Annotated in this window: 56 protein-coding genes and 1 pseudogene (1 of these 57 running past the window's edge); 24 read left to right on the top strand and 33 right to left on the bottom strand. The window is 61.5% G+C overall.

Translation table 11 applies throughout. The features are described from left to right. The first annotated feature begins 42 nt into the window (after positions 1-42). Positions 43-279, top strand: coding sequence for a hypothetical protein (locus ACLFKU_RS05180; protein WP_410848385.1), 237 nt, complete (start codon positions 43-45; stop codon positions 277-279). 195 nt (positions 280-474) lie between these two features. Here the strand turns inward: ACLFKU_RS05180 and ACLFKU_RS05175 are convergent, their stop codons facing one another. From ACLFKU_RS05175 to ACLFKU_RS05165, 3 genes are all read right to left on the bottom strand, one after another. Continuing rightward, positions 475-1035: an Hsp20/alpha crystallin family protein gene (locus ACLFKU_RS05175; protein WP_410848384.1), complete on the bottom strand. Its 561-nt coding sequence runs from the start codon at positions 1033-1035 to the stop codon at positions 475-477. 139 nt (positions 1036-1174) lie between these two features. Then, positions 1175-1582, bottom strand: a complete 408-nt coding sequence (locus ACLFKU_RS05170; protein ID WP_410848383.1) for an Hsp20/alpha crystallin family protein — start codon at positions 1580-1582, stop codon at positions 1175-1177. A gap of 26 nt (positions 1583-1608) precedes the next feature. After that, on the bottom strand, positions 1609-2052 hold the full coding sequence (locus ACLFKU_RS05165; RefSeq protein ID WP_368581464.1) for an Hsp20/alpha crystallin family protein: 444 nt from the start codon (positions 2050-2052) through the stop codon (positions 1609-1611). 553 nt (positions 2053-2605) lie between these two features. Here ACLFKU_RS05165 and ACLFKU_RS05160 point away from each other — a divergent pair. The 6 genes from ACLFKU_RS05160 to ACLFKU_RS05135 all read left to right on the top strand — a co-directional run bounded on the left by ACLFKU_RS05160 (position 2606) and on the right by ACLFKU_RS05135 (position 7299). Then, complete coding sequence (locus ACLFKU_RS05160) at positions 2606-3640, top strand: alpha/beta fold hydrolase (RefSeq protein WP_410848382.1); 1035 nt, start codon at positions 2606-2608, stop codon at positions 3638-3640. Further along, positions 3637-5052, top strand: a complete 1416-nt coding sequence (locus ACLFKU_RS05155) for a hypothetical protein (RefSeq protein ID WP_410848381.1) — start codon at positions 3637-3639, stop codon at positions 5050-5052. The genes ACLFKU_RS05160 and ACLFKU_RS05155 overlap by 4 nt, the downstream gene beginning before the upstream one ends. Beyond that, positions 5049-5891, top strand: a complete 843-nt coding sequence (locus ACLFKU_RS05150; protein ID WP_410848380.1) for an alpha/beta hydrolase — start codon at positions 5049-5051, stop codon at positions 5889-5891. The genes ACLFKU_RS05155 and ACLFKU_RS05150 overlap by 4 nt, the downstream gene beginning before the upstream one ends. 389 nt (positions 5892-6280) lie before the next feature. After that, on the top strand, positions 6281-6502 hold the full coding sequence (locus ACLFKU_RS05145) for a hypothetical protein (protein WP_410848379.1): 222 nt from the start codon (positions 6281-6283) through the stop codon (positions 6500-6502). Next, a complete protein-coding gene (locus ACLFKU_RS05140) occupies positions 6502-6813 on the top strand; it encodes a hypothetical protein (protein WP_410848378.1) in 312 nt (103 codons plus the stop codon). Before ACLFKU_RS05145 ends, ACLFKU_RS05140 begins: the two co-directional genes overlap by 1 nt. A gap of 84 nt (positions 6814-6897) precedes the next feature. Continuing rightward, positions 6898-7299: a hypothetical protein gene (locus ACLFKU_RS05135; protein ID WP_368581458.1), complete on the top strand. Its 402-nt coding sequence runs from the start codon at positions 6898-6900 to the stop codon at positions 7297-7299. Positions 7300-7399: 100 nt separating this feature from the next. Here ACLFKU_RS05135 and ACLFKU_RS05130 read toward each other — a convergent pair whose 3' ends face one another. Next, positions 7400-8569 (bottom strand): zinc-dependent alcohol dehydrogenase, encoded by a 1170-nt coding sequence (locus ACLFKU_RS05130; RefSeq protein ID WP_410848377.1) that lies wholly within the window; start codon positions 8567-8569, stop codon positions 7400-7402. Between the two features lie 253 nt (positions 8570-8822). Between ACLFKU_RS05130 and ACLFKU_RS05125 the strand changes: the two genes are divergently transcribed. Next, positions 8823-9047, top strand: a complete 225-nt coding sequence (locus ACLFKU_RS05125; protein ID WP_368581456.1) for a hypothetical protein — start codon at positions 8823-8825, stop codon at positions 9045-9047. Here ACLFKU_RS05125 and ligD read toward each other — a convergent pair. From ligD to ACLFKU_RS05110, 3 genes are all read right to left on the bottom strand, one after another. Continuing rightward, positions 9044-11014 carry a DNA ligase D gene (gene ligD / locus ACLFKU_RS05120; RefSeq protein WP_410848376.1) on the bottom strand — a complete coding sequence of 657 codons (1971 nt, stop codon included), beginning with the start codon at positions 11012-11014 and terminating at the stop codon, positions 9044-9046. The genes ACLFKU_RS05125 and ligD overlap by 4 nt on opposite strands. Positions 11015-11040: 26 nt before the next feature. Then, positions 11041-11550, bottom strand: coding sequence for a GNAT family N-acetyltransferase (locus ACLFKU_RS05115; RefSeq protein WP_410848375.1), 510 nt, complete (start codon positions 11548-11550; stop codon positions 11041-11043). A gap of 1686 nt (positions 11551-13236) precedes the next feature. Continuing rightward, the gene (locus tag ACLFKU_RS05110; RefSeq protein WP_410848374.1) at positions 13237-14235 is read right to left on the bottom strand and encodes a LysR substrate-binding domain-containing protein; all 999 of its coding nucleotides are present in this window, start codon (positions 14233-14235) and stop codon (positions 13237-13239) included. Between the two features lie 318 nt (positions 14236-14553). On the opposite strand from ACLFKU_RS05110, the gene ACLFKU_RS05105 reads away from it, so the two are divergent. Further along, positions 14554-14715, top strand: coding sequence for a DUF1328 family protein (locus tag ACLFKU_RS05105; RefSeq protein ID WP_176122082.1), 162 nt, complete (start codon positions 14554-14556; stop codon positions 14713-14715). A gap of 190 nt (positions 14716-14905) precedes the next feature. Here ACLFKU_RS05105 and ACLFKU_RS05100 read toward each other — a convergent pair whose 3' ends face one another. Both ACLFKU_RS05100 and ACLFKU_RS05095 read right to left on the bottom strand, forming a co-directional pair. Next, positions 14906-15226 (bottom strand): hypothetical protein, encoded by a 321-nt coding sequence (locus ACLFKU_RS05100; protein WP_410842375.1) that lies wholly within the window; start codon positions 15224-15226, stop codon positions 14906-14908. A gap of 768 nt (positions 15227-15994) precedes the next feature. Next, positions 15995-18103, bottom strand: a complete 2109-nt coding sequence (locus ACLFKU_RS05095; protein WP_410848373.1) for an acyltransferase family protein — start codon at positions 18101-18103, stop codon at positions 15995-15997. Positions 18104-18671: 568 nt separating this feature from the next. Here ACLFKU_RS05095 and ACLFKU_RS05090 point away from each other — a divergent pair. After that, positions 18672-19406, top strand: a complete 735-nt coding sequence (locus ACLFKU_RS05090; RefSeq protein WP_410848372.1) for a hypothetical protein — start codon at positions 18672-18674, stop codon at positions 19404-19406. A gap of 35 nt (positions 19407-19441) precedes the next feature. Here ACLFKU_RS05090 and ACLFKU_RS05085 read toward each other — a convergent pair whose 3' ends face one another. The 4 genes from ACLFKU_RS05085 to ACLFKU_RS05070 form a co-directional block, all read right to left on the bottom strand. Next, positions 19442-19744 carry a DUF4148 domain-containing protein gene (locus tag ACLFKU_RS05085; RefSeq protein WP_410848371.1) on the bottom strand — a complete coding sequence of 101 codons (303 nt, stop codon included), beginning with the start codon at positions 19742-19744 and terminating at the stop codon, positions 19442-19444. 187 nt (positions 19745-19931) lie between these two features. Continuing rightward, positions 19932-20189 (bottom strand): alkaline phosphatase family protein, encoded by a 258-nt coding sequence (locus tag ACLFKU_RS05080; RefSeq protein ID WP_368581685.1) that lies wholly within the window; start codon positions 20187-20189, stop codon positions 19932-19934. After that, on the bottom strand, positions 20155-20622 hold the full coding sequence (locus ACLFKU_RS05075) for an ABC transporter substrate-binding protein (protein ID WP_410848370.1): 468 nt from the start codon (positions 20620-20622) through the stop codon (positions 20155-20157). Before ACLFKU_RS05075 ends, ACLFKU_RS05080 begins: the two co-directional genes overlap by 35 nt. A gap of 140 nt (positions 20623-20762) precedes the next feature. Continuing rightward, positions 20763-20945 (bottom strand): hypothetical protein, encoded by a 183-nt coding sequence (locus ACLFKU_RS05070; protein ID WP_410848369.1) that lies wholly within the window; start codon positions 20943-20945, stop codon positions 20763-20765. Between the two features lie 312 nt (positions 20946-21257). On the opposite strand from ACLFKU_RS05070, the gene ACLFKU_RS05065 reads away from it, so the two are divergent. Continuing rightward, positions 21258-21386 (top strand): LysR family transcriptional regulator, encoded by a 129-nt coding sequence (locus tag ACLFKU_RS05065; protein ID WP_368581447.1) that lies wholly within the window; start codon positions 21258-21260, stop codon positions 21384-21386. A gap of 132 nt (positions 21387-21518) precedes the next feature. Here ACLFKU_RS05065 and ACLFKU_RS05060 read toward each other — a convergent pair whose 3' ends face one another. Further along, positions 21519-23804, bottom strand: a complete 2286-nt coding sequence (locus ACLFKU_RS05060; RefSeq protein ID WP_410848368.1) for an NADP-dependent malic enzyme — start codon at positions 23802-23804, stop codon at positions 21519-21521. 190 nt (positions 23805-23994) lie between these two features. Here ACLFKU_RS05060 and ACLFKU_RS05055 point away from each other — a divergent pair, with 190 nt between their 5' ends. The 5 genes from ACLFKU_RS05055 to ACLFKU_RS05035 all read left to right on the top strand — a co-directional run bounded on the left by ACLFKU_RS05055 (position 23995) and on the right by ACLFKU_RS05035 (position 28806). Beyond that, positions 23995-24921, top strand: coding sequence for a LysR family transcriptional regulator (locus tag ACLFKU_RS05055; protein WP_410848367.1), 927 nt, complete (start codon positions 23995-23997; stop codon positions 24919-24921). Positions 24922-25008: 87 nt separating this feature from the next. Continuing rightward, a complete protein-coding gene (locus ACLFKU_RS05050; RefSeq protein WP_410848366.1) occupies positions 25009-26409 on the top strand; it encodes a pyridoxal phosphate-dependent decarboxylase family protein in 1401 nt (466 codons plus the stop codon). Positions 26410-26504: 95 nt separating this feature from the next. Beyond that, the gene (locus tag ACLFKU_RS05045; protein WP_410848500.1) at positions 26505-27122 is read left to right on the top strand and encodes a TetR/AcrR family transcriptional regulator; all 618 of its coding nucleotides are present in this window, start codon (positions 26505-26507) and stop codon (positions 27120-27122) included. Positions 27123-27186: 64 nt separating this feature from the next. Beyond that, the gene (locus tag ACLFKU_RS05040) at positions 27187-28065 is read left to right on the top strand and encodes a DMT family transporter (protein WP_410848365.1); all 879 of its coding nucleotides are present in this window, start codon (positions 27187-27189) and stop codon (positions 28063-28065) included. Between the two features lie 33 nt (positions 28066-28098). After that, positions 28099-28806 carry an alpha/beta fold hydrolase gene (locus ACLFKU_RS05035; RefSeq protein WP_410848364.1) on the top strand — a complete coding sequence of 236 codons (708 nt, stop codon included), beginning with the start codon at positions 28099-28101 and terminating at the stop codon, positions 28804-28806. A 299-nt stretch (positions 28807-29105) separates the two neighbouring features. Here the strand turns inward: ACLFKU_RS05035 and ACLFKU_RS05030 are convergent, their stop codons facing one another. Then, positions 29106-29765 (bottom strand): TetR/AcrR family transcriptional regulator, encoded by a 660-nt coding sequence (locus ACLFKU_RS05030; protein ID WP_368581441.1) that lies wholly within the window; start codon positions 29763-29765, stop codon positions 29106-29108. Positions 29766-29854: 89 nt separating this feature from the next. On the opposite strand from ACLFKU_RS05030, the gene ACLFKU_RS05025 reads away from it, so the two are divergent. Continuing rightward, positions 29855-30628, top strand: a complete 774-nt coding sequence (locus tag ACLFKU_RS05025) for an SDR family oxidoreductase (protein WP_410848363.1) — start codon at positions 29855-29857, stop codon at positions 30626-30628. Between the two features lie 312 nt (positions 30629-30940). Here the strand turns inward: ACLFKU_RS05025 and ACLFKU_RS05020 are convergent, their stop codons facing one another. Together ACLFKU_RS05020 and ACLFKU_RS05015 are read right to left on the bottom strand one after the other, a co-directional pair. Beyond that, a complete protein-coding gene (locus ACLFKU_RS05020; RefSeq protein ID WP_410848362.1) occupies positions 30941-31561 on the bottom strand; it encodes a hypothetical protein in 621 nt (206 codons plus the stop codon). Continuing rightward, on the bottom strand, positions 31558-31959 hold the full coding sequence (locus tag ACLFKU_RS05015) for a zinc ribbon domain-containing protein (protein ID WP_368581438.1): 402 nt from the start codon (positions 31957-31959) through the stop codon (positions 31558-31560). The genes ACLFKU_RS05020 and ACLFKU_RS05015 overlap by 4 nt, the downstream gene beginning before the upstream one ends. 166 nt (positions 31960-32125) lie before the next feature. Here ACLFKU_RS05015 and frmR point away from each other — a divergent pair, with 166 nt between their 5' ends. Together frmR and ACLFKU_RS05005 are read left to right on the top strand one after the other, a co-directional pair. Further along, positions 32126-32401 carry a formaldehyde-responsive transcriptional repressor FrmR gene (gene frmR / locus ACLFKU_RS05010; RefSeq protein WP_368581437.1) on the top strand — a complete coding sequence of 92 codons (276 nt, stop codon included), beginning with the start codon at positions 32126-32128 and terminating at the stop codon, positions 32399-32401. Between the two features lie 55 nt (positions 32402-32456). Continuing rightward, complete coding sequence (locus ACLFKU_RS05005; protein ID WP_410848361.1) at positions 32457-33566, top strand: S-(hydroxymethyl)glutathione dehydrogenase/class III alcohol dehydrogenase; 1110 nt, start codon at positions 32457-32459, stop codon at positions 33564-33566. A gap of 195 nt (positions 33567-33761) precedes the next feature. Here ACLFKU_RS05005 and ACLFKU_RS05000 read toward each other — a convergent pair. Beyond that, positions 33762-34740 (bottom strand): annotated as a pseudogene (locus tag ACLFKU_RS05000) (2Fe-2S iron-sulfur cluster-binding protein). Between ACLFKU_RS05000 and ACLFKU_RS04995 the strand changes: the two are divergent. After that, positions 34688-34822: a hypothetical protein gene (locus ACLFKU_RS04995; RefSeq protein WP_410848510.1), complete on the top strand. Its 135-nt coding sequence runs from the start codon at positions 34688-34690 to the stop codon at positions 34820-34822. The pseudogene ACLFKU_RS05000 and the gene ACLFKU_RS04995 overlap by 53 nt on opposite strands. A gap of 383 nt (positions 34823-35205) precedes the next feature. Here the strand turns inward: ACLFKU_RS04995 and ACLFKU_RS04990 are convergent, their stop codons facing one another. Both ACLFKU_RS04990 and ACLFKU_RS04985 read right to left on the bottom strand, forming a co-directional pair. Further along, positions 35206-35700, bottom strand: a complete 495-nt coding sequence (locus ACLFKU_RS04990) for a hypothetical protein (protein ID WP_410848360.1) — start codon at positions 35698-35700, stop codon at positions 35206-35208. A 657-nt stretch (positions 35701-36357) separates the two neighbouring features. Continuing rightward, entirely contained in the window at positions 36358-37155 is a 798-nt protein-coding gene (locus ACLFKU_RS04985) for a hypothetical protein (protein ID WP_410848359.1), read from the bottom strand. 361 nt (positions 37156-37516) lie between these two features. Here ACLFKU_RS04985 and ACLFKU_RS04980 point away from each other — a divergent pair, with 361 nt between their 5' ends. Beyond that, positions 37517-38623, top strand: a complete 1107-nt coding sequence (locus ACLFKU_RS04980) for a transglutaminase domain-containing protein (protein ID WP_410848358.1) — start codon at positions 37517-37519, stop codon at positions 38621-38623. Positions 38624-39099: 476 nt separating this feature from the next. On the opposite strand, the gene ACLFKU_RS04975 is transcribed toward ACLFKU_RS04980, so the two are convergent. The 5 genes from ACLFKU_RS04975 to ACLFKU_RS04955 all read right to left on the bottom strand — a co-directional run bounded on the left by ACLFKU_RS04975 (position 39100) and on the right by ACLFKU_RS04955 (position 42901). Next, the gene (locus tag ACLFKU_RS04975) at positions 39100-40254 is read right to left on the bottom strand and encodes a WD40/YVTN/BNR-like repeat-containing protein (protein WP_410848357.1); all 1155 of its coding nucleotides are present in this window, start codon (positions 40252-40254) and stop codon (positions 39100-39102) included. A 32-nt stretch (positions 40255-40286) separates the two neighbouring features. Further along, entirely contained in the window at positions 40287-40556 is a 270-nt protein-coding gene (locus ACLFKU_RS04970; RefSeq protein WP_013093592.1) for a MoaD/ThiS family protein, read from the bottom strand. 90 nt (positions 40557-40646) lie between these two features. Then, positions 40647-41564, bottom strand: a complete 918-nt coding sequence (locus tag ACLFKU_RS04965; protein ID WP_410848356.1) for a DMT family transporter — start codon at positions 41562-41564, stop codon at positions 40647-40649. Continuing rightward, the gene (locus ACLFKU_RS04960; RefSeq protein ID WP_410848355.1) at positions 41561-42481 is read right to left on the bottom strand and encodes a GNAT family N-acetyltransferase; all 921 of its coding nucleotides are present in this window, start codon (positions 42479-42481) and stop codon (positions 41561-41563) included. Before ACLFKU_RS04960 ends, ACLFKU_RS04965 begins: the two co-directional genes overlap by 4 nt. Positions 42482-42598: 117 nt before the next feature. Beyond that, positions 42599-42901: a hypothetical protein gene (locus ACLFKU_RS04955; protein ID WP_410848354.1), complete on the bottom strand. Its 303-nt coding sequence runs from the start codon at positions 42899-42901 to the stop codon at positions 42599-42601. A 255-nt stretch (positions 42902-43156) separates the two neighbouring features. On the opposite strand from ACLFKU_RS04955, the gene ACLFKU_RS04950 reads away from it, so the two are divergent. Continuing rightward, positions 43157-43507 (top strand): BON domain-containing protein, encoded by a 351-nt coding sequence (locus ACLFKU_RS04950; RefSeq protein WP_410848353.1) that lies wholly within the window; start codon positions 43157-43159, stop codon positions 43505-43507. Between the two features lie 229 nt (positions 43508-43736). Continuing rightward, on the top strand, positions 43737-44048 hold the full coding sequence (locus ACLFKU_RS04945; RefSeq protein WP_410848352.1) for a high-potential iron-sulfur protein: 312 nt from the start codon (positions 43737-43739) through the stop codon (positions 44046-44048). Positions 44049-44115: 67 nt separating this feature from the next. Here ACLFKU_RS04945 and ACLFKU_RS04940 read toward each other — a convergent pair whose 3' ends face one another. Both ACLFKU_RS04940 and trpS read right to left on the bottom strand, forming a co-directional pair. Next, entirely contained in the window at positions 44116-44241 is a 126-nt protein-coding gene (locus tag ACLFKU_RS04940; protein WP_410848351.1) for a hypothetical protein, read from the bottom strand. Positions 44242-44850: 609 nt separating this feature from the next. Next, positions 44851-45867, bottom strand: a complete 1017-nt coding sequence (trpS, locus tag ACLFKU_RS04935) for a tryptophan--tRNA ligase (protein ID WP_410848350.1) — start codon at positions 45865-45867, stop codon at positions 44851-44853. 300 nt (positions 45868-46167) lie between these two features. Here trpS and ACLFKU_RS04930 point away from each other — a divergent pair, with 300 nt between their 5' ends. After that, positions 46168-46548 carry a hypothetical protein gene (locus ACLFKU_RS04930; protein ID WP_368581423.1) on the top strand — a complete coding sequence of 127 codons (381 nt, stop codon included), beginning with the start codon at positions 46168-46170 and terminating at the stop codon, positions 46546-46548. Here ACLFKU_RS04930 and ACLFKU_RS04925 read toward each other — a convergent pair. The 6 genes in view from ACLFKU_RS04925 to ACLFKU_RS04900 are tightly spaced (at most 17 nt apart) and all read right to left on the bottom strand, a layout consistent with a single transcriptional unit that may run on beyond the window. Further along, a complete protein-coding gene (locus ACLFKU_RS04925; protein ID WP_410848349.1) occupies positions 46541-48262 on the bottom strand; it encodes a dihydroxy-acid dehydratase in 1722 nt (573 codons plus the stop codon). The two genes, ACLFKU_RS04930 and ACLFKU_RS04925, sit on opposite strands and share 8 nt — an antisense overlap. Next, complete coding sequence (locus ACLFKU_RS04920) at positions 48259-49713, bottom strand: NAD-dependent succinate-semialdehyde dehydrogenase (RefSeq protein WP_410848348.1); 1455 nt, start codon at positions 49711-49713, stop codon at positions 48259-48261. Before ACLFKU_RS04920 ends, ACLFKU_RS04925 begins: the two co-directional genes overlap by 4 nt. Before the next feature lie 11 nt (positions 49714-49724). After that, positions 49725-51617, bottom strand: a complete 1893-nt coding sequence (locus ACLFKU_RS04915; RefSeq protein WP_410848347.1) for a thiamine pyrophosphate-dependent enzyme — start codon at positions 51615-51617, stop codon at positions 49725-49727. A gap of 17 nt (positions 51618-51634) precedes the next feature. Continuing rightward, the gene (locus ACLFKU_RS04910) at positions 51635-52705 is read right to left on the bottom strand and encodes a Gfo/Idh/MocA family protein (protein ID WP_410848346.1); all 1071 of its coding nucleotides are present in this window, start codon (positions 52703-52705) and stop codon (positions 51635-51637) included. Continuing rightward, complete coding sequence (locus tag ACLFKU_RS04905; protein WP_410848345.1) at positions 52702-53817, bottom strand: ABC transporter ATP-binding protein; 1116 nt, start codon at positions 53815-53817, stop codon at positions 52702-52704. Before ACLFKU_RS04905 ends, ACLFKU_RS04910 begins: the two co-directional genes overlap by 4 nt. Positions 53818-53821: 4 nt before the next feature. Continuing rightward, positions 53822-54255 carry the 3' portion of a carbohydrate ABC transporter permease gene (locus ACLFKU_RS04900; protein ID WP_410848344.1) on the bottom strand. 412 nt of this gene lie beyond the right edge of the window, so the window shows 434 of its 846 coding nt (coding positions 413-846); the start codon falls outside the window, past its right edge; the stop codon is at positions 53822-53824.

Here is a 54255-nt window from a genome sequence, read left to right as displayed (position 1 = left end):
CCCTTCCCCGTGGCAAGCGAACAGGTGAACCTGCTAATCCACATGACGATTCGCCTCGCGGACAGGTCAGGCCTTCTGCTGCTATTCCGGGCGTTGCACGACGGCGATGCGCAACTTGCGGGGGACGTCAGGCAGTTCGACGACCAGACCGTTGAACTGTGCATTTTCGCCACATGCTCGTCCGACGTGACATGGTTATGCGGAGAACTCGTCAACAGACAGCTTGTGGAAACCGTGCTGGTGCGACGACTCGACATCGACGCGACAAGCGGAATCTGATGAGCGCAAGCAGCCGCTTTGCGAGTACCCCCCATGCGTCAAGATACCCACGGATTCGACGGGCGCGAATGCCGGGGGCTTTCGTGAAGCCACGTTGCTTGTCGATCTCGCAAAGACCGCCACTGCTCTACCAATTGAGCTAACGGCCTGGCCAGCCAGAAAGTCGCCCGCCGCCGGGCAATTCTGGCGGCGGTGCTAACCGATATCGATGGTTCGAGTAGCGGACCGTGCCGGCTCCGTTTTTGGCACGGTCAATGTAAGAATGCCGTTGTCGAACTTTGCCAATGCATGGTCTGGGTCGGCATTGTCCGGCATCGGAATTCTGCGCACGAAGCTTCCATAGGCGCGCTCCAATCGATAGCATCCGTCTTCCTCGCTGCGCACGTCCTGCTTCTTTTCGCCACGCAGCACGATTGCCCCTTCCTCGACGCTCACGTTCAAGTCCTCGCGTACCATCCCGGGCAGTTCCGCAGTTACGCGAAGCACCGGCCCTTCGTCCACGACGTCGATGCGCGGCTGGAAGCGCGAGGAACTGAAGTCGCCAAACCATCGTTCAAACGGACCACCGCCTGCAAATGGGTCACGAAAGAATTCCTCCACGGCGCGCCACGGTTCGCGAAGAGATAGTCGTGGAATGTCAGGCCATGCGGCCCGCCACTCATCCGCGCGCCGACCGTCTGAGTCGTCCGCATCGGATTTGCGGGCGGTTCCGCGAAGGAACTTGAAGGGGTTCCATTTTTTCGGATCAGTGTTCATCGTGTGCTCCTTTCCTATCATCGACAAAACGGGATTCCGGTCTCCGCGCCGCGACTGCTTCGACTCGACAGCCGAAAGGCGGTGGCTGGAGGACAGCATCCAGCTTCTTGCTACTGCTGTCCCCCTCCCCCGGCCGACTTCAGTCGGTACGCACCTCGATGCGGCGCGGTCGCGCTTCGTCATGGCGCGGTATCGTCAGCTTCAATACGCCGTCCTTCAGATTGGCTTCGATTTTCGACGCATCGAAGTCGGCGCTCATCGAGAACGCCCGCGCGAAGTGAGGCTCACGGATCTCCGCATGCTGCAGACGCAGTTCCGCCGGGGTCGGCACCATCGCCTCGGCTTCGATGTACAGGTTGCCATCGTGGACCTTGACCTCCAGCCGCTCCCTCGTCACGCCCGGCAGATCCGCCCACAGCGTGATGCCGTGGCTGTCCTCGAAGATGTCGACCGGCGGCGTCAATGTGATCCGGCGTTGCGATGCCTCACCGTCGCGCTGGGTCACCGCCGTTTGCTCCTTTCTGGCGAGTTCAGTCGTGTCGTTCATGATGTCCTCCGTAGTTCTGTCGGTGCTCACTGAACGGTGATCGCGCGTGGCTTCGACGCCTCGCTTTTGCCGATGCTCACCATCAGGCATCCATTGGTGTACCGCGCGCTCACCTTGCCAGGGTCCGCGTTTTGCGGAAGCTCGACCACGCGCCGGAAACTGCCGGCGAATCGCTCCTGTGCATAGGTGCGCGCATCGTCGCCGCGGGTTTCCGGTTGCGAACTCGCGCGCTCGCCGCTGATGGTCAGCAAGCCCTTGTCTAGCGATACTTCGAGCCTGGCCGGATCGACCCCCGGCGCGAACGCGACGACCTCGATCGAGTCGTCGGTCGAACCGATGTTGATCTGCGGGAAGGCGCCCACGCGGCCCGAACGGATACTGGAAGGGAAGCCGCCGAAGAGGCTCGCCATCTGCCGTTGCAGACGGTCGAACTCACTGAACAGATCGGCCCCGAAGTAAAGGTCACTCATGATCGTTTCCTCCTTCGATGCAGCACGGAAACGAACCGGCCTACGCGCTCCAGTCCGTCTGCCGGGCTGCGGCAAACAAATCGAAACACGCAGCGCGCCGCATGGCGGGCGCGACTGCCTGAGCGGAATTTAGAATAGTATGCACGGTGAAAATTTCAAGGTGGGTGGCGTGAGTTGCTGTTCTCGAATTCGGCTCGCGTGCTGAGCGCTCCGGCCGGCATTCGCCGAAGGCTCGGGCGCTGCCCCTCGCCTCGATGCGCTCCCGGCGCAGTATCGGCCCGGAGGCGCCCTGCATCGTCCTTCGCCGATCGGGAATCCGGACTCTCTGTTCCTAACTCGACATTTACGGACGGCTTAGCGCAATCGCGAACCGACATGCACCGGGCCCGACAAGCTCGCAATCGCCAACAAGCGGCATTCGTGGCACGCCGGTTGCACACCCACGATGCCGCGCATCGCGCGCGGTCATGGTGGCAGTGCCCGGTCGCGAGAGTGCGTTGGAGAGACCGCTGCAAACTAGCTCAATCTGCCACCATCGCACCAAGGATGACGGATGAGTCAACGTCGGGCCAACACAAGCAGCACACGGGCCGCGAACCCGGGAGCCCGTTCTCGCGACGATCACTGCGATGTCGACCGCACGGAAGCGGGCCACCCGCGTATGCATCGCAAGATCGCGCTGGTTGCCAGCGCCATCGCCGGGAGTGCCGCCGCCGTCGCGCTGCTGCACTACTGGGGCCGCCTGCGTCAAACGCCGGCGCTTACTGAAGGAAGCCGGCTCGCTGGAATTCGAGGGCGCTGGGTGCAGGCGGGTCCGTACCGGATGTTCGCTCGGACCGCAAGCCCGACCGACGCCACCGCCACGAATACATTGGCCGCTCGCCCGCCAGTGATACTCGTCCATGGTCTCGTCGTCTCCAGCCGCTACATGGAACCGCTTGCGCTAGCGCTAGCCAGGTGGTTTCCAGTGTTTGCTCCCGATCTACCTGGCTTCGGTGAAAGCGCATTGCGCGGCCGCTGGCTCGATCTGCCCGGTCTCGCCAATGCTTTGCACCTGTGGCTGGTTGCCACCGGCCTCCGACCCGCCATCCTGGTGGGCAACTCGTTCGGCTGCCAGATCCTGACCGAGCTCACCGCGCGTCATCCCGGCGACGTCAGGGCATTGGTGCTGCAAGGGCCCACCGCGGATCGCGGGGCCCGGCATCTGCCGGTCCAAATGTGGCGCGCCTTGGTCAACGGCCGCCGCGAGCGGCCTCATTCGCCGGCCGCGCCAGCGCGCATCGATTACGCCAAGGCCGGACTGCTGCGCGCACTGGCCACGATGCGCATCATGATTCGTGACCGCATCGAGAACCGGCTGCCGCTCGTTCGCGCGCCGGTCCTCGTGGTGTGCGGCTCACGGGACCCTGTGTCGCCGCGCGAGTGGGCCATCGAAGTGACCGCGCGGCTGCGCGCCGCGCAACTGATCATCATCGACGGCGGCACACACACCCTGAACTATGTGTATCCGCACAGTCTTGCGCTGGCGATCCGTCAGTTCGTCGACACGTTACCCGGCGAACCTTCCGGGCGAATGGAGCAGCCATGAGCGGCGCACCGCGAGGAATTGCGCGATTCGATTCGGCCGCCGCGATGGTCGGTGCACTGGGCGCCTGCCTGCATGGCAAGCCTTTTAGCAGCCCGAGCGGGTCACCACTGCTCGACCGCAGCATGCCGCTGATCAATCTCCTGCCTCGCTTCGCTCGCGAATGGGCGTACTCCATCGGCGGCGCAACTGAGGCCATAGGTGAGCGCGCGGCGCTGCGTCTTGACATCGAGACCATAGCGACGTGGCTTGCCGATCGTTATCCGCGCCGCCAATACCCGGCCGCCTTCGTTGGCTCGTCCAACGGCGCGCTCGTGCATCTGGCCGCCGCCATGGGCGTGCCCTGGCTGCCACAGACTTTTCTCTGCCCCGTCCGTGCGCCCGGCAGCGATCCCGATGATGCCGCAGCAGGCCTGCGCGACGGCAGACGTGCGCGCGAGGCGCTACTCGCGGCAGACGGACGAATCGCCGTTCACCACATGCACGATCCGAATCAGGACCGGCTCATGTTGCGCACGATGCGCTACTACCGCATCAAGCAGCGCGCGCTGGCGCTCGGGTTTCGCGAGTTCCTGCTACGCAGTCTGCCCGCCGGCGCGACGCTGTATGTAGACATATGCACGTTGCAGTGGCCCGTCACGCGTATCGGCGAGCGCGCCTTCTTTCAGTTTGGCGCGGCGGGTGGCGCGACACGCGACGAATACTTCGGTGGCGGCCCGCGCGTGCGGGAATACCTGGCCCGTTATGGCAGCGCCCGCACTTGCTGGGAGCCGCCCTCGCCGGATGCGCTCGCGCCTGAAGCCGAATGGGGCTCCGACATGAACCTGCTCGACTCTCTGCGTGCCCTCGCCCGGCAGGCCGACTGGCGTCTAGTCGAGTTTCGCTTCGAGGAACCCGAATCGCTGAGCTTTTTCGCGTTCGACACGCTGCGCGAATGGTACGGATTTGAAGGTATCGAGCCGCAGCATCTCGTCGTCGATAGCTTCGTCCTGCTCGATCCATACACGACGATGCATCTTGGCGCGTTGCCGTTCTGGCTGGTGTTCTGCACCGAGCCATCGGCACACAACCTCGCGCGGCTGCTTCAACGGGAAGGCCGTTTCGAACATATTGACCTGATGCTGTTTTCGCACGGCACCGAAGGCGTCGGCGTGGTGCCCGCGCGCGAGTGGCAAACGATCATCGCGGCGGCCTCGCCCGACGCGCGTCTGTGCGGCGTCGACGCGCAACGTTTTCCTCTCGACTTTGCCACCTTTGTGCACTTCGACGAAGCACTCGCGCGACGCGGCAGCGAAAGGCCACGCATGCGCTCACCGGCGCCGCTGACCGTGCAAGCATTCGACGCCGCCCTGCTGCGTCATGGGAGCCGGTATGGCGTCGCCGCGACGCTGCCGGGTGCCGAGCAGGTGTCATGACCGGCGCCACCGCGCTGCTGGCCTGGTTTTGCGGGGCCTGCGCCGCGACATATGGCGCGGCGGCCGCCACACTATTCTGGATACAGGGACGCCTGATTTATCCGGGGGAATGGCGGCGGCATGAGCCGAACGAAGCGGGACTCGCCGACATGTCGGTCGTGACCGCCACCACAGCGGACGGACTCGATCTGCGTGGCTGGTACAAAGCGCCGGCATCGTCTCGACGCTTGACCGTCGTGCTTTTTCACGGCAACGGCGAAGACCTCTCGCAACGCGGGCATATCGCGCGCGCACTGCTCGACTGCGGCTACGGAGTCTACCTCGCCGAGTATCGCGGCTACGGAGGCAATTCGGGCATACCTCACGAAGCGGGCCTTTACGAGGATGGGCGCGCAGCACTTCGCTTCGTCGAGCGTACGAATGCGCGCATCGTTCTGCACGGCTATTCGCTCGGATCCGGCGTGGCGGTGCAACTCGCGGCCGAAGCACAGTCTCCAGGGCAGATCGAAGGCCTGATCCTCGAAGCGCCCTTTACACGGATCGCAGATGTCGCGGCACAGGTCTTCTGGTTCATGCCAGTGGGCCTGCTGGTTCGCGATCAGTATGACAATCTCGCGAAGATCGCGCGGGTGCGGGTGCCCGTCGTGATCTATGGCGGCACACATGACAACGTGATCCCACCGCAGCATTTCGCCCACCTATATGCGCACACTGCCGCGCCGCGGCGACTATTCATGCTGGAGGGTGCGGATCACACCAATTGCTGGGAACGCGGCGGCGGCGAAACCGTACTGAGACTTCTCGAGGATATCGAAAAGGCTTCCGGGACAGGCCGATAGCAGCACAGGACAGGAGCTTGTGCGCTCCTAGGCGGCCGTGCGCAAGGCGCCGATCGAAGGGCGCGACTCGCCCGGTGGGAAGATGTACCAAGCGCCATCGTCGTGACGGAAGAAGAACATCCCCACTTCGCCCATGGCGCCGGCCGCGCTAACGTAGACGCACGACCCCCGACAGCGTCGGCCATGCGCTAACCGCTTTGCGCGTACCTGCTTCTCTGGCTGCAAGCCGAGCCATTTGTCCGCCATGGCATGCAGCGACCGCGGCTTCCTCTCCATCATCGTCTCCTTCACCGCGCGGTGCGAAGATGGGGCGGGTCGACGGTATCGTCGCCGAATTACGGCCGGGGCGCCCGCCCGAATTGGTTGCGCTCGAGACCGGATCAGTCGCGATGGCGCGACGCATTGGCGAGCACGCCGGGCGTCGGGTCGCGCGACTCGCTGGCAAAATCGGCGGCGCGCGTTACGTCGAACCGTACCGGATTCCGTGGAGTCGGGTCCGTCGCATGGAGGTCGACATCGAGGTGGACCTGGATGCGCGCGATACCCCGCTTGGCAACTGGCAGCGCTGGCTACGCGAGCACATCGTCGAGCGTATTCCGGGATCGCGATGATGGCGCAGATCAACATCGATCTGATCGTCGGTCGGCAAGTGCTGACGCGAGACGGCTCATCACTAGGCCGCATAGAGGCGATCAAGGTGGTTCGCGACCACGACGCCTGGATGATCAGCGAATTTCACATCGGTCCGAGTGCATTGGTCGAGCGGCTCGCCGTCCGCTGGCTGCCAAGGCTGTTGCGTGAAGTGGCACAGCGCAAGGGGCGCTGGCGGCATCATCGGATTGCGTGGAACCAGATCGACGTCTCCGATCCCAGGCACCCGCGCCTGCTGTGCGATGTGGCTGAGGTTCACGGCCTGGCGTAGCCGCTGAAGATATCGACCGGAGGCCGGAACGCGGCACAGAGCGTGCTTCCCGCTTAAGCGATAGAAAAAAGGACGGGGCGCCAAATGGCCGAGTATCTGAGCGCAATCTTTCGCTCGTATCGCGATGCTTCCGACGCACGCCAGGCTCTCGCTGAGTCCGGTTTATGTGAGCTGGACGTGTTCGTTTTCTCACTCGCGGCTTCGCCTGGCGCCGCGAAATGGGTGCTCCCGACGCACGAAATGGATCATGCGGAATATGCGGCTCACGGGGAATGGGGGTTGAACGCCGTCAACCGGTTCGTCGAGCCGCAAGCCGACTGTTTCGTGGCGAGCCTGCGTGAGGACAGCCGTGCCGCCCACGCATTGCTGGTCGCCGCCGATCCGCCGCCGGCACTGCTGGTACAGATTTGCGCAAGGCTGAAAGACTGCGGGGCGTTCGCCCTGAGGCCGCCGGGATCCCGCTGGCGACTTTGCAACTCGCACTGACGTCCCGGCGCCAGCCGCCCTTCTGCTCAAACACATGAAGGGTCGGCTGTGCGCCTTTGTTGTCGCCGCCGATACGAAATGAAGAAAGTGCCTGGAAGTTCTACGGTTTCATCACCACCTTGATGCAGCCGTCTTCCTTCTCCCGAAACACGCGGTACATGCCGGGCCCTTGTTCGAGTGGAACCGTATGGGTGATCACGAACGACGGATCGATATGCCCATCCTGGATCCGCTTCAGCAGATCGTCGGTCCAGCGATTCACGTGCGTCTGCCCCATGCGAAACGTCAAGCCCTTGTTCATCGCGGCGCCGAACGGGATCTTGTCGATCAGGCCGCCGTACACGCCCGGAATCGACAGCACGCCCGCCGGCCGGCATACGTAGATCATTTCGCGCAGCACATGCGGACGGTCCGTTTCGAGCATCACTGCCTGCTTTGCGCGGTCATAAAGCGCATCGAACGAGCGCGTCGCATGCGATTCCATACCGACCGCGTCGATGCATTTTTCCGGACCCTTGCCCTGCGTTAGTTCCTTCAACCGGTCGAGCACGCTCTCGTCCTCGAAGTTGATCGTGATCGCGCCGACGGCGCGCGCCATGTCGAGGCGCTCGGGAACGCGGTCGATCACGATCACCTGCTTTGCGCCGAGCAGGATCGCACTGCGGATCGCGAACTGGCCGACCGGGCCAGCGCCCCAGATCGCGACAGTGTCGGTCGGCTGTATTTCGCATTGCACCGCGGCCTGCCAGCCGGTCGGCAAAATATCGCCAAGAAACAACACCTGTTCGTCGGTCAGGCCGTCGGGAATCTTGACCGGCGTGACGTCCGCGAACGGCACGCGCACGTATTCGGCTTGCCCGCCCGGATAGCCGCCCGTCAGATGCGAATAGCCGAACAGGCCAGCGGTGGTATGGCCGAACACCTTGTCGGCCATCTCCTTGTTGCGGTTCGAACGCTCACACACCGAAAAGAAGCCACGCCGGCACTGATCGCACTCGCCGCACGCGATCGTAAACGGCACGACGACGCGCTCGCCCACTTTCAGCCTCGCGTTGCCGGAGCCGACTTCGACGACCTCCCCCATGAACTCGTGACCGAGGATGTCGCCCGACTTCATCGACGGCATAAAGCCATCGAACAGATGCAGGTCCGAACCGCAGATCGCGCAACTGGACACCTTGATGATCGCATCGCGCGGATGCTCGATGACCGGGTCCGGGACGTTGTCGACGCGGACGTCTTTCTTGCCGTGCCAGCAAAGGGCTCTCATGTCGTGCCTCGTAGTCGATGGGCCCGTCGCGCGGGCCAACAGGGTCGGGATTCGCGGATACGCGTGCGCCGATGCGGCGTGTCGATCGCGCCGACGCCATCGCAAGCGCCACCGTGTAGGAGCAACGGACGTGCCGTCGTCAAACGGCTGTCCGAACCTATCGCACCACCGCGACGGAAATCATCAACATCCCCATGGGCGCGCGTGGTACAGCCATTGCTGGACCGGTTTATTCATCAACGGAGGAGTCAACATGGCAGGCGATAACTCTTTCAAGCCCGGCGAGATCGTCAAAACGTCCGGCATCTATTCGGTCGTCCATGACGATGGCAAGGGGACTTTCGAAGTAACGTGCGTAGAGGGAGAGCATTTTCCCCCGACACGCAGCGGCAAAGGAGCTCACTACGAGCTCAAGTACGCAGCGACGCATTCGCACCGGCACGCTGAGCTGAAAGGCACCGAGCAGCGCGGCAGCTAGCGCTTCATGCCCACGGCGCGGCGCATTGCGGCGGTGATTCCCTGCCGCGTGCGCCAGTAGTCTTCCCATGGATCGAACTGCAGCGAACGCTGACGTTCGATCGCCTTGCGCATGGTCCATTCGTCGCCTCGGCCGACCCGCCGCAATTCGTCCCACGACACCGGCATCGAAACCGCCATTCCGGAACGCGCCCTGACCGAGAAAGGGGCAACGGTGCTCGCGCCGCGGCCATTGCGAAGATAGTCGATAAAGATTTTGTCGATGCGGTTTTTAGGACCAAGGACCGCCGAAAAGCGGTCCGGCACCACCCGCGACATGTGACGGGCAACCGCCTGCGCAAACCCCTTCGCTTCACTCCAGGCCTGTCGTCGCGTCAACGGCACGACGACGTGGAATCCTTTGCCTCCGCTGGTTTTTGGGAATGACCGCAGACCTATCTCGTCGAGTACCACCTTCAGCAGTTCTGCCGCTTCCAGCATTGCACTCCATGGCAGGTTCGGGTCGGGATCGAGGTCGAAGATGATCCTGTCGGGATGCTCGAGGTCCGGTGCCGCGGCGTTCCAGCAGTGCAGTTCGACAACGCCCATCTGGGCGAGACCGACCAGCGCCTCCGGTTTGTTCGCAACCAGCAGCGGCGGATGCCTCGGATGCAATTCCGGCGGCAGTTCTTCGACGCCGGGAATCTGGAACTTTTCGCTGTGTTTCTGGAAGAACAACTCGCCTTTAATTCCGTTTGGCGCGCGAACCAACGCCAACGGCCGATTATGCAGATGCGGCAACGCCCATTCGGATATCGCAGCGTAGTACTCGACCATGTCGCGCTTGGTGTGCCCGGTCACCTCATCCATGACCCGCTCGGGGTTGGATATCCGGATGCCGCCGATCGTCACCGCACCTTTCGGCCCTGGACGCTGGCGAGTCGAACCCGCATCGGCCTCGACCGGTTCGTCCGACTCGACGGCGATCATCGGTTCTTCGGTGATCGAGCCAGCGGCCTTGTCTTCCCGGATCGCGTGAAAAACCGGATGTCGGACTTCGCCGGCGGGCGTCCATTCGAGGAACGAACACTCGACGACGAGCACCGGCTCCAACCAGAGGTAGTCGCGGTTTTTTTCCGGTTTGGGAGGGTTGTAGAACGCTGTTTTACTAGCGGTGACCGTGCCGGCACGCCGCAGGAAAGCGTTCGTGGCGCGACTGGACAGGTATGGCTTGACGTTGCCCGCGTAGCGCAGCGACCCATCCTGTTCGTACACGCCGAGCAGCAGGGAATGAACACCTGAGCGCGCACCTTTGGTCCGGGTGAAGCCGCCGACCACGAATTCCTGGCGCAAATTGCATTTGAGCTTGATCCACTCGGTAGACCGTCCGGAGCGGTATGGCGCATCGCCGCGCTTGCCGATGATCCCTTCGAGCTTCATGCGGCAAGCTGAAGCGACCAGCGACACCGGGTCTTTCGCGAAGTCTTCCGACAATCGCAACACATCGGCGTCCGTTTCATGCATCAATGCGCGAAGAAGCTTGCGACGCGCACGCAACGGGTGTTCACGCAGATCGGTGCCGTTCAGCCAGAGGATATCGAAGACGAACAGGACGATGTCCGCGGTGCTGCGTCGGTCGAAGGCATTCTGAAGCGCATTGAAGTCGGGGCGACCCTCCGCGTCCAACACGACCACCTCGCCGTCGAGCCACACCTCCTCGACTGGCAAGGCCGTGAGTGCGTCGGTCAGACTGGGCAAACGCGAAGTCCAATCATGTCCGTTGCGGGTAAAGATCTGGACGGTGCCACGCTCGATCCGGACCATCATCCGATAGCCGTCGAACTTGATTTCGTAGGACCAGTCGCCGCCCGCCGGTGCGCGATCGACCAGCGTAGCGAGCTGTGGCTCGATCAGAACGGGGAACGTCCCGGGCTCACCCACAGGAGCATGGGCGCGACGGGTCCGCGAGGAGTTCCACCGGCTGCTCATGTCATGGACCCACCTATTCGGCTTCGTTAGCGACGGTCAATTCGATCGGCATCGCCACATCCGCGTTCGCGCATTGATCGATCTGCGCCGCCTTGCCTGCCGGTCGGCCAACCAGCCTCTTCACCTCCCGCGGCAACGAGCATCTTTTCGAAGCAGCACGCATCGCACTGTTCTATATAGGAACCGTACCGTTGAACGGCCCTGAAGCCGTTGCGCTCATAAAATCGGATCGCGCGCCGGTTCACCGCGCGAGTCTCGAGGACCAGCCTTTTATAACCGGCTGCCGCCGCGTTGACTTCAAGCTGCTGCAGAATCACTTTGCCGACACCTGAATAATGCGGCCTGCTGTAGATTCTCTTGAGTTCCGCCGTGCGCGAGTCGAAATGCCAGAATGCGCCGCACCCAACCGGTTCACCGGCAAGGGTGCGGGCAACAAAAAACCGTCCGTGCGATGAGTGAAAATCGGCGAGACAAAACCTCGACTGCCCGCCATCGCCTGAAAATACCGCCAGCGTGGCGCTGAGTTCATCAAGCAAGATTTGTCCATCAAGCGAGGCAGGGTCCTCGCGGCGGACAGTTATGGCAATGCATGACTGAGTCATTGGTCCTCCGTTGGCGCGGCTTCGGCTTCAGCCTGTTTTCGTTGCATCAGTGGTCGTTCCTTGAACCCCCATGCGTCCGCGCCGGGATGCAAAGATGCGACTGACAGAACGAGTACACGAATAAGCAGCTCATCGGACATCGCCTCGCTGTGCCTGTTTACTGCGCACCTGATGCAGCCGTGTCCGACGCGCCTTTAGCGTGTGAGCCTTTCTGTGGGAGTCGGGTCGGCGAGCTCGCCGTCGAACCTTTCGACATGGATGTCGAACCACTGTTCGCGCCTGTGTTCGGCGCACTTATTCCCGCACCACCCTGGCCCGCTCCGTTGGCTCCTCCCGCCACGCCAGCACCAGCGCTCGTCCCGCCGCCGCCGCCTCCACCGCCTCCACCGCCCTGCCCATAGGCCGCGCCGACCGACGCTAGCGCCAATGCAACACATACGGTTGCTGTCTTCGTTGCTTTCATGATTGCCTCCCTTCAGTGACCGCAAACTCGCGGCAACGACGTGGGGCGAATCTGCGCTATACCCGGTGGGGTGCCAGATTTCGCACGCCGGCAATTCCCGAAGCGCAACGACTATGCCAGACACGCGTCATGAGTAGCCGCACCTCGGGTGCTGCCCAACCGGAAACTCCCATCGACGCCCAACGCGCGGTCAGTATGGCGTCCCTGCCGCCAAACTTGACGACGATAAGGAAACATTGACCGCGTGGGGCGCCATCTGCGCCGCCGACGGGTTTGAAGTAAGACGCGCTCGCGAGGGCCAATCGGCACCACGAATATTTATCGACTTTCCGTTGATGTGGTGGTCGCCGACTGACGGATGTCAGCCTTGGCCCGGCTCAGTGTCTAAGATGAACCATTGTCCTCAAACGTGGGCCCAAGAGACTTAAGAAGTTTGGCAAGCCTTGCTCGCTGCTCCGGAGCCAGCCCCGGTGTCGCGCTTACCTGTTCAAGCCGCGCACGCCAGTAGGTCCGGCCGAATAGCGAGTTTGCGCCATCGGCTGACAGGATCCGTTCGAGATAGGTTATCGCCGCTTCGGCAGTATGTGGGGTATAAGGACTCGTCCTTTCCGCAGGCCCTTTCCTGAATGTTTTTGTTTTCATCCATCTTTCTCTTGTGCTAGCCGACTGAGTCCGGTCATACCTCGGCTCTCTCGTCGAGACCGATTCTCTCAACCAACTCATGACGGTGCTCTCCGTTGTTATCTTTAGACGCTCGTCGCGTTTCCACGCGCGACGGTGCAATCACATTCGCCGATGCGTTTGATGCCACCATTCATGATGATTCAGATGTCGTAGCATTCTTGACCGCGACCGCTCACGCCGATAGTGGCCAACCACCATGAGCGCGGCGATGCCAAGGGAGGAGCCTCCGATAATGAGGCCCATGCAGGTTTCACTCATGACTTATTCCCCTGATGGAAGCGCGAGGGTATGCGTGAGCCGGCTCACTTAACCGGGTTTGAAAATGGTCGATACATTTCCGTTTGCCTGCAAACGACATTAACTCACGGCGTGTGAATACCGCTCACACTCGCAGACGAGCTGTCGGCAGCCGCGTTGCCGACGGTTGCAGGATGCGATCGATGAGCTCGATGCGCTTCCACCGCCAAGCACACTCAGCCGGAAACGACGCTGGCTGGCCAGCCGGCCGACGCAGCCCAGGCTGCGATCGACTGTTCAGTGTCCTGGCCTTCCTTCAATAGCCATTCGTAAAAGCTTTCCGTCACAGGGTTCATGTGGCTCGCGCACGCAAAGTACTTCCGGTACCGCGCTGCGCGCGGACCAAAAGGAACGCATAATCGGTTCGAAACGATCTCGTCGATGGCGAGAAAAAGCGGCACCAGGGCGATGCCTAGCCCCTCGGCGGCCGCGTGCAACGCAAAGTACATCTGTTCGAACTTCAGTTGGCCGATTGGCTTCAGACCTGGCACACCGGCCTCATCAAGCCATTCCTCCCATGGGTACGGCTCCGTCACATAGTGGATGAGCGTGTGGCCCGCGAGGTCACCGGGTTCGCGCAGACATCCTCCCTCAAGCAGATCACAGTGGCAAAGCGGCACGATCACCTCGGTCATGAACGGCAATGACACGCAGCCCTGGATCGGCTCGCACGCACCGCGAATCGCAATTTCGTAGGCATTTTCATGGAAATTGACCGGTGCGATCGACGTCGTGAAGCGGATCTCGACGTCGGGCCGCCTGCGCTGGAAACTCGAGATGCGCGCAATGAGCCAGCGCATCGTAAAAGTGGGTGGCGCATTGATGGTTAGCGCGCTGGGTACCACCTGGTCCACGAGATGCATCGACGCGACGGCAAGGCGGTCTAGCACCGCGGTCGCCTCGGCGAGATAGCACCGGCCTGCTTCTGTCAGCACCAGCTGCGAGGCAGTGCGCATGAATAGCGGCACGCCGAGCCATTCCTCCAGCGACGCAACCTGTCGGCTGACGGCGCCATGGGTCACGTTTAGCTCCGTGGCGGCCCTCGTAAAGCTCACATGCCTGCCCGCTGCTTCGAAGGCTCTCACAGCGTTGAGCGGAGGGAGTTTTCTTGTCATCTCGGGAAGTCGCCGATTTAGCGTCGCTAACGATCCTTGCCGCGGGTGCGCAACGAGCATTCCCGCGCAGCCTGTAGCGGAAGCGAACCGGCAGATCGAGGCCGATAGAAGTTCCGAGGCTTAAACGGAGAGGTTTTCTGCGCTTGAGAGGTCGAAGCCGCCGGCCGCGATGAATGAACCGGAGGGTCATTCGTCGGACCAAATCCATGAATGGAAGGGCCTGCCACTCGGCAATCCCGGAGCACTGCGATCGCTGGCTGATTTCGTTCGCCTGGCGTTGATTTGCCTGCGCCACCCGGCGGGGAACGGGAATTGCTGCCATGAAGGCGTCATGCGTGCACCTGAGACGAACTGCCCCCGATGGAAGGAGGACACATCATGTTGTATTACGCCCTTGTATTTTTCATCATTGCGATCATTGCCGCGGCGTTCGGCTTTGGCGGCATCGCCGCAGGCGCAGCCAGCATCGCAAAAATACTTTTCGTCATATTCGTCGTGATTTTCCTTGTTACGCTCGTGATGGGCCTCATGCGGCGGTGACACACGAGTCGTTGCAAACGCGGGCGCCGCCAGGTGCGGCGCCTGCGAGCTTGTCTGTCGCACGCATACGTTTTGATCACGTCCGTATGGGTCGCAACACGGCGAGTTATCCCGTTGCCGATCGACTTCAATTCGCAACTGCCAGCGTCATGGCGCTTGCCAACGCCTTTGGCGAGTGGACGCCCGACAGCTAGTAGCGCGTGTTGAACACGAAATGCGGCACACCGCTCGCCTGCGTGTCGCCGAACGAGCTTCGCTGGCCGGGGAGGTCCGCGGCACGCTTTGACGCCGCCTGGTGTGCCGTCAGACTCGTGTACTCGAGGCCGCATTCGAGGCTAAGACGCGCGAGAACCTCGGCACGTCTCGCCGCAACAGCTTGCGCACTCCCAAGACGATCGCGATAGAACGCCTGGTACGGCAAACCCTCGACAGGTATCCCGGGCAGCAACTGGTGAGAACGCCACTGCACCGATACTCCCACATTGGGCCGCGAGCTTGCGAAACGCGACACGGCCGCATCCATTTCGATCTCGAGGACGGATCGCTCGCCACTTTCATCGCGGGCTTGCCCATTCAGGGTTTGGTCAGACGTGTCATCGCGGAGTATCCTCGCAACCGGCCTGCATCGGCAGGCCGGTCCGTGTGAAAGACAAAATCCTTTCGTATGGTTTGCCAGACTCGTTAGTACCGCGCATCTCCGATAATGCCGACTCGCTTCATCTGCATACCCAGTACTCAGGAATGCCACGGCTCTACCGTGGTGGTAACAGAGCGTGAGGGGCGATCGGACGTCCATTCGTGCCCTCGCCGTTTTCGCACCAGCGAACCACTTGTTGCCGACTGCGGTGTGTGAGTGGATTGCGCGGTCACCGGCGACATCTGTTCGCAGTACACGTGTTATCGCCGCGGGCAGTTCGACCCTCAACAGATCTTCGCAGCTCTCCAAAACGGACATTCAGAGACTCAGTGTATGTGGCGTTACATTAGAGTATCGGTCGTGACACTGCAGTGCGCGACCAATGGTCGGCCGTGTCTCGCACAACGTTGCAGACCTGCATCTGGCGCAAAGACACTCAGCCGCCCAAGGTCGGTGCCCTGGCAAGTCTGCTTCAGGAAATCCAACGAAAATGAGTAAAGGCGTTTCGGACAATTTCGATAAGGCCGACCATTGTCACTAATCAGTTCTCGCTACAGAGCGTCGGCGATCTGCATGTGGGCATCGACTTGCGCAATTTGGCCGATTGTCCCCTGACGCTATTGGCAGAGCGGTAGTCAGCGCTCAGCCCGCGGACCCCGTTTCCATAAGCTTGCTGACGACCTGCTTAAAGCTTGGCAGCAGAAGCCTGTTCGCATAGCCGCTGAGGTGATCGCCATCGAAGACGAGCGGCCGGCCGTCGGCGGTGTGCGTTGAGCAGACCGAATCTGGGCACAGTGGTGGCAACGGGTCCCATACGCTAACTTCAGGGACCGCCTGCACGATGTGAGCATACGATTCGAGCACCGGCGCCCGCAAGGCTTCCAGATCCTCACGCGCGATGCTGTCGCCGCCGGAACAGATCGGATTGTCGCGATTGAACCAGTCCGAGCATCGGAACGGCTGGCTCCGAAACTCGGGTGTGGGTCCCTCCAGGATGACCTTCGCCCCTTTGGCTGCCAGTTTCTGCAAGATTGGAATGGCCTCTCGCACGCCGTCTACCCGGCTTTTCACGGCCTCTGGACCAAACATGTAGTCCCGGGCGCTCGAGTCGTCGAAGCGGGCCCACTCGTCGGAGAAACGTGGCAGTCGCAGCGAGGGCAGGAAGATCACGTCACCAGGCCTGACCTGTGCCTCGATTTGAGCGAGTGCCGCATCTGTCTCCGGCGCACAGCTCTCCACCTCATCCTGTTTGCGCGGCAGCAAAACCATGAACGGACAGCCGCCATTGTTGTACGCGAAGACCTTCACGCCAGTATCCCGGGCGAATTCGCGCAACATCCTGTTGTAGGCCATCGCATGCGAATCGCCGATCACGTACAGGCGCCCGCGATAGGTCGCCGGAAGCGAACATCCCGCACGTGAATACGTCCATAAGCGCCCCCCGTTGAGCTTGGTCCTATCCCACGTGTCCAGACATCCGTCAGTGCTGGCCTCAAGGGGGCGGCTCGGATACCAGTCGTCGGCACGTTGTGACACCACGCTCAGCGACAGATTCAGCTGGGCTACCTGAATGCCTGCCCACAACAGCGCTCCGCACATCAACGCAGCTACGCCCGCACCTACGACAGCGGGACGCCGCATGCCTTTGAGGACCGCCGAGCGCCGCACCGGATTCTCGACGTAGTACCAGGACGCTGTCGCCAGTGCGAAGGTCAGTACGGCCGCAAGCACGCGCCAGACTGGCGCATCGAGCCCCGTCGTCCACCGCAGCAGCACGATCACAGGCCAGTGCCAGAGATAAAGCGAATATGAGATCTTGCCGACGAAAGTCACCGCTGGTGAAATGAGCAGCTTGTGCAGCCAATCCCGCGGCTCTCTTCCGTGCAGCGCATACAGTACGCCAAGCGTGCCGGCAACCGGCAGCAGCGCACCCGGAAAAGGAAGCTGCTGCGGGCGCAAGCCGTTGAAACCGGCCGCAAGCAGCACCAGCGAACCGCCGAGCAACGCCATCGAAACCAGCGTCCCATTGCGGTCGATCACGCCGAGCGGGCGCTTCGCGAGCGCGAGCAACTGGTATAGCAGGATACCGGATGCCAATTCCCAAAAACGCCCTGGAATCAGGTAAAAGTCGATCCCTTCATTCCGCCTCGAAAGCCACCATGCGCTCAACACGGACAGAGCGAACCCGCCGCCGAACAGAACAACGCAAAGCGATTTTCTCGGACGTTTGCTCACCCACATGAAGAAAAGCAACGGAAAGATCAGGTAAAACTGCTCTTCCACCCCAAGCGACCAGGTATGCAGGTATGGGTTGAATTCGGCGCGTGGTGAAAAATAGTCATCACCGATGAACGCGAGCACCAGATTGCTCAACCCAAAGAAAGCAAAGAAGCCGGTGTATTTGTTGGTATCGCTCAGCCATGCGTTTGGAATGAACAGTGCTGAAAACAAGCCGGTCACCAGCAGGCACACCACCAGCGCTGGCACGATCCGCTGCACTCGACGCGAATAGAAATAGAACACGAAGCGCGAAAATTGCATCGATTCGAGATTTCCAACTGAAGCGCTGACAACAAACCCGGAAACCACGAAAAAGACGTCGACTCCTGCAAGCCCGCCGGGCAGCCACTGCGCGTACATGTGATAAACGATAACCGACAATACTGCGACCGCACGCAAACCGTCGATGTATGGCGCGTGCGCGGGACGGGCGAGTTGCGGCGCAGTAGTAGCGCTATGGCGTGGATTCATGGCATGAGAGTTGATGAGGTCGGAATCCGTGGACGCCAACGGGTTTAGCAGCGATCTTGTTCAGATAGAGCGCTGCGAGAAAACCGCAGGAGCCAGATGGTCGAGCTGCGCTTGTGTCCGCTGCCGGTTACAAAGGATCTCGATGTAACAACCAGAAAAAGCGAAGGTGCCGTTGCCCTTCCTCTCGTTTGCTTTTGCGTACGATTCTGACGTAAAAAATCTGGGGAAATGTATAGGCCCGCGATGTGTTTCGTGCGCTGCCCCTCAGAAGCGATAAGAAATCTGTCGGACTTCGGTAAGGCTATGACCCACATTCGCGCTCTTGACGTAATCCGGACGTTCTGCGTGAGCCGGCACTTCGTGCCGCCTAAACCTGCTGCTTGTCGACTCCGGACGCGCGCAATAGTGTTCGAGGTCCTCGTGGATCGGCAAGCGCGTTGCTCCCCGTTGCAGTTCTAAAGTTCATAGCAGTGATGCCGATAAACGGTTTGCCGGTTCCTGATTTCCCGGGATGGTCATTATTCAAAGGCGCTGGGCGTCGACGCTCTCAATCCACAGATACAGAATCATGAAGACCAAAGCACTTTCAAAGTTCTTACTCGCCGCGGGGTTTGTCGTCACAACACTGCTCACCGGTTGCGCTTCGCTTCCGAAAACCGACCTTGCCGCCAGCAATCGACAAAAGCTCCATACGATCGCCATGTTGGACGTCAAGGAACCGCGCGGAGAGAGCGTGGTGAACTTCGGTGGCGCTGCCGGAGCATTTGGACTGATTGGTGGATTGGTGCAAGCAGGGGTCAACGCCAATCATACGAGTACGTACACGCAGCGTGTCGCGAGCGAAAAAATCGTTTTCGCCCCCGTTGTTGACAATGGGCTTACAGAGCGACTTTCCAATGCCGGCTATCAGATCGTTGCGTTGCATGGCCAGAGCGTCAAGCTCGCAAGCGATGGCAAGTCAGACGACTTCTCAGATATCAAGACCGACGCGGATGCCATCCTGAATGTATGGATTACTTCGTTTGGCTATGCATCCCCACCGAATACCAGCGACTTCATTCCGTGGGTCGTTATCCGTGCGCGCCTGCTCGATTCGAAGTCCATGCAGGACATGTACTTTAAGACATTCGCTTGCGGCTGGGACATCAAGGCCAATTCGATTCATATCGAAGCAGACGCCAAATATCGTTTTGGCAGCTTCGGCACGCTGACCGACCAGTTCGACCAGTCGGTAGCAGGCCTCAAGGATTGCGAACAGGCGGTCGTCGCAGCAATCGGGCAGGATTTGACGAAGACGCAGTAAGCGGTTGATAGGCGAAGACGCCTGCCCAACCGCAATCAATGCGGCAGGCACTCGGTTTGGAACCAATAGTCGACCAGGCGCTGGGCCGCTTGCAGATCATCCGGATAGTACGGGTCGTCATTCCATGGCGACGGGTCGTAACCGGCTTTCCTCAGAGCCGCGAGTTCATTCTGGTGTTGTGCCAAGGTCGGAGGCGCGTTGGTTTTGAGCGCCGCCAGATCGCGGCACTCTGCCGGGCTGAGATGCCGCCCGGTATATGGCATGCCGCCGACGACACAGCCAGCGAGCAAAAGCACCGCGGCAGGAAGTGTCAATCGTGTTTTAAGCGACTTGGTCATAGTGCGTGGACTTCCCTTCGATTGCATGATAGTACGTCGTCGCCAAGTGCGACCGCATGAAACCCCTGATTTACGTCGGACTGGCCCGTCTTCAACTCCCCGTTGAACGTGGTCTTGAATGACACCTTAACGTCGCCCGCGAGACCAGGCGGGGAACCGGCTGTCGCCGAGGTGTTCAGCGCGCTGCTCAGGCTGGGTACGCATTGCGCGCTGAAACAGCCGGCGAGTAAGCCTTGTGCGAATCGAACTTTTCCGCCAGCAGTTGCAAGATCGAAGTATGGTCGAGGTCGCCCGAAAACACGCCGCCCGCCGACACGTAGGGCGACACGGGAATCGCGGGAACGCGTAGCCCTGTCGTTTCGAAAGCGAAGCCAGCGACGTTACAGGGAAGGCGAAGCGGCGAAACGTGGTCAAAAAAACCGCCATGCTCGCACCGTCTTCGGATTCTTGCTGATGAAGTCCTGCGTCGCGAATAGGCTGGACTCGGGGTAATCGGAGCCGAACACCTTGACGTTGCCCTCGGCCGTGCGCATGTTCTCGAGCGGCTTGAGGCTGCCGTCCTTCGTCAGGATCGTGGCACTCGGATCGTTGACGATCAGCGCATCGAATTGCCCTGCCCGCACCGCCGCGACTGCGCCCGCCGCCTGGCCCACATCGATGATCGCAACGTCCGTCGGCTGCAGCCCCGCCTTATGCAGAATGTAGTTGACCGCCATGTGCGTGCTCGAACCCGGCGCGCTCACGCCGATACGCATGCCCTTCAGGTCTTTCGCCGACTTGACTTCGCCCTGGCGCTTCTGGGACACGCCGAAGATCCAGCCCGGACAGATCTTGTCGCAAAGCGTCCGCGGACCAGCCGTCGCCTGGTCTGGTTGCATTGCTTCGTCGCGCTCCGTCAATGTGGTTGATGCCGATGTGCGAGCATCATGCCCGAGGCCAGACGGGTTGGACGTGGTCTTTTGGCAAGGCACCATCACCGATCGCGATGACGCAGATCTCTTCGATCGACTCTCCTAATTCAGACTCGATGAATGTGAAGACCTCCATCGATATGCAAAGCGTCTCCGGTGCTAAACGGCAAACAGCCCAACGCCAACGACGCGACGGCCTTGCCGATCTCGTCCACTGTCCCCCATCGCGCGATTGGCGAAAATCCTCGTCGAATCGTCTCGTCGTAGTCGGCCTGTGCGACTTCCGTCATTCTGGTTCGAAAGATTCACGGCCGTACCTCGTACACCGGTACGCCAAGCTCGCCGAGTCCGGCGGCGAAAAGTTTCGTTACCGTGGTCAATGCCTACTTCGAGATGCAGTACTCCGCTCTGTTGGGAGCGATCAGAAATGCGTCGCCGAGGAGATATTGATGATCGAACGGGCGTGTCCCCCGGCATCGGCGCTCCCGACTAAACGGCGCGCCAGCCGTTGCGGCAGAAAGAATGTGCCACGCATTCGATCGAGGGAAATCCTTATTCAGCGAAAGTCGATCCCGCACGTATCCGGCTCGACCTGAAATCTGATGGGAGTATTCGATCCTGTCATGACCGCGAGGTATGTCACGCGGGCCGCAGAAAGGCTTGAGATTACGCAGTCGTCCGTCAGCGATCTTCCGAACCAACTGCGCGAGCCATTGAGGATGAGCTATTGAGAAGTCCGCCAGTTGTAGCCATGATGGCCGTCGCCCGGCTTATCGAAGCAGGTTGTCAAGGAAGAGACGCGACCCAGAATCCAAAGTCATTCAACCAGGCCACCGTGAACTTCCTTGACGACAGCTAGCTAGCTAGTCGCGATTTGCCTGCAACACCGTGAGCGCGGCCATATTGATGATTCGACGAACCGTCGAACTGGACGTCAGTATGTTGACGGGCGCGTTGACGCCGAGCAGGAACGGCCCCACGGCGACATTACTTCCTGCCTCGGTCTTCAGCAGGTTATACGCAATATTTGCCGAGTCGACATTCGGACAGACCAGCAGATTGGCCGCGCCCTTCAGTCGCGACGTGGGCAAAACACGCTGACGCAGCGCTTCATCCAGCGCGCAATCTCCGTGCATTTCGCCATCGATCTCGAGGTCGGGTGCCTTTTCGCTGACGAGTGCGAGTACTTTGCGCATCTTCTCGCCCGACGCGGAACTGCCCGAGCCAAAGTTCGAACGCGATAACAACGCAACTTTGGGCGACAGATTCAACCATGCCATTTGCGCTGAGGCCGCAATGGTGAACTCCGCGATCTGTTCGGCAGTCGGGTTGTCGTTGACGTGTGTATCGACGAGTGCCAGCGTGCGCTTGTCGAGCAGCAGGATATTCATGGCCGCATAAGTTTGTGCGTCGGGTTTCCTGCCGATCACTTCGTCGATGAAGCGCAGATGCTTGTGATAAGCACCGACGGTGCCGCATATCATCCCGTCCGCGTCGCCCAGTCGTACCATCATGGCGCCGATCAGCGTCAGGCGGCGGCGCATTTCAACCCGCGCCATTTCCTTCGTGATCCCATCGCGGCACCGCAGTTCCCAATACGTCGTCCAGTATTGATGAAAGCGTTCGTCGTTTTCTGGATTCGTGACCTCGACGTCCTCGCCCAGCTTCAGCCGCAGCCCGAATTTCTCTATTCTCGACAGCAGCACTTCCGGCCGGCCGACAAGAATCGGCCGCGCCAGCTTCTCGTCGACGATCACCTGAACCGCCCTCAGAACACGCTCCTCCTCGCCCTCGGTGAAGACAATGCGCGAGTTTCCACCCTCGCGCACGAATTGCTTCGCGGCCGAGAACAGCGGTTTCATGAACGCGCCGGAGTGATAGACGAACTGCTGAAGCTGATCCGCGTAAGCGTCGAAATCGGCAATCGGGCGCGTAGCCACGCCGTCCTCCATCGCGGCCTTTGCGACCGCGGGTGCGATGCGCACGATAAGCCGCGAATCGAACGGCTTTGGAATCAGATACTGCGGCCCGAAGGAAAGATCGTACGCACCATAGGCGGCGGCGACGGAGTCGTTCGGTTCCTCTTGCGCGAGGCCGGCAATCGCGTGAACGGCGGCCACTTCCATGTTCCGCGTGATGGTGGTCGCACCAACGTCGAGCGCACCGCGGAACACATAGGGAAAGCACAGGACATTGTTGACCTGATTCGGATAGTCCGAACGGCCCGTCGCGATCACCGCGTCATCACGGGCCTCGCGCACTTTCTCGGGAAAGATCTCCGGCGTCGGATTGGCGAGCGCGAGAATCAGCGGACGCGGCCCCATCTGCTTCACCATTTCCGCGGTCAGCACGCCACCCACCGAAAGACCAAGGAACACGTCGGCGCCTTCGATGACATCGGACAGCAGCCGCGCCGACGTGGCCTGTGCAAAGCGCGCCTTGTCGGGGTCCATCGCTGCCTTGCGTCCTTGATAGACCACACCTTCGATGTCGGTCACCCAGACGTTTTCGCGCGGCAGTCCGAGATCGACCATCAGTTCGAGACACGCGAGCGCCGCGGCACCTGCGCCTGAAGTGACGACCTTCACCTTCGAGATGTCCTTGCCCACCACTTTCAGACCGTTGAGAAACGCAGCGGACACGGTGATCGCGGTACCGTGCTGGTCGTCATGGAAAACGGGAATCTTCATACGGTCGCGCAGCTTTTGCTCGACGATAAAGCAATCCGGCGCCTTGATGTCCTCCAGATTGATCCCGCCAAATGTTGCTTCGAGACTCGCGATGATATCCACGAGCTTGTTGGGATCGCTCTCGGTAATTTCGATGTCGAAGACGTCAATGCCCGCGAACTTCTTGAACAGGACCGCCTTGCCCTCCATCACCGGCTTGGACGCAAGCGCACCGATGTTGCCGAGACCCAGCACCGCCGAGCCGTTCGTGATCACGCCGACCAGGTTCCCTCGGCTCGTGTAGCGAAACGACTCGCGCGGGTCCGCCGCGATTTCCTCGCATGCGACGGCGACGCCGGGCGTATAGGCGAGTGCGAGATCCCGCTGCGTGACGAGCGGTTTGCTTGCGCTCACCGATATCTTCCCCCGCGTAGGAAACTCGTGATACTGCAGGGCTGCCTCGCGTTCGGTCCTGTCCATTTGTGCCGTGCTCCTATGTGTGCGCCGGGCCCATCCCGGCTGATCGCCATGGAACACATTCTAGGAACGAGGCATGCGAGGTTTATTTTGTTTTATTATCGGGGCATCACCTTTTGGTTATGTCTGGATTCGCCCTATCGTGTCATTCAACACGGACGAAGTGATAAGGCGCTTGAGTGCACGCCTGAAAATGCGCCATCTCATGTTGCTGCTGCAAATACGGCAACATGGCTCTCTCACACGCGTAGCCGAGCACATGGCGAGCAGTCAGCCAGCCATCACGAATGCGCTCGCTGAACTGGAAGATATGTTCGGTGGTTCGCTGTTCGAGCGTTCGTCACGCGGCATGATTCCGACCGCGCTCGGCACGACCGTCCTCTCACGCGCTGAGTCGATGCTGCACGATCTCGACCACCTCGCATCCGATGTCGGCGCGCTGATCTCCGGTCACGCGACGCGGTTTCACATCGGCGTGATTTCCTTCATTTCAGGAAAGACTCTGGCGGCGGCAATCCGTCATACGCAGTCGCAGATTACGCAGCGGCTCACTTTTTCCATCCACGAAGGCACGAGCGAAGGGCTAATGTCCCAATTGCGCGACCATACACTCGACATTGTGATCGGACGTGCATCGTCGAGCGTCGATCTCGACGATCTTCATTTCGAAGTGATTCATCAGCAAAAACCCCGTTTGATCGCTTCCCGGCGCCTCGCTGCCAGACTCTCACGCAGCGCAATGAACTGGCGAAAACTCGCCGAACTCGACTGGATTCTCGGTGCATCGCAAACCCCGATGCGCGACCAGATATCCGATCTGTTCCTGCACGCCGGCGTCACACCGCCCTTTCCTGTTGTCGAAAGCCTATCGCCGCGGCTGATTGGCGAGACGGTCGCATTGAACGAGAACGCCGTGTCCATCATGCCGGCAGACATCGCGGAAGAACTCGTACGGATTGCGGGCGTGGCGATTGTCCCCTATGCGTTCGACTGGACCTTGCCACCCGTTGCGCTGTTCACCCGCCCGGGTATTCCGCGCGACATAGACACGATTTTCGCTGCATCATTGCGCGCGCAATATCAGACCAAGGTAGTGAACGACCCGGCGTCGCTCGGGTAGCGTTGGTCGCAAGTCGCTGCTCGACAAACGTGACCGGTTTCTATTGCGCCCGCATGGTCGTATGCCTAAACCTCCGGAACGAACCATATGAAACTCGACGAAAGTGCAAAAGCAGCCGGACTGACCCCGACCGCTGAACTGCTGCAGGACGCCGGGCAACGTGCGCTCGCTTATGTTCAGTCTGTGCATGACAGGCCGGTCAACGTTTCTACTCAGGCATTGCAAGGCCTGAATGACTTCCGGCACACATTGCCAGACGCTGGGTTGGATGCACGCGAAGTCTTGCGCCGCCTCGACGAGGCTGGGTCCCCCGCTACCGTCGCGACAACGGGCGGACGGTACTTCGGTTTGGTGATCGGCGGCGCGCTGCCCGCAACCATCGCAGCGAACTGGCTCGCGACTGCCTGGGATCAAAACGCGTGCTTTCGATGGACTTCGCCGATTGCGGCAACGCTCGAAGACGTTGCGCTACGCTGGATCGGCGATCTGTTCGGCTTGCCGGACGACATCGGAGGAGCCTTCGTTACGGGCGCGTCGATGGCCAACTTTGCGGCGCTGGCAGCAGCACGCCACGCGCTGCTATCCCGCCTGGGCTGGGACGTGGAGGCGAAGGGACTCTACGGCGCTCCGGAACTCCGTGTAGTCGTCAGTAAAGAGACTCACGTGACCGTTTCCAAGGCGTTGTCGATGTTAGGACTTGGACGCGAGCGGGTCATCGTAGTGCCAACAGATCACCAGGGCCGGATGCGAGTCAGCGAACTTCCGGAACTGGATGAGCAAACGATCGTGTGCATCCAGGCGGGCAACGTCAATACCGGCGATTTCGATCCGGCGCGCGAGATATGCCGCCTCGCGAGGAAAGCCGGTGCCTGGGTCCATGTTGATGGTGCATTCGGGCTATGGGCGCTTGCAAATCGTCAGTTCGACAGTCTGACGGATGGCGTGGCCGAAGCCGACTCCTGGGCGACGGATGGGCATAAATGGCTCAACGTACCGTATGACAATGGCATCGTTCTAGTGCGCAGAGCCGCCACTCTGCGTGCGGCAATGTCGTTGAATGCCGCGTACCTGGCAGAGGGCGACGCGACTGAGCGGGAACCGTCGCACTACACGCCGGAATCCTCGAGACGAGCGCGCGGTGTGGATATCTGGGCCGCGCTTCTTAACCTGGGCAAAGATGGCGTTGCGGGGCTAGTCGAACGTACCTGCCGGTATGCCCGAATGTTTGCCCAAGGTCTCGAGGCCAGTGGCTTTGAAATCCTGAATCGTGTCGTACTCAACCAGGTGCTCGTCTCATTTGGTACGCCGGAGGTGACGCGCGCCGTGATCAACCGTCTTCAGGCCGAGGGCATTTGCTGGTGTGGCGGCACAGTATGGCAGGGCCGCGTCGCCATGCGAATCAGTGTCTCCAGTTGGGCCACCACTGACGCGGATGTGCAAACGAGCCTTCGGGCAATGATTCGCGCCGCGCAAGCCTGCGTGCCGTGACGAAACGCGAACCACCGTAGAGCGTGCATGCTCATACAGATGAGCTTTGCAAATCTTCATTGACTTTTCTGGACTGCGCGGTTTATAAATTGAGCATGCGTAACGTAAACTCCATCACCGACCGGCAGCGAGGACGCCCCCGCGAGTTCGACGTCGACCACACTATCGAGCGTGCAATGCAGGTCTTCTGGACGCTCGGCTATCAAGGCACGTCCTTGCCGGACCTGATGCAAGCGACCGGGCTCTCCCGAGGGAGTCTGTACGCAGCCTTTGGCGACAAACACGGTCTTTTCCTGCTCGCCCTCGATCACTACATCGTGCAGGCGCTCAAACGTCTCGACTTTGAGCTTGCCTCAGGGCAGAAAGCTCTGGCGGGGCTAAAAGCGTGTATGGACGGCTACGTCGAGCGTACCAATGGTGCTGCCGGCAAGCGCGGCTGCCTAGTTGTGGCTACAGCCATGGAATTGGCGGCGCATGATCACGAGGTTTCGAACCGGATCGCCTATTTTTTTAGGGCGATGGAGGCCCGGTTGGTCAAAGCGTTGAAGCACGCCCAGAAGGAAGGCGATCTGGGCAGGAACGTTAGCCCCGAGGCGGCTGCTCACGTGCTGGTTTGCTTTCTCGAAGGGCTTCGTGTCGTTCGCAAGACAGGAATCGAATCTGACAGGGCAAGGGATGCCGTGCAGACACTGATCAGCAGTCTGGCATGTTGACTGCTGACGATGAGGCGCGACGCATTTCCCGCGTCTATTTATGGACTGATTGGTTTAGTTATCAATGGAAGCTATTCATATAGCAGCGGCGCTGCTTGTTCCTTTGCTGTGGGGATTTCAGTTTGTCGTCGTAAAAGCGGGGCTCACGGTGCTGCCGCCGCTCTTCTTCGCGGGCCTGCGATTTGCCGTGATTGCCGCGATTCTTATTCCGTTCGTGGCACGAATTCGGGGCCCGGAGATTTGGCCGATCTTCCTTATTTCCTGTTTCATGGGAGGGGTGAATTTCGCGTGTTCATTCATAGGATTGACGCAATCGCCGGCGGGAATCGCCGGGATTGCCAATCAGCTTTGGACGCCCTTTACCCTGATGCTTGCCTGGCCAATGCTTGGAGAGAGGCCCTCTGCCCGAATGGTGATCGGCGTCGGCTTCGCGCTATGCGGTGTGGTCCTGTCAATCGCCGATCCGGGGTTGAAGGTCTCGACCATTCCGACTCTATTCGTGATCGGGTCTGCCTTCGGGTTGGCGATGGGCAACGTACTCGCAAAGAAATTCGGCCCTTTCGACCCTGTGATGCTCTTCGCCTGGGTATCGCTCTTCACGGCATTCCAGCTTCTTGGACTTTCGATGATCGTGGAAGGTGGGCAGATCGACGCGCTTCAGAGGGCGTCGAGTTCAGAGTGGCTGGCTTTCGCCTTTACCGTGATGCTCGGCGGAATCGTCGCATTTACGATCTGGTTCTGGCTTATAGCCCGATTCTCGATGGCTCGGGTTGCCCCCTACGCGTTGCTTCAATCATTCTTCGCAATTGGCGCTGGCGTCGCCTTCAGGCATGAACCCATTACCCCTACGCTGATTTTGGGCGCCATTATCTGCGTTTTCGGAGTCGCGCTCAGCCAGTGGCCGATCTCCACCAAGCCGCGTACCGGAGACGGGGCGCAGTGAATCGCTCACAAGGAAACAGAAGGAACAATCGTCATGGCGAAATTCGTGCTAGTTCATGGTGCTTTTCAGGGCGGCCGGGTGTACGGAAGAGTCGCCCGCCAGCTTCGCGAGGCCGGACATGATGTCTACACTCCCACGCTGACCGGCCTCGGCGAACGCTCTCACCTGGCCGACCGGGCGATCAACCTGGACACTCACATTCAGGACATTGTTAACGTCTTCAAGTACGAGGACATCACCGACGCAATCTTGTGCGGTCACTCGTATGGCGGCCTCGTCATAACTGGTGTAGCGCATGAAATCGGGGAGCGCATCCGCAGGCTTTTCTATCTCGATGCCTACGCGCCAGCCGATGGGCAGTCACTTGTCGATATTACCGGCGCCGAGACCGCGCTGGCTTTCCTCACGCAGGCGGGCCAATCCGGCGGAATGATTCCGCCTATTCCAGCAGCCCTATTCAATGTAAATGAAGCAGACGCCGCCTGGGTCGACAGGATGTCGGTGCCGCAGCCCCTGGCCACGTTCGTTCAAGGCGTCCGCGCAGGAGTGGATTCGGCACCCGTTGCTAACCGCACCTATGTATTCGCGAGCGATAACGGAGGCGATTGGTTTGTCGAGACGTATGCCCGATTGAAGGACGCCCCCCGATGGAAGGTCCACGATATTCCGTGTGGTCACTCCATCATGCTGGATCGTCCGGCGGACCTGGCTGCGCTACTGCTGGCGGAAGCGACGCATTGAGGTCTCGCGGTTCAGATTGCCCCAACGTCTTAAGGACGGCGCTATCGCCGGCGAGACATGAACCCGGTACCCGCATCGAGCAGTCAACTTTCCGAATCGCCACACACGATAAGCCAACCCGCTATATGTTGTTTACCGGTGCGAGTCGCGGAATCGGACATGCGACCGTAAAACTGTTCCAGAAGCATAGCTGGAAGGTTTTCACTATTTCGCGGCAACCCATCTCCGAAGACTGCAAGTGGCCGGCCGCGCGGGATTCGCATATCCAGGCAGACCTTGCCAATTCCGGACCCATGCACTCACGCAACCGGTTTCCTGCGACGAGGTTGAGGTTGAGGTTGAGGTTGAGGTTGAGGTTGAGGCCATGCCGACAGCGCAATATCAGCCAGTCGCTTCAATATTGCCCTGCATGCCCCGTCGCAGGCTTGCGCCGACATGCCTTGCACGACCGCCTCGTAAAAGCGGGCGAGAGCTTCAGTGTCGGTCTCCGGGGCAAGCTCACCCTCGGCGACGGCACGGTCAAAGCGTGCCTTGACGGCCTGGAACCAGGACTCCCGCCGCTCGGCGACCGCCCGTGCGACGGATTCGCTCTTTTCGGCATATTGAAGAACAGCCGTCGAAATCATGCAGCCGCGCGGCCTTCCGGGGTCGGTAAAGCGTGCCGCGGCGTCGTGCAGGTAGAACGCTATCGCATCGTAGGCGGGCATGTCTCCTTGCAGCGCTTCCAGCCACTTCCCGTTCTCACGCTTGCTGATGTGGTCGACCGCCTGTCTATAAAGCTCCTCCTTTGAGCCGAACGTTGCGTAGAGGGACGGCGGCGGAATACCCATGGCCTCGGTCAGATCGGCTATCGAGGTGCCCTCGTATCCATGCTCCCAGAACAGCCGCGCGGCGACATCAAGCCCCACGTCGCGCTCCAGCAACCTCGGTCTGCCACGTTTTCGGGCGGGGTGACTCATTTTGTAGCGATTCCTATAAAAAACATTGACAGCGTGTTTTCAGCGTTATTAATATAACGATCACTATTCAATTCGAAAAGGAGTGAATGATGTCTGGAAAACTTTCAGGTAAAACGGCCATCATAACGGGAAGCTCGCGTGGTATCGGCCGTGCTGTAGCACTGGCCTTCGCGCGAGAAGGAGCCGCGCTCATCGGCGTGCATTACGGCAGCAACGCGGATGCTGCTCACGCCACCGTTCGCGAGATCGAGGCCCTCGGAGCAAAAGCCATCGCCATCAAAGCGGACTTGAGCCGCGGGAAGCAAGCAACGGACAGTATCTGGGAGCAGTTCAAGGCAGCCGCGATTGCCGCCACCGGTGAGCCTCGGCTTGACATTCTGGTCAACAACGCCGGCATTGCACCGGGGATTCCCTTGTCTGAAACCAGTGAGGCGACCTTCGACGAGGTGCTCACGGTCAACTTCAAGGCACCGTTCTTTCTGATCCAGGCCGTTTCCGATCACATTCGCGACAATGGACGAATCATCAACGTTTCGACGGGCTTTACGCGTGTCGCCGCTCCAACGCATCCCGCGTACGCCGCATCGAAAGGTGCCGTTGAGACCCTGACGCTGGCGCTTGCCCCTGAGTTCGGGCGTCGCGGCATCACGGTCAATACGGTCATGCCGGGCGTGACGGACACGGACATGAATGCGGAGTGGCTAACCGTGCCCGAAGCGCGCGCCGGCGCGGAGGCGATGTCGGTATTCTCGCGAGTAGGTCGAGCTGACGACGTCGCTGACGTCATCACCTTCCTGGCTTCGAATGACGCACGCTGGACTACGGGACAGGTGATCGACGCGACAGGCGGCGCCCGGCTCTAAGCATTGCGCCCGGTAAATCCACCGAGCGCACTAGTTCCAACTGCTGTGCTCCAATCGGTGCCATCTGCTGCTTCGTTTTCATCGCCGCGAGATCAACAATGGCATCAACGTGGTCCGGGATCTCCAGTGTACGACTTCAGCGACCGAACCATGTTGGGCATGCTGCATTGATCCCGGGAATAAGCACCCCGAAGTGCAGAACTTGCGGCAACTTCGCAGCGCGCGGCAAGTACGACCCCGGCGGTTCGCTGCCGGGGTCTCCTTTTCAAGCCACATCGCTGAGGTCTGCGAGCCCCGCTCTCCCGTCCGGCTCTACCGCGATCCCGGCGTCTCCGACGCGAGCCGCCACGTGAGATTCCCGCGAGCACGCATCTCGCATCTCGCGTGGAAATAGTCCGTGAAATAGATGCGAGGTCGTGCAAGCAAGCTGCCGAGGAACTTTCGTTCCTGCAAGTCATACGCGAGGTCGTCGAGGTCGGAGCGCTCTCTGCGCACGCGCACTCCTTCCGCCAGAAACCGGGATCTCGCGGCGCCTAGCACAGCGAGGTCGATGTCGCACGTAAAGCGTTCATCGAGTTCTTCCGGCGCGCCGATATGACGGGTAGCGAGGACCATTTCGCAGATGCGCTGACACATCGCAATGCGATCGCCGGCCGAGCGTCGAAGCCAGTCCGCGCTGCGCTGTTCGTTGTCGCTTGCGCCTGGAACATAGATGATGTCGTGGCACCACAGCGCAAGTTCCACGAGATCAGGATGCGGAATCGCGCTGCGCGCCACATCGAAATAGCGCAGACAGCGGCGAACGTGACGCAGCGTGTGATAGTGACGAATGGGTTCGCCGTAACGTTGCGCGAGGTCGGCATAGACCGCCTCAGCGCGTGCGCCGCCGCAGCGCGTCCACAACTCGACGAAGCGTTCCTGCAAGTGGGTCATCTCTGCTCCTTCGCGCACTTCGGCTCACTACGACTGCCAGACGCTTTAGTCAGCAGGCTGCTCAGAGAAACTCCGCGCGAATGTCGATGCTGGAGCGTCGACAGATATCCGCGTAGTGCCGCGCGAGTTTCGCCTCTTGCTTCCATCGCGACGTGCTCGGCACGGATACGCTCGGCAAGATGATGGGGCGTGTAGTTGACCGGTGCAGGCGGTGGTTGCTGGACGGAGCTCGCCGGCTCCGGCGTTTCGCTGAGCGGCGCCCCGCACTTGCTACAGAATCGGGCGGTTGCGGCGGACCCGCGCCCGCAACGGGGACACACGCACGTCAGCATGGTCACGCAGGCTTCGCAGACCCTGGCCCTGCTGAGATTATCGAATCCGCAGTTTGTGCAGCGCATACAACCTCGCCGCGGCACGACCAGTAGGAATTCATTATGCGCCGGATGCACCACGGTAGCAGTCCGGCTATTCACCTGGTATTTCGGCCGCCGAATCCCCGGAAAGCTATACTCCCCAAAAGTATTGTCCTATACTGCCCCCTAGTATCCACACATCGTCGCTGTCATGCCTCATTCCGTCGAAGAAAAGAAACGCGTCCTGACACGCGTGCGCAGGGTCCGCGGCCAGCTGGACGCGCTCGAGCGCGCGCTGCAGGATGGCGCCGATTGCGCTCCGGTGCTCCAGCAACTGGCTGCCATCCGCGGCGCGATCAACGGGGTGATGGCCGGTGTGCTCGAAAGTCATCTGCGCGAGGAGTTCACGCACCTTGCGGGATCCGCGGATGCCCCATCGGGGTCGATCGACGATGTCGTGACCCTCGTTCGAACCTATCTACGCTAGTTGAATGCGGGATTTCCAACCCGCAATTGGCCGCCCCTTTCTTAACAGGACCACTATGAAATCGCGTGCTGCAGTTGCGTTTGCGCCAGGTAAGCCCCTCGAGATCGTCGAGATCGACGTCGAACCGCCTCGCAAGGGCGAGGTGCTGATCAAGATTACGCATACCGGTGTTTGCCATACCGATGCCTTCACCCTCTCGGGGGACGATCCCGAAGGCCTCTTCCCCGTCGTGCTCGGTCACGAGGGCGCCGGCATCGTCGTGGAAGTGGGTGAAGGCGTGACGAGCGTAAAACCCGGCGATCACGTGATCCCGCTCTACACCGCGGAGTGTGGCGAGTGTCTGTTCTGCAAGAGCGGCAAGACCAATCTGTGCGTGTCCGTGCGCGCCACGCAGGGCAAGGGCGTGATGCCGGACGGCACGACCCGCTTCAGCTACAACGGCCAGCCTCTCTATCACTACATGGGCTGCTCCACGTTCAGCGAGTACACCGTGGTGGCCGAGGTGTCGCTCGCCAAAATCAACCCGCAGGCCAATCCCGAGCAGGTGTGCCTACTCGGCTGCGGCGTGACCACGGGTCTGGGCGCGGTGAAGAACACCGCCAAGGTGCAGGAAGGCGATACCGTCGCCGTATTCGGGCTGGGCGGCATTGGCCTCGCCGTGATCCAGGGCGCCAAGCTCGCCAAGGCTGGCCGCATCATCGCCATCGACACCAATCCGGGCAAGTTCGACCTGGCGCGCGCCTTCGGGGCGACCGATTGCGTCAACCCCAATGATCACGAAAAGCCGATCCAGCAGGTCATCGTCGAAATGACGGGCTGGGGTGTGGACCACAGCTTCGAATGCATCGGCAACGTCAACGTGATGCGGGCGGCGCTCGAATGCGCGCACCGTGGCTGGGGCCAGTCGGTCGTCATTGGCGTGGCCGGTGCGGGCCAGGAAATCTCCACCCGTCCGTTCCAGCTCGTGACCGGCCGCCGCTGGCTGGGCACGGCCTTTGGCGGCGTGAAGGGCCGCTCGGAACTGCCCGGCATGGTGGAAGACGCGATGGAGGGCAAGATCCAGCTCGCGCCGTTCGTCACCCACACGAGGCCGCTGTCTGGCATCAATGAAGCGTTCGATTTGATGCACGAGGGCAAATCGATCCGGACCGTGGTTCACTACTGACACCGAAGGACGGAGAGAGGCCTGGGTCTCGGCAATTCGTCCGTCCGTTGACCACGCCAACTGCTCGTACGCGAGGCGCCGACGCCTCGCTCGACAATTGCCCATGGTCCCGGCACCGATCAGGTATTGCGTTCGCCGGCGCTGCATGGGCAATCGAGGATGCTCCGGGCCGAGGGCTCCCCGGAATCGGAAAAGCTACAGATCGAGAATCAGATCCGAAGTCGGCCGGCTGCAGCACATCAAGCGCATGCCCTTGTCGATTTCACGCGGGCGGATGCCTCCGTTGTGCTTCATGTCCACCGAGCCTTCGAGGACTTTCGTCTTGCAGGTCCCGCATATGCCCTGGCTGCATGACGATGGCAAGGCCACACCGTCCTTGCGCGCGGCGACGAGCACCGTCTGCGAACCGTCCATCATGAACGTGCGACCCGAGCGCGCCAGCTGCACCGTATAGCCTATCTGCCCGCTCGCTTCTGCGGTGGACTGCGCGCCCGGCCCTTCGGCGCACTCCACAGTCTCCGCGAAGTTGAAGCTTTCCTGATGATATCCGGAGGGATCGTGCCCACCTTCCTCGAGCATCTTTCGGAAGCGTCCATATAGCCGCCCGGGCCGCAGATGAACACTTCATGATCGCGGTAGTCCGGCACATGCCGGGTCAACAGTTCAAGATCAAGACGCCCCACGGGACCCGACCAATCCGGCTCGTTCCCGGTCGCCTCGCATACGTGCACGACCCGGAGCTTGTCCGAGAGCGCGCACAAGCACGCAAGCTCGTTGCGAAAGATGATGTCTGCCGGCGTCCGGGCGCTATGAATAAACACGATGTCGCGATTCAGGCCGAGGTCGAGCGCCGCCCGCGTCATTGACAGCAACGGTGTCACTCCCGATCCCGCCGCAAGATACAGAAGCTTTGCAGCGGGGTCCGAAGAAGGTGTGAGTACGCCCGAGGGTCCGAAGGCTTTCAGCTCGACACCCTCCCTCATGTTCTCGTGCAGCCAGTTCGACATGATGCCGCCCGGCGTGCGCTTGACCGTAATGGAAAGCGTATGGGGCGTGTCGGCGGCGAAGAGATCGTGTAGCAACGGCTGACCTCCTTGCCGGCGATCTCGGCGGACACCGTAATGAACTGGCCCGGCTCAAAGTTGAAGAGCCGGCCGTCCCGGGCGCTAAACACGAAGGTGAGCGGCATTACGCTGAGCAACGTGGTGATTGCGGGCACCACGTACAACACGTCGCTGACCGCGCCGGCAACCTGATGCGGGCGCACATGGGCGCGGGCAACCGCCTCCGTGTGCGCGTCACAGCGGGCAGATCGAGCGACCAAACGATGTAAACCGAAATACGACTACCACGCCTTGTTCTTTGTCTCCGTGGCCCAATCGTCGTGTCCTATTGCCACTTCGCGTGCTTATGACGATTGCGAGCGACTACGTCCCACTGCTTTCTCGCTTCCTTTTGCGCCGACTTGCCGTGATCATGCTGATGTTCTCCGTCGGCTGCCTGACCAGCCTTGGGGCTCCGCCTTGCGAACCTGAACATTTCGGCGAATTTCATCTCGATCTCCTTGTGCGGTAACGACGCCGCAAATCCAGTTTACTCCGGCTGCCAGGCCAGGAAACGCAATGATCGACGCGTCAATTCAAATGATCGTTCTCGTTCTTGTCGTCTCGATCGCTGTCGCGCCCGGGTGGGAATTTTTCTGAATCTCAGCGTTGCAGCGCGTGGCGTAGATGAATGTCAGATCCGAAGCGTCTCGATTCGGCACCTGGAAAGTACCCCAATCCTCGCCTGGTTCGCTAAGGCGGTCACATAACAGTTCGATCACTGCATCGGGAGCGGGTGCGCAGTTCATGAACGGCTTGTGCGACATCAGAAACGTCCGCATTGTCTCTGGTTGTTCCAGGTCGAGCGGAACGTGCCACGGCAGCCGGCCAGATGTTCCGTCAAACTGCACATACAACACCGGCGGAGCCTTGAAGTGCATGTGGAACAGCCCATGCACATGGATTGCGAAACGCTCGAAATAGTCCTCCATGCGCGACTGCAGGCTCGAGTGGGAATAAAGGAGGGTCGCGCTCGCGGTGGCTTCCAGACGAAAGGTGACAAACCTCGCTTCGCCTTCCTGTGAAACCACCCCGACTCCGTACTGCCCTATCACCTGGAACGGGGTCGCGCGAGGCGGAGTGTAAAAGTACCGATCGACGTAAGAGATGGGTTCCCCATCGTCGTCATCGTCGCGGAAGTTGCCCGCTCGAGAACTCGCGGAGGCTGGATTGCCGGGATTCAATCGGGTGGATCTGGCGTCCCTATCGCTTTTGCTCGACATAGTGGTGCCTCCGCATCCGGTTCTGGGAGAAGCAGCATATGCGTCCAATCCGACGGGTTCGGCCTTGCGTCTGCCTTGCGAAAATTACCCCTTCGGATCTTTACGTACCAGGGAGTTTTGCGGTCCGTGAGTCGTGCGCCTCCAGGCCTCGTCCGCTCTTTGCTGAGCCGATTTCACGGTATGTTCGATCCGACGCTTACTAGTGGGCGCATGCGTAATCGCCGAAGTCAGACTGGAAAGTGTCCGTCGGACAGTCCTCGTGACCATAACTCGCTCCGCGTTCTAGTCCATATCCATATGTTAAGTCTAGGCCGTTACATGAAGTGCGCGCTACTGTACGTTTGAACAGCACCTTGGTGAGTCCACGATGCACATCGTCCCGTTTCATCGGAGCAATGAACCTCCGGTTAAGGCAGCGCTTGATTTACAACCGCCCTGAAGGAACCGCGCAGTTCAGCCGGGGCTTCATGTGTCTGGCTTGGGGCCCCTGACCGCAGCGAAGCGGCGTTGTATCGCGACGAGCTGGTCGTCCGTGGTCGCTACCAGCCACAAGCGTGCGTGCTCCTCGATTTTCCGGTTGTGGTCCTTCAGCGGCCCCATCGAGGTCGCAGCCTTCCAGACCACCGGGCCCACCCGGCTACTCCTGCCGGACGGCGCGCCTACCAGCAGGCAGTAAGGTCCAAGGGGAAGCGATACGAACGGTACCGCTGGACTCCCTCGCGTGCGCCAGTCGATGAAGGGCGTCTCGCTGATAAGCAGCGGCATGGCCAGACCGTAAAGCACGCTGAAATCGTACAGCGCCAGTTGCTTGCGCAGGCCCGCGTAACCGCGCCGGATGTCAGCGATGACTGCCGCGCGGATTTCATCCTCGAACATCGGCTCGTTCGCATAGCGCGCGAATGCCTCCCGCGCGTCCGACTGATATGCGCTGAACACCCCGAGCTCCACGCAGTCCTGAACCGCGCGGTGGATCTCCGCTACCGAGCCGGCCTCATCTGGCTTGCCCAATTGCGCTGCCCGCAAAAACCGGGCAAGTCCCGCTTCCTGGATCGGCGGGCCATCCGCAGATGTGTCGTCGTCAGCGTCCGGATCGAGCGGCACGTAGATATATTTTTCGGCCGCAAAGCGCGATTTCTTGCCTTCATCAAACTTGATTTCGCCATCGATACAGTCCAGATAGCGAGTCCCGATTCGTCCATGCTCCCAGATCCAGTTCTTCAGGAGCGGGCGGAGTGGATGCAACGTGTCGTGCTCAGCAGCCATTCAAGCCTCCCAATGCTTTCGGATAGTTCCGCGCGGTCGCCTGTTTCGTCGAGGATCCCCATCAGCGATGGTAACGGAGACACGGCCTCCAGCTTCCGTCAACTCAAAGTGTGCGAGTGACGCCAACAGGTATCGCGTGTCTGTTGGGCGATCGGCGTCAAGAGGCGTTTGCGGCGCCCGAACCGCAAAGCCAATTTCCTTGTAAATCAATGAGGTAGAGAAATATGACGAATTGGCACGTCGCGTGCAGTGTTGGGTCCAGCCAGCGTTGCCCTGCGCTGAATGGCGTAAGACGCCATCCCAGGGACTTCGAAAACACTGTCGCGCATCGGCGTCCGGTGTGGCTTCCTGGAGTCTACCTATGCCACTCGCTCGACTGCTCCTCTGCTTTCTCCAGTGCTCGCTCGCAGCCGCGGTGCTGTTGCCGGTCGTCGCCGGCGCCGCGATCCTGCCAGACGCATCGCAACGCTATGCGTCCGGCACGCTCGACGCGAGCCCCAGCGATTCGGCGACGCCTCAAGAGCTGAAAGCCGGCATCGAGCGCCTACGCACCGGGACGTGGTGGGAAGCCAACCGCAAAATCCGCCCGGAACTCGCGCAAGTCGGCGACCTGATGTTCCTGCTGCCGCTTGCCGACAGGCAGCTCGAACCATCGTCGGATGCGATCGGCCGCGTGCAGCGCCTGCGCGAGGCGCTGCGCGGACACCTGATGCGCGAACCCGCCGGCTGGACCCGTCTCGTTACGCAGGTGCGGGCAGAGCGCGCGAAGGCCGGCGATGCGTCAGCCGTGCTGCTCGCTGACGCGCTCGTCAACGAGGTCCGCTACCGCGACGGAACCGACGGCAGCTACTACACGCCGGCACGATTCTTTGCCGAAAGCGGCGTATGCAAGGATTTCGCCGTCGCCAAATACCTGCTGCTGCGCGACGCGGGTTTCGAGATCGAGCGGCTGCGTCTCGTGTCGCTCGCGCCGCGCTACAACAACACGCCGGACGACTGGCACGTGATCCTCGTCGTGCGGATCGATGGCGCGAGCGAACCGCTCGCACTGGATTCACCGAACGCGAAGCGCGCCGCCGATGCGTCCAAGGAGACATCGGCTTCGAGCGGTCCGTCCGCACTGCTCGGTGCAATCCTCGCCGGCCGCGAGCGCGCCGACGCGGTGCTGCGTGCGCCCGCCGGACCGCTTGCCGCACCGCTCAGCCGGTCTGGCCAGGCGCGGCGGCCGCTGGCGACAGTGTTCAACGAGCTGGGCAGCCGGTCGTTCGAACGCGCTGCGCCGGGCGCGCTGCGGCGCGCGTCGGCGGCCGGGCGAAGCACGAACGCGATGTATGTCGACGAAATGGGCGAGTCGTGGACAGTCGACGGCTCCGGCACGTTTCCGAAGTGGCGCGTCGCCGTTGACCAGGCAGACGCGCTGGCGAAGCCGGGTCCGGCGGCAAGATTGATACGCGTGGCGGCACGTTGACCAAGGTGGGCATGGCGCGCCACCTGCACAGTGGAATCCCGCCGCCCCGGAAGATCCGGTATTGCCCTTCGCCTCGCAGTACGGTGAACAACTCGCTCTCGCCCGCTAGCTCCTCGCATAGCGAACGGGCCCGCGTATAGGCGTCGAGCACTTCTTTGGCAGCCAGCCCTTCGCCGCCATCATCGTCACGCCCATGACCTTTTAATAATCGAGTTCATGCCTGAGCAGCGCCGGCGTGCGAGGTAAGGTCCGGATGATGTCGAGTCCCCGGTTCAGATACCGGTGGCAATACATCATTTCTGGAGTGCAGGAACCGCGCTCTAGTCATGCCCTCGGCAGCATGATTACCGCGAACCAGGTGTCCCGGATCGAAACTGCGATGGCACCCAATCATGAGTTAGCGCGCGCGACGGGCCGCTGCGGAAATTCGCGCGGTCCGTCCCATCACCCGCCCTCGATCTTCTGACGCAGGTCCCTCATCCAAACCGGACACAATAGACAGGTGGCAAATGCGCCGAAATCAATTGCCAGTTTTCGCCGCCGTCTTCGGACGTCCAGAGCGAACCGGTGGTCGACCCCATCGCGAGGCGCATGCCAGTGTCATCTACCGCGAGCCCGTGCCGATACACAAGGTCATACGCCGGTGTTTGCGGCAACCCGCTCGAGAAGCGTTCGAACGTGCGGCCGCCGTCGCGTGTGCGCGTGACGACGAATTGGCCGTCCACCGGAATGCGGCACTGGTCTTTCACGGCAGGCACGAACCACGCGGTGTCCGGGTCGCGCGGATGGACGGCAACCGCGAAGCCGAAGCTCGACGGCTGCGCTTCGATCCGCTGCCAGTGAGCCGCACCGTCGATCGAGCGGAAGATGGCGCAGTGATGCTGAGTCCACAGCGCATCCGGGTTTGCCGGACATTGCACGACGCGGTGCGGGTCTTGCACGTTGGCTTCGCCGCGCCGCTCCGGCGGCATGTAGTCGGCTTCCATGCCCTCGGCACTCACGCGCCAGCTCGCGCCGCCGTCGTCGGTTTGCCAGACGCCGCCGCACGACACACCGATCGTCACGTGCCGGCTGTCGCGCGGATCGACCATCACGGAATGGATTCCCGCCGCGTCGTAGCCGCCTCCGAACCATTCACGGCGCTCCGGGCGATCCCACAGCGCGCGGTTGAGCACCCATGTGTCGCCGCCATCGCCGGAACGGAAAAGCCCGCCCGGAATCGTGCCGGCCCACAAGACACCCGGCTCGTCCGGGCCGCCTGTTTCGAGCGACCAGATCTGCTGAAGCGTCCAGGGAGTGGCCGGCCGGCTGGGCGCGGCTTCGTCATCGCTGTCGGCGCCTGCGCTCGCGTGCGCGCCGTCTGCGGCAGGCGTCTCGTCGGCAGGCTGCGGCGGGTAGACCGGAACCGCGCACTCTTCCCAATCCGTCATGCCCGCGCGCCGGCGATGCAGCTTCACGCCGAAGTGGCCAAGATTGAGCGCCGCATACAGCGAGCTGTCGCGGGGATCGGGCAGCACCATACTCACTGGCTCGCCGGCGAAATGCAGATCGCCGACGTGCCAGCCGCGCTCACCGTCGGCTCTGACATCGAACAGGCCCTTGCGGGTCGCGACAAGCAATCGATCGCTCATATCGAGTGACTCCTCGAGTACTGATGGCCCTCTCACCCGCCCGACAGCGCCTGAACCACGTAAACCCGGCTTTGCTCGCCGAGCGCGTCGGACAGATGTTCCCGGTCGTGGACCCGCCGGCCGTCGACGAACACCGCGAGATGCGGTCGCAGCGAGCCCTGATCGTCAAGGATGTAGCCGCGCAGTCGAGGCTGCGCGACGAACACGGCTTCGAGCGCTTCGCCGAGTGTGCGCGCGTCGATCTCGCGCTCGGGCGTTGCGATATGCCGCTGAATCGAAGCTGCGAAAAAGATATGCGCCATGGCCGGATAGAGTCGCGGGGACGACAGCGTCCGTCGGTTCTGTAGTCTAGGCGATTCCCCGCTTTCGGTTGAGTTGCGCGATGACCGCTATTAACGCCGCGCTGCACGCCGCATGCCGGATCGTCTCAGCCAAGGCGGTGCCTCGCTCACCGCCAGCTTGAGACCCATGACGACGATCGCTATCGAAACGAGTAACGGCATCGACGGCGGCCGCCGCGCGATGAACAGTTCGATGGCCGCAGCCGTGACCGGCCCGAGCGCCTGAAACGCGACGACGCGGCTCGCATCGATACGCGCGAGCGCCCACAGCAGACAAAAATATCCGATGCCGCTCGATAAGCCAATGACGCCGACGTTCGCCCATTGCGTTGCGCTCAGGCCGGGCACGAGCGGCTGCGAGGCCAAAGCGCACCATACCGCGAGAAAGACGACCGCGGCGGTCATCGCCAATGCGCTGGTGGGCAGCGCCGGATAGCGTTGCACATACGGCCGGTACATGATGCTGCACACCGCGCCGATCAACGTCGCGCCGAACAAAGCAGCGAATGCGGGGGCCGTGCTCGGATGCGCGCCGGTAGGTGAAGCGGACGCAGCCAACAGCAACGCGATGCCGCAAACCGCAAGCGCCAGGCCGGCGAGCTTGGTCCAGCGAAAGACCTCGCGGCCGATCACGATTGCGAAAATCATCGTAAAAAGCGGCATGGTCGAGAACACGAGCGCGCAGCTAGCGGCGGACAATGTTTGCAACGCATCATTGATCAGCACGATCAGCAGCGCGAACTGAAAAACGCCAAGCACGGCGATCGCGACCGCGTCTTTCAGCGCGAAGCGCGGCCGCGAGCCGCACAGCACCGGGATGGCGAGTACGAGCGTGCCGATCAGGTACCGAAGAAAAGCGAGCGTTGGCGGCGATGCATCGCTCGACACCGCGCGCGTCGACACCATTGCGACACCGACCAGCACACCTGTGATCGCAGCGGCCGACGACGCCTTGCCATCCACCTTCACAGATCGAGCGCCCAGTTCTGACCGATCAGGTCCTTGCCGAAGCTGTGATGCGGCTCCTCCTCTACCAGCGTGAAACCCGCCCTTTCATAAATGCGGCGAGCGTCGGTGAGGACACTGTTGGTCCACAGTACGAGTTTCCGGTAACCGGCGTAGCGCGCGAAGCGGATGCACTCGTCGACCAGACGCTGGCCGATGCCGAGGCCACGCGCGCTTGCTTCGACGGCAAGCAGCCGCAGCTTCGCGGTCGTGTCGTCCTGCCGTACCACGAACACCGAGCCGACCGGCTTGCCGTCTTTCTCGGCGATCCAGCAGCGTTCGCGCTTCGGATCGAATTCGCGGACGAACTTCGCGACGATTTCAGCGACCAGCGCCTCGTACTCTGCGTTCCAGCCGAACTCCCGCGCGTACAGCACGGCTTGCCGATGCACGATCCAGCCCATGTCGCCCGGTTGCGGCTCGCGCAGAATGAAGCCCGGCTCCGGATCGCTCAGCAGCGTGCGGATCTGTTCCATCGCGTCGACCAGTTGCTGCTGGGCGGTTTGCGGCAGCCGCTCGAGCATCGCGATGACCTCGCGCTGCGATGCTTGATCGAGCGGCGCAAAGGTCGCGCGGCCCTGCTCCGTCAGTTCCAGATGCGCAACGCGCGCATCCGCCGCCGAGCGCGATTTGACGACGAGGCCTTTCTTTTCGAAGCCCGAGATCACGCGGCTCAGATAGCCGGCATTGAGGCCCAGTTCGCGGCACAGGTCCGACGTCGTGAGGTCCGTGCGGTGCGCGAGCTCATACAGGATGCGGACCTCGGTCAGCGAAAACTCGCTTTCGAGCAGATGCTCGTGCAGCACGCCGATCTGGCGCGTATAGAAACGGTTGAAGCTGCGAACGGTTTGCGCGCGCTGGTCGACGGTGACATCTGACATGAATGCACCTTTATATTTGCCTCAGGCAAATTATTATATGCCTCAGGCAAATATGTCAACGGCCGAGCAATTGGGTGAACGACGCTTAGACACTGCCAATGACTCGCGCAACGTCCGTCATTTTCCCGTGACCGACCTGGGCGCCGAGCGCAGCAGGCCGACCGAGATCAGCGCCCCCGCCGCAAAGGCGACAACGACGGTAACGCGAGCCACGAAACTGAGAAAGTGAGACCGGGTGGCCTCGGCGTACAGGCAGGTCGCGGCGGCGTACATGCCGAGTGGGAAGACGCCAGACCATTCAGCCGCCGTATAGCGAATTGGCTCGCCGACGATCACGTGCTTTTCGATGAAAAGCGCGGCGAGCAGAGGAATCCAGAATGTCGCCATGAACCAGCACGCGGTGGTGAGGACCCTCAGCACCAGGTAGTCGACGCCCGGCCAACCCGCCCAGGTTATGCCCTGCCAGAATGAGACGGCTGCCGGCCAACGTCGTAATGGCCATCGCTCCCATGTTGATCGACCACGGCTCCGTGAGGTCGGCGGCCGTCATGGGCACGAAGCACCATCGGTAGAAAATCAGTGTGACGCCGTATACTCGACAAGCCGGACCGCTTCGTTCAGGTGAAGTGAATGTACGAATGTTTCATTCAGAGCTTGTTCAGGAAATCGACTTCAATGCGAAACACGCCCTACATCCAAGGCCGGTTACTGATCGTCGCGATGTTCGCTCTGCCCGCGTTCGTGTTCACGAGCGGCTGTAAGTCGACGACCACAGCGAGACCGTCCGCGAGCGCGCCGACGGCAGTCGCCACTGACGACGCCACGCTCGCCGGCCGGGTGAAGCAGGCGCTTGCCGCGGACTCCACGCTACGTTCGTTGCCGATCAGCGTGGCAACGTACCGAGGCGTCGTGCAGTTGTCGGGAGACGTGGATTCACAGGCTCAGATTCTGGAAGCCCTTGCGGTGACCCACAGCGTGCCGGGGGTGCAATCCGTGAGCAACGATCTGCACCTGAAGTCGCAATGACATGCGTTCGCCGGTGGGCGGATAACTCGAGAGTCACGCGGGATCGCGCACGTCCCCACTTTGAAAATATCTCAAAGTGATATGTCGACCGGCAGGCCGACTGCGAAACCGGTGTTCAACAATCGAAAGGTATGCTGATTGCTCATGTGTTATGACGAGGCGGTTCGCGATTGACCGGTTCAGTGTCACTTTGCGGCCGTCTGATCGTGTCTCGAAAGGAGTTTCGATCGTGTCGCTCTCTCGCCGTCATTTCATGATACTTGCCGCATCCGTTGCCTCAACGACCATTCTCTCGACGAAGTCAAACGCGGACGCGCCCGTGCTCACCGAAAACGATCCGACCGCGCAGGCGCTCGGATACAAGATGGACGCGTCGAAGGTCGACAAGTCGAAATTCCCTCGGTACCAGACAGGGCAGACTTGCGCCAATTGCCAACTGTATCAGGGCAAACCCGGTTCCACGAATGGGCCGTGCCCGACGTATGGGGGCAAGCTGGTCGAAGCAAAAGGATGGTGTAACGCCTACGTGAAAAAGGCGTAATTTACAAACTGCGAGTGTTGAACGAGAACCGTCACGCACCGCAAGGAACAACAAGCCCGCCTTCCGTTCAGCACCATATCACCTGTTCATATCCAACCGTGCGCCGGTAGACGTGCGTGGCGTTCCAGTTGCACGTCGTGTATTCCATGTACGCATTGGTAAGAACGACGATCCAGTGTGACAGCGTTTGCATCACGATCTCCATAGGTCGGAAAATGCCCTTGAGGCTCCTGAGGCGCAACAATTCCGTGATTTGTTGAGCTCATCATCGCCTTCTACGGCAGCAACCGATTCTTCGAGGACCTGAATCGACCCAGAGCCAAAAACCGCCAATGAAAAAAATGGCGAACCGTCGTCGCGATGCAGCATTGAAGCGACCCCGGCAACGGAGAGCGATGCATGATGTGAGTCATGCTGCCGGTTGTGTCCCGACGCGGCAATTGCGAAATCCGCCACCGCGATTGCTGATTCCTGCCGTCGTCGAAAATTGATCGCTCTCGCCTTCGTCAGACGGATCGTTTCGTACCAGGGGCTTTACTATGTCGACCACCTTTTACGTCACGCCTGGAACGTGCCGCGCGTCGCGTGTCCTGCATCGCGTCGACTAAATTCTCCAACTGCGTAGCCACACGATCCGCGCCAAAAGCTTGCACCGCAACCTGGGCACCCTCGAAGCACAGATGCAGGATCATCGCGCAATGTTCGGGATTTCCACGCCGCACGAACACCACGCATTTGTCGTCGCTGCCTTTTACGTTGAACATCTGAAGCGGGCGAGCGCGCCACGGCCGATCCCCTCTGTTCAGCGCTGAAAGTACGTCAAGCCCAACGCGCTTTTGACCTCTGACAAAGTTTCTCCCGCCACCTCCCGCGCGCGCATCGTCCCGCGACGCAGGATCGCAAGCACCTCGGCCGGGTCTTCCTCCAACTCGCGACGGCGTGTGCGAATCGGTTCAATGAGCGACTGGAGCCGCTCGTTCAGCACGCGCTTGATCACGCTATCGCCAAGTCCACCCCGCCGATAGTGGGATTTCAGTTCGTCGACCTTCTGCACGTCCGGCTCGAATGCATCGAGAAACGCGAACACGACATTGCCTTCCACCTGACCAGGATCGCTGATTCGCAAGTGGTTCTGGTCGGTGTACATGTTGTTGACTGCCTTGGTGATTTCGTCCGGCGTGGCGCCTAGTGCGATGGCGTTCCCGAGGGACTTGCTCATCTTGGCTTTGCCATCGATACCGGGTAATCGCGTGACCTGTGACAGCACCGCCTCGCATTCGACCAGCACGGGTCGGTCGACGGTGCTGTTAAAGCGCCGCACCAATTCGTTGGTCTGCTCGATCATAGGTAGCTGGTCATCGCCCACGGGTACGTGGGTTGCCTTGAACGCGGTGATATCAGCCGCCTGACTGACCGGATACGTGAGGAAGCCCGCCGGGATGTCGCGCTCGAAACCGCGCAGGCGAATCTCTTCCTTGATAGTCGGGTTTCGCTCGAGGCGCGCGACCGTCACGACGTTCAGCAGATACTGAAACAGCTCGGCCAGTTCTGGTACCTGGGACTGGATGAAGATGGTCGACTTCGCTGGGTCGATGCCCACCGCAAGATAGTCGAGCGCTACTTCGATGACGTTCTGGGTAACCTTCTGATGCCGGCCCACGTTGTCGGTTAACGCCTGGGTGTCAGCAAGAAGCAGGAACTGCTGCGCCTCATGCTGAAGTTGGACGCGCGCACGCAGCGAGCCGATATAGTGGCCGAGGTGAAGCGGGCCGGTGGTGCGGTCACCGGTCAAGATCGTGGGGCGGTTGGTGTGTGTCATGGACAGGAGGCTCCTGGTTTGGATGCCACCAGCCACGAGCGCGCAGAAACGAAAATGCCGCCAGGACTGGCGGCATCATGTTTGCAAATATGCGTGTGTGTGGAAACGGGCCGCCGGATTCAGGCGTGCCACCAACGGTGCACTTTCAGCGAGGTCGGTTTCGTATCCATGGAATCGAGTATAACGCAGCCTCAAACAAATTTGCCCGATGTCGGCGACGCGTACGAGAGTGACGCGCTACGTGCAGGCGCGAAAAAGGGAAAGTGATACGATTGTCGGGCGTCCGATCAGGAGACGAATATGCCCATCTATCAGATCACTCGCAGTGTTCTGGAGCGCGTCGCCCAGGCGGTATCGCGCTCCTTCCACGATGACGCTATCTACAGCGAAGAGGCTGCGGCGGACGGTCGGTTGAACGTGCTGCTAGTGCGCAACCCGGCCGGGCCCGATACCCCCTACATTTCGCTTCGCTTCCCCGGTGACCTGCTGGGTCGCCTCGAAACACTGGGGCCCAGGCAAACCGCGATAGTCGGCAATCACATTCGAAACATTGTTTCGGCCCGTCTTGCCGAGTACCGGAACGCGTCCGACGCCGGAACGCTGAGCCGGAACGCCCCCTTCCCGATCGAATTCGACGAGCGCATTTTCGACGACACCGCTGGGGCGGATGAGCCTACTTGAGCTCGTCGGCAGGAAATGCCGTGAGGAAATCAAAGTCGCACCCTGCCGCGGCGGATAGCACGTGATCGTGATAAAGCCGCTGGTAACCGCGCGCATAGATCCCTTCCGCCGGACGAAGCTCACTGGCACGACGCGTCAGCTCGGCCTCGTCAACCAGTAGATCGATCCGCTTGTCCCGCGCCGACAGCCGGATCCGGTCGCCATTGCGCACCAGCGCCAGCGGGCCGCCGAGCGCCGCCTCTGGCGTCACGTGAAGCACGATGGTCCCGTATGCGGTGCCCGACATGCGCGCATCGGAAATCCGCACCATGTCCTTCACCCCCGCCCGCGCAAGTTTCTGCGGAATCGGCAGATAGCCGGCTTCGGGCATGCCTGAAGCACTGCGCGGCCCGGCGTTCTGCAATACGAGGATGTCGTCCGCGCGGACGTCAAGATCGGGGTCGTCGATGCGCGCGGCGAGATCTTCGAGTGAGGTAAATACCACCGCGCGCCCTTCGTGTTCCAGCAGTTCGGGAGTCGCGGCGGCGCGCTTCAGCACCGCGCCGCCGGGGGCGAGACTACCGTTCAGAACGATCAGGCCGCCCTCGGCACTGATCGGTTGCTCGGTCGAGCGGATCACGGCCGTATCGATCGGATCGGCAAGCGGCTTGTTCAAACGCTCATCGAGGCTCTGCCCGGCGATGTCGCGACAGGTCAGATCGAGTTGGGGCATCAAGCCGCGCAGAACACCCTCCAGCCCGCCTGCCGCATGAAAATCCTCCATGTAGCCGTTGCCTACCGGCTTGAGATCCACGAGTACCGGCGTTTCATCCGACAGCCGGTTGAACTCGTCGTAATCGATCTTCAGTCCGATACGACCGGCGATCGCCGCCAGATGAATCACGGCGTTGGTCGAGCCAGAGACCGCCAGCAGCACACGCAACGCGTTGCGCACCGATGCGGGCGTCACGATCTCGGCCGGTTTCGGTCCGCCATCGAGGGCCATGCGCGCAACCAGCGCTCCGGTCTCCTCGCAATTGCGCAGTCGATCCGCATGCACGGCCGGAATCGCCGCCGACCCGGGCAGCATCATGCCCAGCGTTTCCGCAATCAGCGCCATGGTCGACGCGGTGCCCATGACCGCACACGTTCCCGCGGTGACGGCCAAACGCCCCTCCACCTGCCTGATCTCCTGCTCCGGGACTTTCCCCGCGCGGAAATTCGACCAGAAGCGGCGGCAGTCCGTGCAGGCGCCAAGCCGCTCGCCGCGATGCCGTCCGATCATCATCGGACCGGCCACCACCATGGCCGCGGGCCGCCCTGCGGAGATCGCGCCCATCAACATTGCCGGTACGGTTTTGTCGCATCCGCCGAGCATTACCACCGCATCCATCGGCTGGGCGCGGATCATTTCCTCGACGGCCATCGCCATCAGATTGCGATAGACCAGCGAAGTCGGCGAAAGGAATACCTCGCCAAGCGAAATCACCGGAAACACCACCGGCAACGCGCCCGCCGCGAGCACACCGCGTTCGACCGCCTTGATCATTTCGGGGAAATGGCGATGGCAGTTGTTGAAACCACTCTCCGACGTGCAGATCCCGACGATCGGCTTGTCGAGCGATTCGCCGGTGTAGCCCATCGATTTGGCAAACGACCGGCGCAGATAGCGCGCGAAGTCGTGATCACCGTAGTTCGTCAGGCCATTGTCCAGGCCACGCGGTTTTTGGTTCATGTCCCATTCCTTACGATCAGGCGATGACGAATGTATTTGGGCGTCAGGTAATCCAGTATGCCAAGGCTGCCGCCCTCGCGGCCAAAGCCCGATTCCTTGATACCACCGAAGGGCGCCTCGGCCGTCGCCAACAGCGTCTCATTGATGCCGACCATGCCTGCCTCGAGCGCTTCCGCGGTCATCGCGGCCAGTGCCGAGTCGTGCGTGAAGACGTAGGCCGCCAGACCAAATTCCGTTGCATTGGCGCGCGCGATCACGTCCGCGACGTCGTGGAAAGCCGCAATCGGCGCAACGGGTGCAAACGGCTCCTCGCACATGATCCTCGCGTCGTCGGGAACGTCAACCAGCACGGTCGGCTCGATGAAATGTCCTCGTTCGAGATATGACGGCCGTTGGCCGCCAGCCAATACTCGCGCACCACGGCCGCGGGCATCCTCGATCAGCGACAGTGCGCTCTCTACCGCCCGGGCGCGAATCATCGGACCAAGGGTGGTTTCGGGGTCACGCCCATCCCCTATCCTGAGTTCCCTCGCAACGGCCGCAAACGTCTCGGCAAACGGCGTCAGAATCGAGCGGTGCACATAGAAACGCGACGGCGAGATGCACACCTGACCACAATTGCGGAACTTGGTCGTTGCGAGCTTTTTCGCGCTTTCCACAGGGTCCGCGTCGGCATGGACGATCACGGGTGCATGTCCGCCCAACTCCATCGTAACCTTCTTCACGTGATCGGCGGCGAGCCGCAAGATCTCCTTGCCGACCGGCACCGACCCCGTCAGCGACACCTTGCGGATCACCGCGGATTGAACCAGCCGGGCCACCATCGGTTTGGCGTGACCGGTCAGGATGCCAAGCACCGCGGCCGGCAAGCCCGCATCGAGCAGAACCTGCCCGAGCGCCATGCAACTCCCCGGCGCTTCCGAAGCCGGACGCGCGATCACGCTACAGCCGGCCGCCAGCGCCGCGGCGATCTTGCGCGCCGGCAGCAACATCGGGAAATTCCATGCCGACAGCGCGAGGCACGGACCCACTGGCTGATACCCGACGGCAAGCCGCTCGTCGACATGGCGCCCGGCAATAGTGTGTCCGTAGATGCGCTTGGCCTCTTCCGCATACCACTCGAACTGATCCGCGCTCGCATTGATTTCGCCACGCGCCTCGAGCAATGGTTTGCCGGTCTCGCCGCTCATCAGGAACGCGTACGTGTCAATCCGGGCTCTCAGTAGATCCGCTGCAGGGCGCAGCACCGCGGCCCGCTCCCACGCCGACGTCTTCGACCACAGCGCGAACCCGCGCCCGGCTGCCGCAAGCGCAGCCGCTTCGTCGGCTTCGGTCGCTGCCGGCACGCTGCCAACCAGCTCGCCCGTCGCCGGACTTCTGACCTCGATACATGCGCCGTCGGACGCACCGCGCCACGCGCCATCGATTAGCAGGCCACCAGATTCGTACATGCTCGCCCCTTTCAGATTCGCGTCTTCGTATAAGCGTCCTGCACGCCGTCGGACCATGGGCCGACGTTCCACTGGCCATACGCACCCATCCCGCCCGCGGGGTCCGCACCGTAATAGACCGGCACGTGAATCAGACTCAGGCCCGGGTGAGCGTGCGCCTGCGCGAGCGCATCGCGCAGACCTCGCTCCGTATCGCCCGCCGACAATGCCATCACGCCCGCCACGGCTCCCGCCATCGCCACATAATCGACGGCGACCGAATCGTTGGTGCGGTAATCGGTATCGAACTGCGCTTCCTGCAAGCTGCTGATCGCCGCCATGCGGCGGTTGTCGAGCAGCAGGATGGTGCCGTGCACGCCATGCTCGATACCGTCGATCAGGATCTGCGGATTCATCATGAACGAGCCGTCGCCGGTGAACGCGACGCCATAGCATCCTTTCCCCGCGATCGCCTGAGACAGCAGCGCGGAAACGGCGAAACCCATATACGACGCACCGGACTCGGTGTACGTTTCGCCGGGCAAGTCGTCGCGGATCACCTGGAAGCCATTAGCCTGCACGTCGCCGGCATCGAAAAACTTCAGCGCACCGATCTCGCGGCAAAAACGCTCGGCGATGGCGATGGCCTGCGGTTGCGTCAGCACCTCGCGCCGCCAGACCGCATCGAAACATCGAGGGCCGCCGGCGCGCGCGTCGCGCAAGGCCAGCCACTCGGCTTTCTTGCGCGCGGCCTCTTTGAGCCATGCCGATTTCGCCGGCGTCAACGAACCGGCCAGCGCCACCGCCAGCCGCTCGCAGATGGCCGCCGCATCTCCCAGCAACGCGGTGCTTTCGTTGTAGTGCTGGACGTCGGTCGGATCGGCGTTGATATTGACCACATGACGAACCTTGGGCCAGCCGATGCCCGAGCAGTCCGACTGGCACACCGCGCGGCTGCCGATCACGATCAGCAGCTCGGCCTCCTGCATGGCCCAGTTGCCGCTGATCGACCCTTTCGAGCCCGCCACGTGCAGGTTATGCGGATGGGCGTCGGGCAGCACACCAACCGTTCCGGGGCTCAGGACCGCGACCGCACCGCTGGCTTCGGCCAGCCGCCGCACCGCCGCCGCAGCATGACGCGCACCGGCGCCGACCTTGATGGCCACCCGGTCCGCGCCCGCGATCAGCTCCGCAGCCACGGCCAGGGACGCCTCGTCCGGTATCGGCAAACGCGGCCAAACGGGTCGGGCCGCAAGCGCATCGAGTCTCAGCGACACCCGCGCCAGTTGCGTGTTCAGCGGCAGATTCAGATAGAACGGCGCGGGCCGCCACGGATGAAACACGGCCGCACTGCCATTGCGCAACGCGTCGCGCAATGCAGCGGGCGTATGCAACGTATAGGACGCCCCCATCCGTTCTGTCAGGGACCCAAACAGTCCCTGCCCGGGGCGAGGAATCTGCTGCATGTTGTAGCCCTCGCCGTGCGTCGTCTCGTCGCCATACAGATGGTAGACGCCGACCCCGTTCGACGCAGCGGCCAGCGAGCCGGCGAGCGCTTGCAACGCGCCGGGCCCGATCGACGTGAGCACCGCGGCGACTTCGCCGTAGACCCAGGAAAGCGCGGTGGCCGCGTGCGCCATTTCCACTTCGTTGCGGAACTGCCAGCATTTCACGAGACCGTGCGCCTCGTAGATACGCAGAATCTCGGCAATCGCGGTATTGCCGTGTCCGAAGATCGCCAGATACTTGGTCACGCCCTGCTTCATCAAACCCAGCACGAGCGCTTCGGCCAAAGGCAGTTCGACGACATCGGAAAGCAGGCCGTCCGCCAACGCCTCGCTCAGCCCGCCCGCCTCGCGCAACCAGGCGGCGCGGCTTTCTGTCGTGACCGGAAGCTGCTTCGACGGAGTAACGAGATCAGACATGGTTGTGCCTCGCGGGATCAAAATGCCAGGCGAATCGCCTTGCCTTCACGAGCCGACTGCTCGGCCGCCGACGAGAAACGCAGCACCTGGCGGGCCTCCCTCGCCGTTAGCACCGGCGCCCCACCCGTTTGCAGCGCATTCAGGAAATGCCGGGTCGACAGCACGAAGCTCTGCTCCCACCCGCTCGGCACGTCGTAGGTCGTGAGCTGGCCGTCGCGGTACAGGGTCACGGGCGGCGTCGCCCCGAGCCGTCCATGGCCGCCGTTGATGAAGAGCACACCCGACGTGCCGGTGATCTCGACGCGATCGTCCTGCGCATAGTGGCGCGTCACGAGTTCCATGTCCGGCGAATAGACGATCTCCAGATTGCCGACACGATTGCCGGGAAACCGGAACGAGATGATCGACTGTGCATCGAAACGCATGCCGCCCGGACCTTCGGTATCGCCGATAAACGCATGCACCTCTTCCGGATCACCCATGAAATGCCAGGCGAGCGCGAACTTGTGATGTCCGTCGTCGAATACGAGCGGCCCGCCGCCCGCGTGAGACTTCTCACTGCGCCATGCCGATGCGGACGGTGGCACTTCCCACGCCGTCGCGCTGCGCGCCGGGTTCGACTTGATGCGGATCGACAGCGGTGTGCCGATCGCGCCCTGATCGATCAGCTCGCGCGCTTTCAGCACCGGCGGATAGAAGATGAAATTCTCGAAGACCTTGAAAGGCCGGTCATAGGCCTCGGCGGCCGCCACGAGTTGGTCCGCCTCGGCGAGATCGACGCACATCGGCTTTTGCAGCGAGACGATCTTGCCCGCCGCCATCGCTTTCAGCGCCACCGGCAGATGCAGATGATGCGGCAACAGAATCTCGACCAGATCGATGTCCTCACGCGCGAGGAAGCGATCCACGTCCTCCTCGACCGCGACGTCGGGAATGCCCCAAGCGGCGAGCTTGCTGCGCGCCTGCGCCACATCCCGGTCGCAGACGCCGACGATGCCTGCCAGCGGATTTTGCAGGTATTCGATGGCGTGCAGATCGGAGATGCGACCCGCACCGATGATCCCCACGCGGAAACGAGATCCCGTCATTTTTCTTCCTCTATTTGAATAGTCTCTGTTGGCGATGGTTTGCGTTCATCGCTTCGCGTGGCGTGATTCCCGATCGCGATTCCGTCCGGGTCGAAGCGATGCAGCTTCGAGCTGTCCACATTCAGTCCGACTTCGTCTCCGCGGCGCACCGCGTGCGCGAGCGGCGAGCGCACCGTGAGCGTCGGCAGGCCATTGCCGATGCCGAGGTAATACAGTGTCTCCGCGCCAAGCTGCTCGACGAGTTCGATGCGCCCGCCAACGCTCGCCTGCCCGCGCGCGCAAAGTGTGATGTGCTCGGGCCGGATACCGATACAGTCCACACCATCCGGCGCGCTGCGCGGACCGGCATCATCCCGGCTCATTAGATACGGCCAGGCCGACGCCGGTAGCACGTTCATCGCAGGCGCGCCGATAAAGCGCGCGACGAACAGATTCGCGGGCCGTTCATAGAGCTCCATCGGCGTGCCGACCTGCTCGATCTTGCCGCCGTTGAACACGACGATCCGGTCCGCCAGCGTCATCGCCTCGACCTGGTCGTGCGTGACGTACACCATCGTCGCCCGCAACCCGGCATGCAGTCGCGCGATCTCGAGGCGCATCTGCACCCGCAACGCGGCATCGAGATTCGAGAGCGGTTCGTCGAACAGAAAGATCTTCGGATGACGAATGATGGCGCGCCCGATCGCCACGCGCTGCCGCTGCCCGCCCGACAATTCTCTCGGCGTGCGTTCCAGCAGATGATCGAGCTGCAGCGTCTTGCCGACCTCGCCCACCTGCCGCCTGATCTCGCGCTTGTCGACGCCCGCGAGCCGCAATCCGAAGCCGATGTTTTCAGCCACCGTCATGTGCGGAAACAACGCGTAGGACTGGAACACCATCGCTATTTCGCGCTTCGACGGATGCACCTGCGTCACATCCCGGCCATCGATGTGGATCGTCCCGCCCGACACGTCTTCGAGGCCGGCGATCATTCTCAGCATCGTCGATTTGCCGCAGCCCGACGGGCCGACGAACACCACGAACTCGCCGTCGGCGATGTTCAGATCGACGCCATGGATGACCTCATGGCCAGCGAACGATTTGCGTATGCCCTGCAGACTCAATTGCGCCATTCGATCACCCTTTTACCGCGCCCATGGTCATGCCCTTGATGAAGTAGCGCTGGAAGAACAGAAACACCAGCAGCGTCGGCAAGCTCGCCAGAATCGACAACGCGCCCTGCACGCCCCAGGCGACGGAATACTGGCCATTCAGATTCACGATGCCGAGCATGATGGTGCGTTTGTCGTCGGATTGCGTGAACACCAGCGGCCACAGAAAGTCATTCCAGATCCATGTGAACTGCAGCGTCGCCAGCACCGCGAGCGCCGGCAAACTGAGCGGCAGCACCACCGACAGCAGCACGCGCGGCTCCGATGCGCCTTCCATGATCGCGGCTTCACGCAGCGTGCTCGGCACCGTTGCGAAGAAGTTGCGCATCAGCAGCGAGCAGATCGGAATACCCAGCGCCGTATGCACGAGGAAGACCGGCCACAGTGTGTCGATCAGGC

The sequence above is a fragment of the Paraburkholderia sp. EG304 genome, assembly GCF_046543485.1.
Taxonomy (GTDB): domain Bacteria; phylum Pseudomonadota; class Gammaproteobacteria; order Burkholderiales; family Burkholderiaceae; genus Paraburkholderia; species Paraburkholderia youngii.
This window is presented reverse-complemented; position numbering and strand designations above follow the sequence as displayed.

What these genes read in the sequence shown, in the direction of transcription:
- ACLFKU_RS04905 (WP_410848345.1), bottom strand. Translation starts at nt 53,817, where the DNA reads ATGGCGCAATTGAGTCTGCAGGGCATACGCAAATCGTTCGCTGGCCAT.
- ACLFKU_RS05015 (WP_368581438.1), bottom strand. Translation starts at nt 31,959, where the DNA reads ATGCGCTGCACAAACTGCGGATTCGATAATCTCAGCAGGGCCAGGGTC.
- ACLFKU_RS04960 (WP_410848355.1), bottom strand. Translation starts at nt 42,481, where the DNA reads ATGTCAGATGTCACCGTCGACCAGCGCGCGCAAACCGTTCGCAGCTTC.
- ACLFKU_RS04995 (WP_410848510.1), top strand. Translation starts at nt 34,688, where the DNA reads ATGAACTGGCCCGGCTCAAAGTTGAAGAGCCGGCCGTCCCGGGCGCTA.
- ACLFKU_RS05135 (WP_368581458.1), top strand. Translation starts at nt 6,898, where the DNA reads ATGGCCGAGTATCTGAGCGCAATCTTTCGCTCGTATCGCGATGCTTCC.
- ACLFKU_RS05095 (WP_410848373.1), bottom strand. Translation starts at nt 18,103, where the DNA reads ATGAATCCACGCCATAGCGCTACTACTGCGCCGCAACTCGCCCGTCCC.
- ACLFKU_RS04930 (WP_368581423.1), top strand. Translation starts at nt 46,168, where the DNA reads ATGCCCATCTATCAGATCACTCGCAGTGTTCTGGAGCGCGTCGCCCAG.
- ACLFKU_RS05075 (WP_410848370.1), bottom strand. Translation starts at nt 20,622, where the DNA reads ATGCAACCAGACCAGGCGACGGCTGGTCCGCGGACGCTTTGCGACAAG.
- ACLFKU_RS05005 (WP_410848361.1), top strand. Translation starts at nt 32,457, where the DNA reads ATGAAATCGCGTGCTGCAGTTGCGTTTGCGCCAGGTAAGCCCCTCGAG.
- ACLFKU_RS05170 (WP_410848383.1), bottom strand. Translation starts at nt 1,582, where the DNA reads ATGAACGACACGACTGAACTCGCCAGAAAGGAGCAAACGGCGGTGACC.
- ACLFKU_RS05020 (WP_410848362.1), bottom strand. Translation starts at nt 31,561, where the DNA reads ATGACCCACTTGCAGGAACGCTTCGTCGAGTTGTGGACGCGCTGCGGC.
- ACLFKU_RS05145 (WP_410848379.1), top strand. Translation starts at nt 6,281, where the DNA reads ATGGCGCGACGCATTGGCGAGCACGCCGGGCGTCGGGTCGCGCGACTC.
- ACLFKU_RS04920 (WP_410848348.1), bottom strand. Translation starts at nt 49,713, where the DNA reads ATGTACGAATCTGGTGGCCTGCTAATCGATGGCGCGTGGCGCGGTGCG.
- ACLFKU_RS05125 (WP_368581456.1), top strand. Translation starts at nt 8,823, where the DNA reads ATGGCAGGCGATAACTCTTTCAAGCCCGGCGAGATCGTCAAAACGTCC.
- ACLFKU_RS04970 (WP_013093592.1), bottom strand. Translation starts at nt 40,556, where the DNA reads ATGGCGCATATCTTTTTCGCAGCTTCGATTCAGCGGCATATCGCAACG.
- ACLFKU_RS05030 (WP_368581441.1), bottom strand. Translation starts at nt 29,765, where the DNA reads ATGAGTCACCCCGCCCGAAAACGTGGCAGACCGAGGTTGCTGGAGCGC.
- ACLFKU_RS05160 (WP_410848382.1), top strand. Translation starts at nt 2,606, where the DNA reads ATGAGTCAACGTCGGGCCAACACAAGCAGCACACGGGCCGCGAACCCG.
- ACLFKU_RS04940 (WP_410848351.1), bottom strand. Translation starts at nt 44,241, where the DNA reads ATGCAAACGCTGTCACACTGGATCGTCGTTCTTACCAATGCGTACATG.
- ACLFKU_RS05060 (WP_410848368.1), bottom strand. Translation starts at nt 23,804, where the DNA reads ATGGACAGGACCGAACGCGAGGCAGCCCTGCAGTATCACGAGTTTCCT.
- ACLFKU_RS05180 (WP_410848385.1), top strand. Translation starts at nt 43, where the DNA reads ATGACGATTCGCCTCGCGGACAGGTCAGGCCTTCTGCTGCTATTCCGG.
- ACLFKU_RS05065 (WP_368581447.1), top strand. Translation starts at nt 21,258, where the DNA reads ATGGGAGTATTCGATCCTGTCATGACCGCGAGGTATGTCACGCGGGCC.
- ACLFKU_RS05090 (WP_410848372.1), top strand. Translation starts at nt 18,672, where the DNA reads ATGAAGACCAAAGCACTTTCAAAGTTCTTACTCGCCGCGGGGTTTGTC.
- ACLFKU_RS05040 (WP_410848365.1), top strand. Translation starts at nt 27,187, where the DNA reads ATGGAAGCTATTCATATAGCAGCGGCGCTGCTTGTTCCTTTGCTGTGG.
- trpS (WP_410848350.1), bottom strand. Translation starts at nt 45,867, where the DNA reads ATGACACACACCAACCGCCCCACGATCTTGACCGGTGACCGCACCACC.
- ACLFKU_RS05045 (WP_410848500.1), top strand. Translation starts at nt 26,505, where the DNA reads ATGCGTAACGTAAACTCCATCACCGACCGGCAGCGAGGACGCCCCCGC.
- ACLFKU_RS05055 (WP_410848367.1), top strand. Translation starts at nt 23,995, where the DNA reads ATGCGCCATCTCATGTTGCTGCTGCAAATACGGCAACATGGCTCTCTC.
- ACLFKU_RS05140 (WP_410848378.1), top strand. Translation starts at nt 6,502, where the DNA reads ATGGCGCAGATCAACATCGATCTGATCGTCGGTCGGCAAGTGCTGACG.
- ACLFKU_RS05130 (WP_410848377.1), bottom strand. Translation starts at nt 8,569, where the DNA reads ATGAGAGCCCTTTGCTGGCACGGCAAGAAAGACGTCCGCGTCGACAAC.
- ACLFKU_RS05155 (WP_410848381.1), top strand. Translation starts at nt 3,637, where the DNA reads ATGAGCGGCGCACCGCGAGGAATTGCGCGATTCGATTCGGCCGCCGCG.
- ACLFKU_RS05035 (WP_410848364.1), top strand. Translation starts at nt 28,099, where the DNA reads ATGGCGAAATTCGTGCTAGTTCATGGTGCTTTTCAGGGCGGCCGGGTG.
- ACLFKU_RS05105 (WP_176122082.1), top strand. Translation starts at nt 14,554, where the DNA reads ATGTTGTATTACGCCCTTGTATTTTTCATCATTGCGATCATTGCCGCG.
- ACLFKU_RS05085 (WP_410848371.1), bottom strand. Translation starts at nt 19,744, where the DNA reads ATGACCAAGTCGCTTAAAACACGATTGACACTTCCTGCCGCGGTGCTT.
- ACLFKU_RS04915 (WP_410848347.1), bottom strand. Translation starts at nt 51,617, where the DNA reads ATGTCTGATCTCGTTACTCCGTCGAAGCAGCTTCCGGTCACGACAGAA.
- ACLFKU_RS04925 (WP_410848349.1), bottom strand. Translation starts at nt 48,262, where the DNA reads ATGAACCAAAAACCGCGTGGCCTGGACAATGGCCTGACGAACTACGGT.
- ACLFKU_RS04985 (WP_410848359.1), bottom strand. Translation starts at nt 37,155, where the DNA reads ATGGCTGCTGAGCACGACACGTTGCATCCACTCCGCCCGCTCCTGAAG.
- ligD (WP_410848376.1), bottom strand. Translation starts at nt 11,014, where the DNA reads ATGAGCAGCCGGTGGAACTCCTCGCGGACCCGTCGCGCCCATGCTCCT.
- ACLFKU_RS04975 (WP_410848357.1), bottom strand. Translation starts at nt 40,254, where the DNA reads ATGAGCGATCGATTGCTTGTCGCGACCCGCAAGGGCCTGTTCGATGTC.
- ACLFKU_RS04910 (WP_410848346.1), bottom strand. Translation starts at nt 52,705, where the DNA reads ATGACGGGATCTCGTTTCCGCGTGGGGATCATCGGTGCGGGTCGCATC.
- frmR (WP_368581437.1), top strand. Translation starts at nt 32,126, where the DNA reads ATGCCTCATTCCGTCGAAGAAAAGAAACGCGTCCTGACACGCGTGCGC.
- ACLFKU_RS05150 (WP_410848380.1), top strand. Translation starts at nt 5,049, where the DNA reads ATGACCGGCGCCACCGCGCTGCTGGCCTGGTTTTGCGGGGCCTGCGCC.
- ACLFKU_RS04950 (WP_410848353.1), top strand. Translation starts at nt 43,157, where the DNA reads ATGCGAAACACGCCCTACATCCAAGGCCGGTTACTGATCGTCGCGATG.
- ACLFKU_RS05070 (WP_410848369.1), bottom strand. Translation starts at nt 20,945, where the DNA reads ATGACGGAAGTCGCACAGGCCGACTACGACGAGACGATTCGACGAGGA.
- ACLFKU_RS05110 (WP_410848374.1), bottom strand. Translation starts at nt 14,235, where the DNA reads ATGCTCGTTGCGCACCCGCGGCAAGGATCGTTAGCGACGCTAAATCGG.
- ACLFKU_RS05165 (WP_368581464.1), bottom strand. Translation starts at nt 2,052, where the DNA reads ATGAGTGACCTTTACTTCGGGGCCGATCTGTTCAGTGAGTTCGACCGT.
- ACLFKU_RS05175 (WP_410848384.1), bottom strand. Translation starts at nt 1,035, where the DNA reads ATGAACACTGATCCGAAAAAATGGAACCCCTTCAAGTTCCTTCGCGGA.
- ACLFKU_RS04980 (WP_410848358.1), top strand. Translation starts at nt 37,517, where the DNA reads ATGCCACTCGCTCGACTGCTCCTCTGCTTTCTCCAGTGCTCGCTCGCA.
- ACLFKU_RS05050 (WP_410848366.1), top strand. Translation starts at nt 25,009, where the DNA reads ATGAAACTCGACGAAAGTGCAAAAGCAGCCGGACTGACCCCGACCGCT.
- ACLFKU_RS05025 (WP_410848363.1), top strand. Translation starts at nt 29,855, where the DNA reads ATGTCTGGAAAACTTTCAGGTAAAACGGCCATCATAACGGGAAGCTCG.